General features: G+C 62.1%; 52 protein-coding genes and 1 rRNA gene (2 of these 53 only partly in view). 23 read left to right on the top strand and 30 right to left on the bottom strand.

Going from position 1 to position 55,509, the window contains the following annotated elements:
* The 15 genes from ACTORR_RS08060 to ACTORR_RS07990 all read right to left on the bottom strand — a co-directional run.
* Nucleotides 1–300: the 5' end (the start) of an ATP-dependent DNA ligase gene (locus tag ACTORR_RS08060; protein ID WP_054885846.1), read on the bottom strand. It extends 1,359 nt beyond the left edge of the window; 300 of the gene's 1,659 nt are visible here — the first part of the coding sequence; the start codon lies at nt 298–300; its stop codon lies off the left edge, out of view.
* Nucleotides 297–1,313: a ligase-associated DNA damage response exonuclease gene (locus ACTORR_RS08055; RefSeq protein WP_099815172.1), complete on the bottom strand. Its 1,017-nt coding sequence runs from the start codon at nt 1,311–1,313 to the stop codon at nt 297–299. The genes ACTORR_RS08060 and ACTORR_RS08055 overlap by 4 nt, the downstream gene beginning before the upstream one ends.
* 105 nt (nt 1,314–1,418) lie before the next feature.
* Complete coding sequence (locus ACTORR_RS08050; protein ID WP_262108782.1) at nt 1,419–1,760, bottom strand: hypothetical protein; 342 nt, start codon at nt 1,758–1,760, stop codon at nt 1,419–1,421.
* A gap of 108 nt (nt 1,761–1,868) precedes the next feature.
* Nucleotides 1,869–4,310, bottom strand: coding sequence for a penicillin acylase family protein (locus ACTORR_RS08045; protein ID WP_286935353.1), 2,442 nt, complete (start codon nt 4,308–4,310; stop codon nt 1,869–1,871).
* Nucleotides 4,311–4,456: 146 nt separating this feature from the next.
* Complete coding sequence (locus ACTORR_RS08040) at nt 4,457–4,660, bottom strand: SEC-C metal-binding domain-containing protein (RefSeq protein WP_060486211.1); 204 nt, start codon at nt 4,658–4,660, stop codon at nt 4,457–4,459.
* Between the two features lie 7 nt (nt 4,661–4,667).
* Nucleotides 4,668–5,144 (bottom strand): LEA type 2 family protein, encoded by a 477-nt coding sequence (locus ACTORR_RS08035; protein WP_054885841.1) that lies wholly within the window; start codon nt 5,142–5,144, stop codon nt 4,668–4,670.
* A 2-nt stretch (nt 5,145–5,146) separates the two neighbouring features.
* Nucleotides 5,147–5,623, bottom strand: coding sequence for a YchJ family protein (locus ACTORR_RS08030; RefSeq protein ID WP_054885840.1), 477 nt, complete (start codon nt 5,621–5,623; stop codon nt 5,147–5,149).
* 658 nt (nt 5,624–6,281) lie between these two features.
* Nucleotides 6,282–6,812, bottom strand: a complete 531-nt coding sequence (locus ACTORR_RS08025; protein WP_061304825.1) for a hypothetical protein — start codon at nt 6,810–6,812, stop codon at nt 6,282–6,284.
* Nucleotides 6,813–7,061: 249 nt separating this feature from the next.
* Nucleotides 7,062–8,069, bottom strand: a complete 1,008-nt coding sequence (locus ACTORR_RS08020; protein ID WP_061304827.1) for a hypothetical protein — start codon at nt 8,067–8,069, stop codon at nt 7,062–7,064.
* 54 nt (nt 8,070–8,123) lie between these two features.
* On the bottom strand, nt 8,124–8,525 hold the full coding sequence (locus ACTORR_RS08015) for a hypothetical protein (protein ID WP_441343609.1): 402 nt from the start codon (nt 8,523–8,525) through the stop codon (nt 8,124–8,126).
* Nucleotides 8,526–8,725: 200 nt separating this feature from the next.
* Entirely contained in the window at nt 8,726–9,016 is a 291-nt protein-coding gene (locus ACTORR_RS08010) for a hypothetical protein (RefSeq protein ID WP_286920046.1), read from the bottom strand.
* Nucleotides 9,017–9,506: 490 nt separating this feature from the next.
* Nucleotides 9,507–10,016, bottom strand: a complete 510-nt coding sequence (locus ACTORR_RS08005) for an HNH endonuclease (protein WP_174713058.1) — start codon at nt 10,014–10,016, stop codon at nt 9,507–9,509.
* Nucleotides 10,017–10,086: 70 nt separating this feature from the next.
* The gene (locus ACTORR_RS08000; RefSeq protein WP_174713059.1) at nt 10,087–10,533 is read right to left on the bottom strand and encodes a BRO-N domain-containing protein; all 447 of its coding nucleotides are present in this window, start codon (nt 10,531–10,533) and stop codon (nt 10,087–10,089) included.
* Nucleotides 10,534–10,587: 54 nt separating this feature from the next.
* On the bottom strand, nt 10,588–11,862 hold the full coding sequence (locus tag ACTORR_RS07995; RefSeq protein ID WP_174713060.1) for a site-specific integrase: 1,275 nt from the start codon (nt 11,860–11,862) through the stop codon (nt 10,588–10,590).
* Nucleotides 11,863–12,089: 227 nt separating this feature from the next.
* Complete coding sequence (locus ACTORR_RS07990) at nt 12,090–12,584, bottom strand: DUF6231 family protein (RefSeq protein WP_099815175.1); 495 nt, start codon at nt 12,582–12,584, stop codon at nt 12,090–12,092.
* Between the two features lie 159 nt (nt 12,585–12,743).
* Here ACTORR_RS07990 and ACTORR_RS07985 point away from each other — a divergent pair, with 159 nt between their 5' ends.
* From ACTORR_RS07985 to ACTORR_RS07970, 4 genes are all read left to right on the top strand, one after another.
* Nucleotides 12,744–13,436: an OmpA family protein gene (locus ACTORR_RS07985; RefSeq protein WP_054885838.1), complete on the top strand. Its 693-nt coding sequence runs from the start codon at nt 12,744–12,746 to the stop codon at nt 13,434–13,436.
* A gap of 84 nt (nt 13,437–13,520) precedes the next feature.
* Complete coding sequence (locus ACTORR_RS07980) at nt 13,521–14,234, top strand: OmpA family protein (RefSeq protein WP_286935316.1); 714 nt, start codon at nt 13,521–13,523, stop codon at nt 14,232–14,234.
* Between the two features lie 101 nt (nt 14,235–14,335).
* Nucleotides 14,336–14,611, top strand: a complete 276-nt coding sequence (locus ACTORR_RS07975; RefSeq protein WP_054885836.1) for a DUF1145 domain-containing protein — start codon at nt 14,336–14,338, stop codon at nt 14,609–14,611.
* Nucleotides 14,604–15,362: a hypothetical protein gene (locus tag ACTORR_RS07970; protein WP_054885835.1), complete on the top strand. Its 759-nt coding sequence runs from the start codon at nt 14,604–14,606 to the stop codon at nt 15,360–15,362. The genes ACTORR_RS07975 and ACTORR_RS07970 overlap by 8 nt, the downstream gene beginning before the upstream one ends.
* A gap of 99 nt (nt 15,363–15,461) precedes the next feature.
* Here the strand turns inward: ACTORR_RS07970 and ACTORR_RS07965 are convergent, their stop codons facing one another.
* Nucleotides 15,462–15,926 (bottom strand): CopD family protein, encoded by a 465-nt coding sequence (locus ACTORR_RS07965; RefSeq protein ID WP_286935315.1) that lies wholly within the window; start codon nt 15,924–15,926, stop codon nt 15,462–15,464.
* 98 nt (nt 15,927–16,024) lie between these two features.
* Here ACTORR_RS07965 and dinG point away from each other — a divergent pair, with 98 nt between their 5' ends.
* The 6 genes from dinG to ACTORR_RS07935 all read left to right on the top strand — a co-directional run bounded on the left by dinG (nt 16,025) and on the right by ACTORR_RS07935 (nt 24,208).
* Nucleotides 16,025–18,169 (top strand): ATP-dependent DNA helicase DinG, encoded by a 2,145-nt coding sequence (dinG, locus tag ACTORR_RS07960; RefSeq protein WP_099815178.1) that lies wholly within the window; start codon nt 16,025–16,027, stop codon nt 18,167–18,169.
* 81 nt (nt 18,170–18,250) lie between these two features.
* Entirely contained in the window at nt 18,251–20,488 is a 2,238-nt protein-coding gene (locus ACTORR_RS07955; protein ID WP_286935313.1) for a beta-galactosidase, read from the top strand.
* Nucleotides 20,489–20,632: 144 nt separating this feature from the next.
* Nucleotides 20,633–21,778, top strand: coding sequence for a serine hydrolase domain-containing protein (locus tag ACTORR_RS07950; protein WP_286935311.1), 1,146 nt, complete (start codon nt 20,633–20,635; stop codon nt 21,776–21,778).
* Between the two features lie 99 nt (nt 21,779–21,877).
* Nucleotides 21,878–22,855, top strand: coding sequence for an OmpA family protein (locus ACTORR_RS07945; protein WP_099815180.1), 978 nt, complete (start codon nt 21,878–21,880; stop codon nt 22,853–22,855).
* A gap of 19 nt (nt 22,856–22,874) precedes the next feature.
* The gene (gene pdxH, locus ACTORR_RS07940; protein ID WP_099815181.1) at nt 22,875–23,522 is read left to right on the top strand and encodes a pyridoxamine 5'-phosphate oxidase; all 648 of its coding nucleotides are present in this window, start codon (nt 22,875–22,877) and stop codon (nt 23,520–23,522) included.
* A 221-nt stretch (nt 23,523–23,743) separates the two neighbouring features.
* Nucleotides 23,744–24,208 (top strand): glycine zipper 2TM domain-containing protein, encoded by a 465-nt coding sequence (locus ACTORR_RS07935; RefSeq protein WP_054885828.1) that lies wholly within the window; start codon nt 23,744–23,746, stop codon nt 24,206–24,208.
* Nucleotides 24,209–24,374: 166 nt separating this feature from the next.
* Here the strand turns inward: ACTORR_RS07935 and ACTORR_RS07930 are convergent, their stop codons facing one another.
* The 7 genes from ACTORR_RS07930 to ACTORR_RS07900 form a co-directional block, all read right to left on the bottom strand.
* Entirely contained in the window at nt 24,375–25,982 is a 1,608-nt protein-coding gene (locus ACTORR_RS07930; RefSeq protein WP_286935426.1) for an NAD(P)/FAD-dependent oxidoreductase, read from the bottom strand.
* A 103-nt stretch (nt 25,983–26,085) separates the two neighbouring features.
* Nucleotides 26,086–26,760, bottom strand: coding sequence for a COG3650 family protein (locus tag ACTORR_RS07925; RefSeq protein WP_313364776.1), 675 nt, complete (start codon nt 26,758–26,760; stop codon nt 26,086–26,088).
* A 237-nt stretch (nt 26,761–26,997) separates the two neighbouring features.
* On the bottom strand, nt 26,998–27,699 hold the full coding sequence (locus ACTORR_RS07920) for an ABC transporter ATP-binding protein (protein ID WP_003254879.1): 702 nt from the start codon (nt 27,697–27,699) through the stop codon (nt 26,998–27,000).
* Nucleotides 27,700–28,467, bottom strand: coding sequence for a high-affinity branched-chain amino acid ABC transporter ATP-binding protein LivG (gene livG / locus ACTORR_RS07915; RefSeq protein WP_054886948.1), 768 nt, complete (start codon nt 28,465–28,467; stop codon nt 27,700–27,702).
* Nucleotides 28,464–29,720: a high-affinity branched-chain amino acid ABC transporter permease LivM gene (locus tag ACTORR_RS07910; RefSeq protein WP_054886947.1), complete on the bottom strand. Its 1,257-nt coding sequence runs from the start codon at nt 29,718–29,720 to the stop codon at nt 28,464–28,466. The genes livG and ACTORR_RS07910 overlap by 4 nt, the downstream gene beginning before the upstream one ends.
* The gene (gene livH, locus ACTORR_RS07905) at nt 29,717–30,640 is read right to left on the bottom strand and encodes a high-affinity branched-chain amino acid ABC transporter permease LivH (protein WP_054886946.1); all 924 of its coding nucleotides are present in this window, start codon (nt 30,638–30,640) and stop codon (nt 29,717–29,719) included. Before livH ends, ACTORR_RS07910 begins: the two co-directional genes overlap by 4 nt.
* Before the next feature lie 185 nt (nt 30,641–30,825).
* Nucleotides 30,826–31,941 carry a branched-chain amino acid ABC transporter substrate-binding protein gene (locus ACTORR_RS07900; RefSeq protein WP_054886945.1) on the bottom strand — a complete coding sequence of 372 codons (1,116 nt, stop codon included), beginning with the start codon at nt 31,939–31,941 and terminating at the stop codon, nt 30,826–30,828.
* A 360-nt stretch (nt 31,942–32,301) separates the two neighbouring features.
* Between ACTORR_RS07900 and ACTORR_RS07895 the strand changes: the two genes are divergently transcribed.
* The gene (locus ACTORR_RS07895) at nt 32,302–32,607 is read left to right on the top strand and encodes a DUF2288 domain-containing protein (protein WP_054886943.1); all 306 of its coding nucleotides are present in this window, start codon (nt 32,302–32,304) and stop codon (nt 32,605–32,607) included.
* A gap of 160 nt (nt 32,608–32,767) precedes the next feature.
* Here the strand turns inward: ACTORR_RS07895 and ACTORR_RS07890 are convergent, their stop codons facing one another.
* On the bottom strand, nt 32,768–34,951 hold the full coding sequence (locus tag ACTORR_RS07890) for a hypothetical protein (RefSeq protein WP_054886942.1): 2,184 nt from the start codon (nt 34,949–34,951) through the stop codon (nt 32,768–32,770).
* A 198-nt stretch (nt 34,952–35,149) separates the two neighbouring features.
* Here ACTORR_RS07890 and ACTORR_RS07885 point away from each other — a divergent pair, with 198 nt between their 5' ends.
* Nucleotides 35,150–36,037 (top strand): NAD(P)-dependent oxidoreductase, encoded by an 888-nt coding sequence (locus tag ACTORR_RS07885; protein WP_262110320.1) that lies wholly within the window; start codon nt 35,150–35,152, stop codon nt 36,035–36,037.
* Here ACTORR_RS07885 and ACTORR_RS07880 read toward each other — a convergent pair.
* Entirely contained in the window at nt 35,937–38,201 is a 2,265-nt protein-coding gene (locus ACTORR_RS07880; protein ID WP_313365845.1) for a putative bifunctional diguanylate cyclase/phosphodiesterase, read from the bottom strand. The genes ACTORR_RS07885 and ACTORR_RS07880 overlap by 101 nt on opposite strands.
* A 281-nt stretch (nt 38,202–38,482) precedes the next feature.
* The gene (gene rapA / locus ACTORR_RS07875) at nt 38,483–41,329 is read right to left on the bottom strand and encodes an RNA polymerase-associated protein RapA (protein ID WP_054886939.1); all 2,847 of its coding nucleotides are present in this window, start codon (nt 41,327–41,329) and stop codon (nt 38,483–38,485) included.
* Between the two features lie 132 nt (nt 41,330–41,461).
* On the opposite strand from rapA, the gene ACTORR_RS07870 reads away from it, so the two are divergent.
* The 7 genes from ACTORR_RS07870 (at nt 41,462) to ACTORR_RS07840 (ending at nt 46,301) form a co-directional block, all read left to right on the top strand.
* Nucleotides 41,462–42,154, top strand: a complete 693-nt coding sequence (locus tag ACTORR_RS07870; protein ID WP_054886938.1) for a M949_RS01915 family surface polysaccharide biosynthesis protein — start codon at nt 41,462–41,464, stop codon at nt 42,152–42,154.
* A 106-nt stretch (nt 42,155–42,260) separates the two neighbouring features.
* Nucleotides 42,261–42,590 carry an aspartate-semialdehyde dehydrogenase gene (locus tag ACTORR_RS07865; RefSeq protein WP_099815187.1) on the top strand — a complete coding sequence of 110 codons (330 nt, stop codon included), beginning with the start codon at nt 42,261–42,263 and terminating at the stop codon, nt 42,588–42,590.
* A gap of 67 nt (nt 42,591–42,657) precedes the next feature.
* A complete protein-coding gene (locus ACTORR_RS07860) occupies nt 42,658–42,819 on the top strand; it encodes a hypothetical protein (protein ID WP_099815188.1) in 162 nt (53 codons plus the stop codon).
* 135 nt (nt 42,820–42,954) lie between these two features.
* Nucleotides 42,955–43,071, top strand: coding sequence for a cytochrome c oxidase subunit CcoM (ccoM, locus tag ACTORR_RS07855; protein WP_054886936.1), 117 nt, complete (start codon nt 42,955–42,957; stop codon nt 43,069–43,071).
* A 167-nt stretch (nt 43,072–43,238) separates the two neighbouring features.
* Nucleotides 43,239–45,227 (top strand): FUSC family protein, encoded by a 1,989-nt coding sequence (locus ACTORR_RS07850; protein WP_054886935.1) that lies wholly within the window; start codon nt 43,239–43,241, stop codon nt 45,225–45,227.
* The gene (locus ACTORR_RS07845) at nt 45,214–45,420 is read left to right on the top strand and encodes a DUF1656 domain-containing protein (protein WP_313408976.1); all 207 of its coding nucleotides are present in this window, start codon (nt 45,214–45,216) and stop codon (nt 45,418–45,420) included. The genes ACTORR_RS07850 and ACTORR_RS07845 overlap by 14 nt, the downstream gene beginning before the upstream one ends.
* Nucleotides 45,421–45,431: 11 nt before the next feature.
* Entirely contained in the window at nt 45,432–46,301 is an 870-nt protein-coding gene (locus ACTORR_RS07840) for an efflux RND transporter periplasmic adaptor subunit (protein ID WP_054886933.1), read from the top strand.
* A gap of 38 nt (nt 46,302–46,339) precedes the next feature.
* On the opposite strand, the gene ACTORR_RS07835 is transcribed toward ACTORR_RS07840, so the two are convergent.
* Nucleotides 46,340–47,098, bottom strand: a complete 759-nt coding sequence (locus ACTORR_RS07835) for an SDR family oxidoreductase (protein WP_313408980.1) — start codon at nt 47,096–47,098, stop codon at nt 46,340–46,342.
* A 112-nt stretch (nt 47,099–47,210) separates the two neighbouring features.
* Between ACTORR_RS07835 and ACTORR_RS07830 the strand changes: the two genes are divergently transcribed.
* Together ACTORR_RS07830 and ACTORR_RS07825 are read left to right on the top strand one after the other, a co-directional pair.
* Complete coding sequence (locus ACTORR_RS07830; protein WP_313408982.1) at nt 47,211–48,152, top strand: LysR family transcriptional regulator; 942 nt, start codon at nt 47,211–47,213, stop codon at nt 48,150–48,152.
* A gap of 87 nt (nt 48,153–48,239) precedes the next feature.
* Nucleotides 48,240–48,560: a DUF2025 family protein gene (locus ACTORR_RS07825; RefSeq protein ID WP_099815190.1), complete on the top strand. Its 321-nt coding sequence runs from the start codon at nt 48,240–48,242 to the stop codon at nt 48,558–48,560.
* 8 nt (nt 48,561–48,568) lie between these two features.
* Here ACTORR_RS07825 and ACTORR_RS07820 read toward each other — a convergent pair whose 3' ends face one another.
* Nucleotides 48,569–51,139: an EAL domain-containing protein gene (locus ACTORR_RS07820; protein WP_313408986.1), complete on the bottom strand. Its 2,571-nt coding sequence runs from the start codon at nt 51,137–51,139 to the stop codon at nt 48,569–48,571.
* Between the two features lie 55 nt (nt 51,140–51,194).
* Nucleotides 51,195–52,271: a diguanylate cyclase gene (locus tag ACTORR_RS07815; RefSeq protein ID WP_313408989.1), complete on the bottom strand. Its 1,077-nt coding sequence runs from the start codon at nt 52,269–52,271 to the stop codon at nt 51,195–51,197.
* A 124-nt stretch (nt 52,272–52,395) separates the two neighbouring features.
* Here ACTORR_RS07815 and ACTORR_RS07810 point away from each other — a divergent pair, with 124 nt between their 5' ends.
* Entirely contained in the window at nt 52,396–53,490 is a 1,095-nt protein-coding gene (locus tag ACTORR_RS07810) for an MBL fold metallo-hydrolase (protein ID WP_313408991.1), read from the top strand.
* A gap of 2 nt (nt 53,491–53,492) precedes the next feature.
* On the opposite strand, the gene ACTORR_RS07805 is transcribed toward ACTORR_RS07810, so the two are convergent.
* Entirely contained in the window at nt 53,493–54,374 is an 882-nt protein-coding gene (locus ACTORR_RS07805; protein ID WP_054886928.1) for a formate/nitrite transporter family protein, read from the bottom strand.
* A 456-nt stretch (nt 54,375–54,830) separates the two neighbouring features.
* Between ACTORR_RS07805 and ACTORR_RS07800 the strand changes: the two genes are divergently transcribed.
* A 16S ribosomal RNA gene (locus ACTORR_RS07800) occupies nt 54,831–55,509 on the top strand (it continues 858 nt past the right edge of the window).

Raw genomic sequence — 55,509 nt, 5'->3', positions numbered from 1 at the left:
GCCGTCTTCGCTGGCATGGAAGGCTTGCGGCAACAGCAGCGAGATGGTTTCGGCCAGGTCGCCGACTGCCTGGTAACTTTCTTCGAACAACCAGTCGGGCAACCCCGCCAAGGCCGTGGCCAATTCGCGTAAAACGCGGGTCGGCACCAACTGGCGCGGACGCCCGCCAGCCAGGAAGTAGACGGCCCAGGCAGCATCTTCGGCGGGCGCTTTAGCAAAGTAGTCACGCAAGGCTTCGAGTTTGGCGTTGCTGGAGGTGGTCGCATCCAGGCGCAGGTACAGTTCGGCGAAGGCTTTCATTCCTCGGGCTCCGTGGCGGTGATGTCATCCTCTTCGCCGTATTCGGTCACGAAGGCACGGGCATCCAGGCCTTGTTCGTTCAGGTAGCGCACCAGCACATTCACTGACCCGTGGGTGACCATGACCCGCTCGGCAGCCGTCTGCTCGATGGCCCACAGCAACCCCGGCCAGTCGGCGTGGTCGGACAACACGAAGCCACGGTCGACACCACGCCGACGGCGGGTACCGCGCAACAGCATCCAGCCGCTGGCAAAGGCATCGCTGTATTCGCCGAATCGGCGCATCCAGCTACTCCCTGCGGCGGAGGGCGGCGCCAGGATCAATGCCTGGCGCAGCAGCGGGTCGTTGCGCGGGACCTCCCCGGCATAGCGGGTGGTCGGCAGGCGCACACCGGCTTCGCGGTATACCCGGTTCAGCGGCTCGACAGCGCCATGCACAAGGATCGGCCCGATGTCCGGGTCCAGGCCATGGAGAATTCGCTGAGCCTTGCCGAAGGCATAGCAGAACAGCACGCTGGCCTTGCCTTGTTCACAGTTGCTCCGCCACCAGGCATTGATCCCGGCAAAGATATCTGCCTGGCTGGGCCAACGGTAGATCGGCAGGCCGAACGTGGACTCGGTGATGAAGGTATGGCAGCGCACCGGCTCGAAGGCTGCGCAGGTGCCGTCCGGCTCGACTTTGTAATCACCCGAAGCGACCCATACTTCGCCTTGGTACTCAAGACGCACCTGTGCCGAACCCAGCACATGGCCGGCCGGGTGCAGGCTGAGGGTGACGCCGTGATGCTGGATGCATTCACCGTAGGGCAGCGTCTGCAGGTCGATGCCTTGGCCCAGTCGGCTGCGCAGGATGCCGGCTCCGGGGGCGGCGGTCAGATAGTGCTGATTGCCGGTGCGGGCATGGTCGCCATGGCCGTGGGTGATCACGGCGCGCTCGACCGGACGCCAGGGGTCGATATAAAAGTCCCCCGGCGGGCAGTACAGGCCTTCGGGGCGGGCGATGACAAGATCCATGGCAATGCCTGGGTAGAGGGCTTACCAGTTGAGAACGTCACAGGGTGGGGGAAGTTCGGACGATGACGAGCGCCAGCCCGGGTTCCGGGATGGCGCCTCGAATGCTCAGCGCAGGTTTATTTTCCAGCCGTTGGCCTTGGCATCGGCAATGCTGATTTTTTGCGCATAGCCGATATTCAGGCGTTTGTTGTCGTGCGCCAGGTAGGGCGAGGTATGGAAGTAGTCCCAGGTCGTCTTGCCATCATGGGACTGCAGGTCTTCCTGGCTGTAAGGAATTTCCAGTATGGCCGGCGAGCTATCTGCGGCTGCCGAGGAATCCAGGTCGCCGATCAGGCTGTAGCCGGCGCTTGCATTGCCAGCCCACAGCTGCGCATTGATGGTCGCGCCTGCCGGAACGGTCATCGATGCTGGCCAGGAGATTTCGATCTTGAGGGTTTCGCTGCTCATGTTAGTCATCCTTTTAAGTTGGGTTGTACTGCGCTCGCCGAAAGGCAAATGCAGTACGACAGGATGCTAAGTACATGGCTCGAGGGTGGTCAGGAGGAACTCTGGCCGCTAGCGGCCCGGCACCAGTGTCAATCGCTGGCTGCCATAGGCCCGGCCAAAGTTCTGCGGCTGCAGCGGCAGGCTCATGAACCGCCCCTTGAACCAGGCGTCCAGCCCGTCGCTGTAATGCGCACTGGCCGGGTTGCCCGACTGGCCGTTGCTGGTCAGGACCTGGAGCGGCTCGGCCTGGCCGAAGTCGACGATCATGCGTGCCGAGGCCGGCAGGCGGGTGTCGAAATCGCTGCCCCAGGCGTAAGGGGTCAGGGCCAGGGTGGTGAAATCGCCACCGGCAGCTATCGGTGAGCGGCTCAGTGGGTCGCCCAGGCCGTGGTAAGCAGGGGCCGGCCAGCGGTACTGGTGCAGTTTGCCCCACTGCCAGGCGCGTCGGTCGCTGCCCAGCTGCGCGGTGCCAGTATCCACGGCGGCCGCCAGGCTGCGGGCGAGGATGGCCGGTTTGTCCTCTTTCTGCGGCGTAGTCCGATCATCCCAGAACGGGCTGTCGTCGCGGCCCAGCAGGTGGTCGGCCTGGGCCGAATACGACAGGCGGGCGTTGCTGACAAAGGCTTGCCAGGCTGGGCTCGATTCCGGACCGAGGTCGTCGAGGAAGGTCTGCCGGGCTACTTCCTGGAGGAAGAGCTGATACAGCGCGGCATCGGCCGAGACCGGGCTCAGACGGCCGTCGAAGGCCTTCAGCCGGGCCAGGGTGTCGCGCGCCTTGTCACGCTGGGATGCAGGCAGGGCGTCTATCGCCTGCTTGAGCGGCTGGGCCATGCCGGGGGCGTCGAACATTTGCTTGAGCTTGTCGCTCAGCAACGTCACCTGATCGTTCTGCAGGGCCATCAGGCTGCGGTTGTCGTGCCGACCGTTGCCGGCCAGCTGGCCGAGGCGCTCGGCGCGTTCAGGGTAGTACCAGGTACTCGACAGCTGCATGCCGTAGCCACGCGGCAGGCTGCGTTGGTTGGCATGGGCGATCCAGCCGGCCGCGGGGTCCTGGTCATAGGGGTGCAGCATCGGGTCGGCATAACCATCCCAGTCATAGCGCCCCTCCCAGCCGGGCGATGGCAGCAGGCCCTGGCCTTCACGGCGGTTCGGGTAGCGGCCGCTGACCTGCCAGCCGATGTGCTCGGGCTCGGCGAAGACGAAGTTGAGCGCGGCAGTGGCGACTTCGCGGGTGCTGTCGAAGGCGCGCTCGACATTCTGCGCGCGGGTCAGGTCGAACAGCGCGTCGAGGCTACGGTCGCCCTTGAGTTGGGGCAGGCTCAGGGCCAGGCCCAGGCTGGCGCTGCCTGCCTGGGGGAGCAGGGTGCCGTGCCGGGTGTCGTACATCACCTCGCGCACTGGGCGCTGGCCACGGACGAAGAAGGTTTCGCTGCGGGCGCGGGCCGGCAGCCACTTGCCGTCGGCCAGATAGGTCACCTGGCTGCCGGCGTGGCGCAGCTGCTCCAGATACAGGTCCTGGTTGTCGGCCATCACCGCGCTGCTGCTCCAGGCCAGCTTGCCGTTGTAGCCGGCCAGTACGATGGGCAGGCCTGGCAATGACAGGCCTGCGACCTGATATCTGCCGGTGTGGATCTGCACCGGGCTCAGCGCCCACGCTGCTCGGCTGTCGCTGGCCAGCAGGCTCTTGCCGCTGCGGCTGCGTTGCGGGCCGAGCGCCAGGTTGGCCGAACCGGGGCTGCCGAGCAGGTCGAGATCGGCAAGTTTCTGGCTGGCCGCTGCCAGCGCGGGCAAACCTGGCAGTTGGCTGCTCAGGTTCAGGCCCTTGAGTTTTTCCACCTCGGCTTCTGCCAGGGGCTCGTCCGGTGCGCCGGGCAACAACCAGGGTAGTTTGTCGTTGCCGACTTTCTGCGCCAGGGTCAGGGCGCTGAGTTCTTCCTGCAGGTTTACCGACTGGCTGAAGGCGTACAGGTTGAAGATCAATGCCGAGTCTTCAGGCTTCCAGTACTCAGGGCGATAGCCACTGCTGGCCAGGTTGGCCGGCAGCTTGTCGCGGTAGCGGAACAGGTAGGCGTTGACCCCACGGGCGTACACTTCAAAGAAGCGCTTCAGGCGCGGCGAGGCATCGGCGTACTGCTGGGCGGCGTTCTGCTTCAGGTTAGCGGCGCGCATCAGCCGGTCGATATCCAGCGCTTCGCTGCCGGCCAGCTCCGCCAGGCGGCCTTGGGCGAGCAGGCGCATGGCAAGCATCTGCTCGATGCGATCGCCGGCATGCACATAGCCGAGGGTGAACAGCGCGTCATGGAAACTGCTGCTTTCGATCAGCGGTGCGCCCATGGCGTTGCGCCGGACCGAAGCATTCTGCGCCAGGCCTTTGAGTGGCTGCACGCCGGTCGACGGTGGCACGCTGTCCTGGTAACCACCCATCTGGCAGCCGGCGAGCCCGAGCATGCCGAGCAGCGTGGCGGCGCTACTGAACCGCAGGCGGAAGGGAGGAAGGACTGGGGCGGCCATGACAAGGGCTCCTGCAAGGCGTGGCGGGGTTCGAAAGGCGCTAAGGTAGTGAGCGCGCAGGCGCCGTGCAAGGTGCGACAGCGGTTTATTTACCAGCGGTACCCGCACCGCCGCCATCGTCGCTGCAGGTACCCGAGTTCAATGAATCAAGCGCCGTGGCACTTCTTGAACTTTTTCTGGCTGCCGCACGGGCACGGGTCGTTGCGGCCGACGTCCTTCAGGGCGTTGCGCACAGGCTCCTGGTGGCCATGGTTGCAGTGAGGGCCGTGTACATGGCCATGGTCGTGATCATGCTGATGATCGTGACCGTGGTTGCAGTCAGGGCCATGAACATGGGGTTGCTGAGTCATTGCAGGGTTACTCCGGTATGAGATCGCCGGGGATTATCTCACCACTGCGCGACAAGTGCAGGTCCTGATGGATGATCAGTCCGGTCTCCAGCTCGCCCCGCAGGCGGTAATGCAGTGGCTGCCCGCTCTTGAGCAGCTTGGCCAGCGGTTTCAGGTGCTGCCACAGATTGGTTCGCGCGGTGATCTTGAACGTGCGCCGGGCATGCCCGCCAACGCTGCGCCATAGGCTCACTTCGTCCTGCGCCAGCAGCAGGTCGTCGAGCCACACCGAATAGCTCAGGTTGCGAATGAACAGGCGGCTGTCGTTGGGGTTGTCGACGCGCAGGTGCAGGACGAATTCCTGCTGCAGCAGCCGCGCCTTTACCGTTTCCACCTTGTCCAGGTGCAGCTCAGGCTCGCGCGTATCATCGTCGCCCCAGCTCGCACAGCCCGCCAGCAGCCCCAGCAAGGCGCCGAGCAACAGCAGGCGGGTGGCGGCAATCATGCTCAATTGCCAACGTAGCTGGCACAGCATTTCTTGAATTTCTGCCCGCTGCCGCAGGGGCAGGGGTCGTTGCGGCCGGCCTTGAGCGCAACGGTGGGGTCGATGAAATACCAGCGCCGCTCGTGCTGCACGAAAGCAGAGCGCTCACGGTGCTGATGGTCGCCCGCCTGGTCATGCCAGCGTGCGGTGAAGGTCACGAAGGCGTGTTCGGGCTGGCCGCCGAGTACTTCGGCGCTTTCCACCTCCAGGCCCAGCCAGGTGCTCTGGGCGCTCCATGCTGCCATGGCAGCACGATCCAGCCCCTCCTGCTGGGCCGGCAGGGTGGTGGCCACCAGGTAGTCGACCAGCCCCAATACATAGGCGCTGTAGCGCGAACGCATCAATGTCTGGGCGTCGGGAGCCGCAGTGCCGGCATGGTAATGCCCACAGCAGGCGTCGAGCAGGTTGCCGCTGCCACAAGGGCAAACCGAGACACTCATCATCACCACCAATACTTGCCGAAGTTTTCAGGGTTGGCCCAGAACTGAGTGGGGTATGGCGGCAGGCCAAGCGTAGCGGGCTTCATAGAGGACCTCAAGGAATTTGGTGACAAAGCTGGTGACAGTGTTGGTGACAGACAGCGAGACCGCAAGGGCGAATTACTGGGGTCCTTAACGCACCCACGGGCACCCATGCGAGGGCCTACGGGGGAACCTGCGCGGGAAGTCTTGTAATGGTGACCTTTCAGATTTTTCTGTCAGATTCTCAAGAGGGTCTATGCGACCACAACCAGAACCCCAGTTGAACGGCCAGACAGACCCAGTAGAGGGCCTGTAGGTGGTCCATGGGGTTCTCCTATAGAGATTAAAATGACTTGTGAAAACGAACGTCTGTGAGTTCGTGTTGTTGAGCTACTTCAAGGAGGCGCTCATAGGAATGCGGCCAGCTCTTTTGAGATTGGTCATCAGAAGCACCTGATTGAAGTAATGCAAAGCATAGCGCTGCATGTGGGGTCAGAGACTCAACAGGAACCTTAGTGACGACTCGCTTGCCCTTGTAGGTGTAACATAGCGTGACACTCATCGTAGGTCCTTGAGATTCGAGTTATTCCACAAGCATAGACCCTTAGCTTCTGGTTACGAAAGTATTTATTCCTGCTTAGATTCTAAGTCCAAGCTCGCCAGCTCGCTGAAGTGTCAAATGGCCTTTTCTGACGGCAGCCTTTAGGCCCCTTTGAGTATTCTTGTGGGGAGCCTTCATTGCTTTCCAATCGCACTTGTCGTTGAAGGTCATGCGCTTGAGGATGTTTGCACCATGGTCATTGCCCAGTGAGGCCATCTTGTCGGCCACCAGTGCAGCTACCTCCGGCATCTCAAGGATCGCCTCGAAGGCGTCATAGACCATCGTCTCGAACTCACGAGAGACCCAGCCCGCATAGGCAAGAGCTGCTCGTTTGTTGGCGTGGGTCACTGTAACTGCACCAGCCTTAGCGGAATGGGAAAAACCCATTTCCCTCATGTATTGGCCTTCCTTCAAGTTGTTCCATTGGCCCGGTTGCTTGCCCTTTGGCAGCTTCAGGGTTCGCCAGATGTCTGTCAGGTCCCATTGGCCCCGGTCGTTTGCCTTGAAGGCGTGGCCTTCGATGATGATGACGTGACCGGAATGCTTGTGTTTGATGTCGATGCTCATTGGTCTTTTCCTCTTGTTTGCTCCCTCAAGTTCGCTCCCACGGGCAGCCGAAAGACCCGACCAAGGGTTCTGCCGGTGGCATGAAGGAACAAACAGGAAGACTTTCGTTTAGGTGTGCCCAGCGACGGGCAGTATTGGTTTGCGCGTCCATTTTCTGGATGCACAAAGACGGGCTGAGATTTCAGCTCGTTGAAGCGGTGCCCCCGCCGGTCCCTCTTTAGGTCCGGCCTTACGGGGCTACTTACTGGATCACTCGGCGGTCAGCTTCACATTGGTGACCAGCGGGAACGGCACTTGGACGGTCTGAAGACCATCGGTAGTCAGTTTCACCTTGACCATGCCATTGGCGATGATGTCCACCACAGCCATGATCTCAAGGTCCCAGCCTTGGGCGTTCGGGTTGCGGGTCGCTTCGATGCGCCACACGCTGCCGTCTTGGCGCTCACGGTAGCTCAGTGAGGTGAACAGCTTGGGCAACATGAAGATGCCGTGGTCGGTCCCGGTGTACGCCTGTACGCCTGCGCCGATTAGGTCCTCAATAGAGTCCTGACCGGCACGTTGAGCAGCACGCTCAAGGACCGCCACCTGCGATACAGGCAGCAAGATCACGAAGTCACTCAGCGAGGTCCCTACAGTCTGGTTAACGTGGGTCGTGAGGATGTCGATGAGGTCCTCTGCGATCTCAGCAGGCTTACCCGTTGGCTTGGCCTCAGAGACGCTCTCAGTGCTTGGGGCGGTTGCCAAGATGGCAGCGACCTTACCGGCTGCGCTGTGCTCAATATCACGAAGCATCTTGTCAGCGGTTTGCTCCATAGACTGGACGGTGAAGCCTGCCATCAGGTTGTGGTCAAGGATGGTGGCACGGTGGCTGATGACCAATGCCGTGTCGGTGGCCTCAGTGAAGATCACAGAACCGGCCAGGACTTCACCCTTGTCGATGGTCTCGTTATCCCAGTTCTTGCGGGGATCGAAGGTGACAGAGCGGTCGGCCATGGTGATGATTTGTTGCCCAGTGGCCTCAGAGCCAGCCGGACGGAACTCGCAAGGGGTTGCCTCCATGGCGGCCTCTCGCCACTCATCGCCGTTCAAGTAGTCCTCAGCGGCCTCCACAAGGGCCTCCACATAGACGGACACATCGGTGGCCGCTTGGGTCTCTGGGCGAACATCAGCAGTGTTGAATCGAATCGACCCAGTGTGCTCATCGGTGATGGCGGTGGTGTAGGTCGATGGCTTGGCGTACTGGAATGGTTGTTTCATGGGAATGGTCCTCCTGAATAGATGAATGAAGTGGGTGTGTCGAGGGAGGCGCTGTTACCAGCCACCGCTATTGCTGCGGGAGGCAGCTCGGATACGAATGCCATGCTCTTTGATGGCAGCCGCTCGGGCAGCACGCTCGGCCTTCGCTTGGGCGATCTCACGGGGCGTGTACTCACGGCAGCGCTCTTGATGCCAACGGGCCTCAGCCTCTCTCTGAGCCTTCTCTTGGGCCTTCTGGTGCTGGTCTTGGCGGTACTCTCGGGCAACTACGGGAATCGCTTGGAGCGACAGACCGGCCTCATCGAACGCCTTAACGATCTCGAATTGCTGGCCCTTAACGGTCCCGCATTGGGCGACCAGCATGGGCAACATGATGTTCTCGACGTACTCACGGTTAAGGGTCTGGCCCGACACGGTGACTTCGTTCTTCAGGACTTTGGTGATGGTGATTTTCATGGTTGGGTTCTCCTATTGGGGACCCTTTGATTCGTCCTTGCGCCATAGACGCGCACGACCAGACGGCCAAGGAGAAAGCCTTCGCGGGCATCTTCAAGGACGATCAAAAGGTTCTGGGTTTCAAGTGGTATTGGTGTTGATGACGCTGATTCAGGACATGGCAAGCCTGAAGGGCATCTTTGAGAGGACCGTGGCGACGGTCAATGACGGGCTGTGAGGACCACAGGCACGCCACAAATGACATGGTAGAAACGGAGCAGGTCGAGACCGGTAGCCGTTAGGGTTTCTTCAAGGGGACCCATGAGGAACGCTCCCAGCTTGCCCGACACATACTCAAGGCAGCTCTCATATCCTTTACTGGTCCGTAGACCGATGTTCTTGAGATTGAAGACAGCGAGGCGATGGCGACCAGTGGGCATAGCTGCCTCAATAGACAACAGGGTCTCTTGGCGTCCTTGTGGGATGCCGTCAAGTACAAGGTGGAATTTCATATGGACCTCCTTTGAGGTGACTGATCGAACAGGGATGTTATGGTCGCAAGACCAATCCCTAACTCAGAGGAATCTATTAGATTATCTTTAAGTTCTTATTGTTAGATTGATTTAAAGATAATAATAATAGAGTTACTCAAAGAGTAATCTTTAAGTAAAAGGCCCCCGTACAACTTGAGCGATGCATGGCGGCCCCAATTCCATGCACGGTCTCTCCAACGGTGTCCTTTGTGGGCATCGCTTCATGGATCGACAATATCAAGCTGTGCTCCTTCCTACTGGAGCCAGACGCTGGGGTCTGCTTATCGGGGACTGTTGGCGCTGGCTCGCATCACCGCAATGGTGGCTGGTCTCTTGTCGCTTGGTCGTCGCTGATCGGTCCTCGAGGAACCGGTAGGTGGCGAGAGATTTTTTCTTGCTGTTCTCTGCCTACTGCCATAGTGAGGGTATTTGTCCTCCCTATTGACACGCTGGAGAAAGACTGAGCGAATTAAGCGTTGCGTGCATATTCGCCGTGGTAGCGCTTGCGAATCTGATCTACATATCTGGTAGCCGCTCGGACATTTGCAAACCAGACCACGCCGGGCTTGTCGTCTCCAATAGAAAGCCTGACGCCGAATTGACTTCCCTGCTGGAAGATACCCTTGGGAAGTCCATCGGCTTTCTTACGGCACTTGGAGTTCCAAAGGTTCTCCTGCTGGGTACAGGTGCGCAGGTTCTCAACCTTGTTATTCAACTTGTTGCCGTCAATGTGATCGACAACAAGCTCGGCAGGGTCGATGCCGGTGTGCATAAAGAAGATGACTCGATGGGTCCGGTAGAACTGGCCGTCAAACTTCATTCGATAGTAGCCGTCGCTGCCCATGCTCACGACTGGGCCGACTCGACCGTTTCGACCACGGGTGGCCTTGATGCGGGAGAGACCCGAGGGACTCGCCGGGTCGATCTTGTAGATTTCTTGAAGGGATTCGAGGGATGGCATCGCGGTGTAGCTGGACATGGTGTTGACCTCCTATGGCTGTGTGGGTGTGCCATAGTGAGGGTCTATATGTGGTGTTCGGCCTCACCAATCAGATACTACATATTGTGCCCTTCAGTTCCACCAGTTCACCACGGAGCAGCTTCAGTTCGTCCATGATGCCCGCAGCGATTGGGTCGGTGGACTCGGAGGCGTCATAGCGACCGGTCTTGCGGATGCTCGGGAGGACTTCCTCGGTGACCCACTTGCGGAACGGCTCAGACTGGGGAGCGTGACCACGGAGCAGCATTGCGTACAGCTCAGACTCAGTGAAGATCACCGTATTGGAGCGAAGGCGGCGACCGTGAATGTCTGTTGGGAGACTGATGCAGTTTTCTTGGATCAGTGTCGAGAGTTGGTGCCCCGCCCCAAACCCCTGCCTTGCGTTGCGGATTGACTCAGCTGGGTGTTTCAAGCCAGCCGCTCGGGCTACCTGAGTCGCCACGAACAGCAAGTCATGCTCAGGGTGACCCACGAGGACATCCAGCTCGATGCCCATGAAGTTGCGTTTCTCAAAGCAGGCCTACCAACAAGTGGTAGACCCTTCATCGCCTTACTTAGCGGCCAGTGTAAACGCCTTCACCAGTGCCTCATGGAGCGTCCCCACAGGAACCCTCTGAGACCCCGCGTAGAGGTCGTAAGTGATGTTCCCTGAGCTGTGCCCGGTGATGCTCTGAGCGATGACCTCAGGGGTCGCAGCGGCCTTCAGCAGACCTGACAGAGAATGCCTCAGCGAGTGGAACGACTGGTCACTGCCTGCCTTCAATCCCAGAGGCTCACGTAGGGCCTCATTGAGCGGCTTGTTGAAATAGTGAGCCTTCGCCTTGAACAGCTTGCCGGGTTCCGATGCGACCCACTCAAGGAAGGTCTTTAGGGAGAACCCATAGGCCCCATCGACCAGAGGGACTTGCCGGATGGAGAAGTCATTTTTCAGGGTCTTTCCCTTCTCGTCCTTGTTGATGTCGATGACGGTAATCCCGTCCACTTGCTTTATGTCGTCCTGAGTCAGTTGGTACAGCTCGCCAATACGGGCACCTGTGAGGACTCCCAGAGACAGCGCCCAGCGCTTCCAGTCGGTCACAGGCAAGGTATTAGCGTGGTCCATGATGGTCGCCACTTCCTCACGGGAGAACGGTCTACGCTCGCTTTCAGCGCCCCTCTCAATCTTCAGGTCCTTGTCATAGGAGCGTTCGATATAGCCGTTGTTCTTTGCCCAGTCCATGACGGTCGATAACTGGCCCAGTAGCTTGTTGACAGTCAGAGGCTTTCGGCCCTCCATGACTCTCTCTTTGAGCGCCACCATGTCAGCCCGTGTGTGGGTCCTGATGTCGAGGTCTCCGAGAAGCGATGAGAGGGTCCTACAGTTCGATGTCACTGCCTTATGTGTGTCACCTGTCACGTTGCCTTGGCGTTCCTTCAGGAACATCTCAGCGAGGACCTCGAAGGTAATCGGGTTTGTCGAGGACGCATTTACAGATAGGGACACGGAAGGGGCTACAGACGTGCTACAAGACAGCTCCCCAATGATCTCCGTGAGTTCCTGAGGACGACCCTCAAGACGCTCCTGAGCAGCCCTGAGCACTCGTTGCCCGGTGCCGATGGCCCGGTGTTGGTTCATATTGAATCGACCCAGCGAGGCAGCCTCAGCGAGGTGGTGGCTCATCTGGTCATAGATTTCCATGTAGAGGCCCCGTGAGTCCTCGCTATGGCCCTGTAGGGCATCCTCAGCGATCTCCTTGAGGCGTTCCTTGAGGTCCTCCCACGAAGCCTCAGGGCGGTCGAGGTGGAAGACAGCCAGTGTCTTGAGGATGTCCTTTGAGAACTGCATAGCGGTTGGCCTATCGGTGGAACGGAGAGAGATGGCGAGACTACGGGTTGAGCATCCCCGAGGGCGAACCCTCAGGTAATAGATTCCTGACCGTCTGTAGTGCCAGACCGAAAGGGCCTGAGATGGTCGTTGGTGACAAGGCTGGTTACAGGCTGGTGACAGTTGGCCCTGCTCGGGCATAGCAATGCTGGTGGTCATGGTGAGGTAAGCCCTTGATATTCATGGGTTTACCACCAGTACTTCCCAAACATTTCCGGGTTGGCCCAGAACTTGGCGTTGAGCCAGTCCGGGACCTGCTTGTAGTCATGTAGATCATAGGTGAACAAGCTCAACACCTGCTCGTCACGGCGGAATTTCTCGCTGGCCGACAGCGCCAGCGAGAAGAAATCGGTGTCTTGCCAACCGCAGGCGGGCAGGTCGGCCAGCACTGCAACCCGGCTTGCGTTGAGGTTGCGGATGCCGCCCAACAATTGCAGGCCGGTGCGTTTGGGCAGGTGTTCCAGGCAGTCCACCAGCACCGCCAGGTCGAAGCGCTGCGCAGCCAGCGCTGCCGGCAATGGCCCCGGCGCGCAGGTTTCGATGGCCACCTGGGGGTGCGCCTGGGCAAAGGCATCCAGTGCCGGGAAGCGGGTGCCCACCAGCAGCAGGCGCTGCGGGGTGAAACGCTCTAGCAGGGCGGCCAGGGCTTGTTGCGGCGTGCGCTGGGAAAAACCGTCGGTCATTGCCAATCCTCGTTCAAGTCATCCAAGACTAGCGGGCTGCTGCCCGCCGGCATAGAGGCAAGAGGCCGCGTCGTGGCTTATTGGTGGCAGGGATGGACTGCGCGGTCTTTACTCCCAGAGATCGGCCTTATGCCGATTCCCCTAGGAGAAGCTACGAAAATGAGCATAGTACGCACAGCGTTACCCCTGGTACTGCTCACCAGTGTGTTGACTGGTTGTGCAGGTTTGCAAAAAACCGACTGGCCGAAGTGTGCTGCCGTCGGGGGCGTCGCCGGTGCCGGCCTGGGCGCCATCGAGAGCTCCAGCTGGGCTGGCTGGGGCGCGCTGCTCGGTGGTGGCCTGGCGGCGGGCTATTGCTGGGCTCACGGCGATGGCGACGAGGACGGTGATGGCGTGCCGGACAGCCGCGACAAGTGCCCGCACACGCCGCGCGGCGTGAAGGTCGATGCCAATGGCTGCCCGCCTGAGCCGGCGCCTGTGGTCGAGGAAGTGGTGGTGCAGAAGGAAGAAGTGATCGTCATTCGTGATGTGCACTTCGAGTTCAATTCCTCGCGCCTGACAGCGGCCGACAAGGAGCGCCTGAACACGGTTGCCACGCGCCTGAAGCAAGAGGCCCCGAGCGCCCGTCTGAGCGTGACTGGCCACACCGACAGCGTGGGCTCCGACAAGTACAACCAGAAGTTGTCCGAGCACCGTGCCCATGCGGTAACCGATTACTTGATCCAGAGCGGTGTGCCTCGCGCCAGCTTCGTCTCGGTGGTAGGCGCAGGCGAAACCCAGCCAGTGGCGGACAATGCCACGGCCGAGGGGCGTGCCATGAACCGTCGTACCGAAATCAAGATCCAGCGTTGACGGCACGGCGCCCGCGCCTTGTGAAGTGGCGCGGGCGCATCTTCAATCGCGCTGGCGGTGGCCGATGACACAGGAGCATTCATCATGAGTGTTATGTCGAAGGCGGCGATGCCGTTGCTGTTGGTTACCAGCCTGCTTGCAGGCTGCGCCACCCACAGTGACGGCAGTGCGCCTCTCAATCAAAGGACGTGGCCCGTCTGCAGCCTGCTCGGTGGCGCGGTGGGGGGTGGCCTTGGCGCCATCGAAAATTCGAGCTGGGCGGCTGGCCTCGGCGCCCTCGGCGCGATCACCGGTGGGCTGATCTGTTATGCCCAGGACGGTGACGAGGATGGTGACGGTGTGTTCGACCGTCGAGACCGCTGCCCCGACACCCCGGCCAATACAGCGGTGAACCACATGGGCTGCCCGCTGCCGCAGTATCCGCCGGCGCAACCCGCACCACAGCCCAAGCCTGAGTTGATCAGCCTCGATGACCAGGGCCAGGTGATGTTCGCGTTCAATTCCGCCGATCTCACCCCGGGTAGCGAAGAACGCCTGAAAAGCCTGCTACCGCGCCTCAACGAGTTGGGGGTCACGCGTGTCAAGGTGGTCGGGCATACCGACAACGTCGGCTCAGACAGCTACAACCAGGCGCTTTCCGAACGCCGCGCCGCCAGTGTCGCCGAATACCTGATCAGTCAGGGCCTGGCGCCGCAGAAGGTGACCAGCGAGGGCCGTGGCGCCCATGAGCCAATCGCCGACAACGCCACCGATGAAGGGCGTGCGCACAACCGACGGGTGGACCTGCACCTCAACTGACTGTGCTGGCGCGTGCCTGGGCATGCAGGTAGTGTTGGCTGCGCGGCGCGCATGCTCGGGCCGCGTGGACATAACAATAAATAGATACGTAGGGGCGGGGTATGAAGTTCATCCTGGGTCTGGGCAAGTTCCTGACCGTGGCATTCTGGGGCGTGGTGCTGTTCAACCTGATGATGCCGCAACCGTTGCCGTTGAATCTGTTGATCAATGCCTTGGGCATTTTTGTGCTGAGCCTGCATTTTCTTGAAGTACTGTTTTTCAATGGCAGCCTGCGAGGCCGTAGCCATCGCTGGTTCGACCGGCTGCAGATCCTGCTGACCGGTATCTTTCATGTCATGTCCATTCCCCGTCCGCAGGAGGCACCTCGCCATGCGTAATTTGATGTTGCTGGCGATGCTGGCCGCGCCCTTGGCCCAGGCGCAGAGCCTGGAGGTTGCCCCCCATTCCATGCTGCGGCTGCCGAACAAGTCGGCCAGCGTGCACCTGGAGCAGTTGAATGTCGCGGATTCGGCGACCTTGCTGTTGCCGTCCACATTGACCGAGCTGAAGGTCGATCATCTGCAACTGGGCCGCGATGCGAGGATTGCCATTGCGCCTGCCGAAGCACCTCTGCTTGTCGAGGTACGCAATGCTGTGCTGGGCGAGGGCAGTGAGATCAGCGCGCCAGGGGCGCCCGGTACCTACGAACGGGCTGCCCGCTCCGGGCGCAGCCTGGAATTGACCCTCGCCAAGGTCGACGCCGAACGCCTGGCCATCGATGCCCGTGGTGGCGCCGGAGCGCCGGGTTACATGGGCCTTGATGGCGCCAATGGCCAGGCGGGAGGTTGTGCCTGGGGCCAGGCAAGCAAAGGGGCTAATGGTGATGATGGTGGCAACGGGCATGACGGTGCACCCGGCGGGCGGATTCGCCTGAACCTGCCGCAAGGTTTCCCGCAGGAACGCATCGTGGTGCGCCTGGAGGGTGGTGCGCCGGGCAAGGCCGGGGCTGCGGGCAAGGCCGGTAAAGGCGGGGCGAGCAAGGGGTGCCTGGTGTATCGCACCGACGCCGGAGCCAATGGCCGACCGGGGCAGGAAGGGCAACCTGGGTTGGCTGGGGCCGAGGGTGAACTGATTTTGCAGCGACTCTGAGGCCGAGGGCCTGACTTTAGAGTTCCAGGGCCTGCGAGATCGAGCGCCGCCCGCGCGGCGCAAGCTCTCACAGGCACTGAAAATCCCGCCTGGAACCCCTCACATCAACAGCCGTGAACTGGCCACTGCAACGACCGCCAGGCCCAGCAGCAGGTTGACCCCCACCATCCGTCGAATCAGCCCCAGCACCGCAGCGCCCGCCGGCCAGTCTTCAGCCTGCACCGCCGCCTTGAGCTCCGGCAGCAGCAATGCCTGGATGCGCATGAACAGCGCGAACATGGCAATCCCGCCGCCAATCATCACGTGTACATATTTGGGTGCAGTCTCGAAGCCGCTGAAACGCATGTGCAACATGCCGATACCACTTATCGCCAGAATCGCCACGGCCAGCCAGACCCAGACGAAGAAGCGTCTGAAAACTTCCACCCACAGGCGCAGGCGGGCAGGCCCTTCAAGGGCTGCAACCGTTGCCGGGCGCAGCACCAGCCAGGCGAAGAACATGCCGCCGACCCATATCAGGGCGGCCAGGACATGCAATGTGTAGGGCAGGGCAAAGGCAAGCATCCGGATCTCCATGCGGCACAAAGGGCAATAGCGGGGTATGATAGCCGCCCCATGCGAAACACTGAAAATTTATCCAGCCCTCCGGGCGCCTGCAGACCATGATCAGCAACGAACTCAAAGCCACCATCCAGGGCGCCTACACGCGTTTTCTCGAAGCCAAGGGCCTCAAGCCGCGGTATGGCCAGCGCCTGATGATCGCCGAAGTGGCCAAGGTGCTCGGCGACATCGCCTGTGACGACGAAGGCCGTCGCGCCGGCGAGCCCGCCGTGGTTGCGGTGGAAGCGGGCACCGGTACCGGCAAGACGGTCGCCTACGCGCTGGCCGCGATCCCGGCCGCCAAGGCCGCCGGCAAGCGCCTGGTGATCGCCACCGCGACCGTGGCATTGCAGGAGCAGATCGTCATCAAGGACCTGCCGGACCTGATGCGCAACAGCGGCCTGAACTTCAGCTTCGCCCTGGCCAAGGGCCGCGGCCGTTACCTGTGTCTGTCCAAGCTCGACATCCTGCTGCAGGAGGGCCACGCGCAGTCGGCCACTGCCCAGCTGTTCGAGGAAGAAGGCTTCCACATCGAGGTCGACGAGCGCAGCCAGAAGCTGTTCAACAGCATGATCGAGAAGCTCGCCGGCAACCGTTGGGACGGCGACCGCGACAGCTGGTCGGAGGCCATCGAGGACCAGGACTGGGCGCGGCTGACCACCGATCACAGCCAGTGCACCGGCCGCCACTGCCCGAACTTCCAGCAGTGCGTGTTCTACAAGGCCCGTGAAGGCATGGGCAAGGTCGATGTGATCGTCACCAACCACGACATGGTCCTGGCCGACCTGGCCCTGGGCGGCGGCGCAGTGCTGCCTGACCCGCGCGACACGGTGTACGTGTTCGATGAAGGCCACCACCTGCCCGACAAGGCCATCGGCCATTTCGCCCATTATTCGCGCCTGCGCTCCACCGCCGACTGGCTGGAGCAGACTGCCAAGAACCTCACCAAGTTGCTGGCCCAGCACCCCTTGCCGGGCGACCTGGGCAAGTACATCGAACAGGTGCCAGAGCTGGCGCGGGAAGTGCGCACCCAGCAGCAGTTCATGTTCACCCTGTGCGAGCAGGTCGCCGATTTCCGCCCGAGCGAGGATACCGAAGGCCGGGAGCGCCCGCGTTATCGCTTTGAGGGCGGCGTGGTGCCGGAGCAGATCCGCGAAGTCGGCATCGAGCTGAAAAAGGGCTTCGCCCGCCTCAATGACCTGTTCACCCGCCTGGCCGACCTGCTCAAGGAAGGCATGGATGGCGAGGTCAACATCGGCATCGCCAGCCACCAGGCCGAGGAGTGGTACCCACTGTTCGGCAGCCTGGTCACTCGCGCCCAGGGCAACTGGGAGCTGTGGACCGCGTTCACCACCGAGGACCCGGAGGACAGCCCGCCCATGGCGCGTTGGCTGACCCTGGCCGAAAGCGGCGCGCTGTTCGACATCGAGGTCAATGCCAGCCCGATTCTTGCCGCCGACATGCTGCGCCGCAGCCTCTGGAGCGTTGCCCATGGCGCGCTGGTGACCTCGGCCACGCTGACCGCACTGGGCAAGTTCGACCGTTTCCGCATGCGCTCGGGGCTGCCCCGCGATGCCGTCACTTGCGTGGTGCCCAGCCCGTTCGTGCATGGCGATGCCGGCCTGCTGCGGGTCCCCGACCTCAAGGCCGATCCGCGCGACGCGGCGGCACACACGGCGGCGATCATTCGCGAACTGCCAGGCATCGTCGAAGATGCCCGCGGCGCGCTGGTGCTGTTCTCTTCGCGCAAACAGATGCAGGAAGTGTTCGACGGCCTGGACCGCGACTGGCGCAAGCTGGTGCTGATCCAGGGCAACCTGTCCAAGCAGGAAACCTTGAACAAGCACAAGGCAAGGGTCGACGATGGCCAGCACAGCGTGTTGTTCGGCCTGGCCAGCTTCGCCGAGGGTGTCGACCTGCCAGGTGCCTACTGTGAGCATGTGGTCATCGCCAAGATCCCCTTCGCCGTGCCCGACGACCCGGTCGAAGCAGCACTGGCCGAATGGATCGAGGCCCGTGGCGGCAACCCGTTCATGGAGATTGCCGTGCCCGACGCCTCGCTGCGTCTGATCCAGGCCTGCGGTCGCCTGTTGCGAACCGAGCAGGATCGCGGCGTCATCACCTTGCTTGATCGGCGCCTGGTCACGCAGCGCTATGGCAAAGCTATTCTCAATGCGCTGCCGCCTTTCCGGCGGGAGATTTCCTGAGGGCAGGAGCACGATGCGCCGGCCCGTTGTCCATTACTCAGTCGCGGGCCCATGAGGGCCTGGAAGGAGAGCCCCAGCCTTATGATTCGCCACACCTTGCCCGTGGTATTCACGCTGTTGTTCAGCGCGCCTTTGCTGGCCGGGCAACAGACGCTGTTCAGCTTCGTCCGCCCGGCCTCGGTGGTCAATGTGGCGACCGAAGGCACCGGCATGCCGCAGTACAATGCGGAGCAGACGGCTGAGGGCGAGGTGCTCAGGCGGGTGGTGTTCAATCCGGTCGAACGGCCAACCTTGCGCCTGAGCCCGCAAAGCGGCGTGTGGGACTGGTCGGCGGGGCGGTACCTCACCTTGCGCATGCAAAGCGCCCAGGATTGGGCGTTGACCGTCGACGTGACGCTGCTCGGCAGTGACGGGCGCACGCTGACCAGTCGTATCGACCTGCCTGCCGGGCCTGCGCAAACCGTCATGGTTCCGCTCACGGCCAGTTCGCCGTTGAGCCAGGGCATGCGGGCCGGCCCGCCGATGCCATGGGTCTATGACGGGCAGCGGTTGCTGCTGACCAGCAGTGCCGGTGAACTGGATCTCAAGCAGGTGGTGTCCGTCAGCCTGACCATACCCAACCCGAAAGTGGCGCAGAACCTGCTGATCGAGAAGGTCGGCATTCAGGACGACGATCTGGCCTACCAGGCGGCTTACCACGAGCTGATTGATGTCTACGGCCAGTCCACCCGCGGGCATTGGCCCGAGAAGATTGCCAGTGACGAGCAGCTCAAGGCGGCTGACGCGCGCGAACAGCAGCAACTCAAGAGCTGGCTGGCTGACCGTGATAAACAGCAACTGGACAGCTACGGTGGCGTGCTGGCCGGGCCGGCGTTTGCGGCCAAGGGCTTTTTCCGCACCGAGAAGCGCGACGGGCGCTGGTACCTGGTTACCCCGCAAGGCCACCCGTTCTATTCGCTGGGGGTCAATGCCGTGGCCGCCGATGGCGGGCGTACCTACGTTGCCGGCCGCGAGAGGATGTTCAAAGCCTTGCCAGGTGAAGGCGACGCGCTGACGGCTTTTTATGGTGAAGGCAACAACGACGATGGCAACGCCTCGTCGCAAGGGCGCAATTTCAAGCAAGGGCGCTGGTTCGATTTCTATGCCGCGAACATCCAGCGCACCTATGGCAAACCTTGTCCGCCTGCCGTGCAAGGCCAGGCCACCCCCGAGTGCCCGGCGCTGGCGCTGGATACCGAGCGGTGGCAGGCGCACACGCTGGACCGCCTGCAGGCCTGGGGCTTCAATACCTTGGGCAACTGGAGCGACCCTGCCATCGGCCAGGCCAAACGCATGCCCTACACTTTGCCGCTATCGATCGTCGGTGACTATGCCAGCATCAGCACCGGTATGGACTGGTGGGGCCGCATGCCTGACCCGTTCGACCCACGCTTTGCCATGGCCACGGAGCGCGCCGTGGCCATTGCCACGCGGGATCACCGTGACGACCCCTGGCTGATCGGCTATTTCGCCGACAACGAGCTGGCCTGGGCGGCGCCCGGCAACGACCCCAAGGCGCGCTATGGCCTGGCCTACGGGACACTGCGTCTGACCACCGACGTGCCGGCCAAGCGCGCTTTCCTCAAGCAGCTGCGCGACAAGTACCGCAACCAGGAGGGGCTGTCCAAGGCCTGGGGGATCGACCTGCAGGCCTGGGAGTTGATGGAAGACCCAGGCTTCGAGGCCCCGCTGCCGAATCCCGAGCACCCGGAAATCGAGCGCGATTACCAGTATTTCCAGCAGGTATTCGCCGAGACCTACTTCAAGACCATCGCCGATGCACTGAAGTGGCATGCACCCAACCACCTGCTGCTGGGTGGCCGCTATGCCGTGAGCACCCCGGAAGCGGTCAAGGCCTGCGCCGAGTTCTGCGATGTCCTGAGTTTCAACTTCTATACCCTCAAGCCCGAGGATGGCTATGACTTTGCCCGCTTGGCCGAACTTGACAAGCCGGTGCTGGTGTCCGAGTTCCAGTTCGGTTCCCGCGACCGCGGGCCGTTCTGGCCAGGGCCGGTGGAAGTAGCCAGGGAAGAGGACCGCGGGCCGGCCTATGGCAATTTCCTCAAGGCCGCGCTGGCGCAGCCGATGATCGTGGGCGCGCACTGGTTCCAATACCTTGACCAACCGGCCAGCGGGCGCTTGCTCGATGGCGAGAACGGCCACCTGGGCCTGGTGGCGATCACCGATGTGACGTACCCGGGTTTCGTCGAGGCGGTGCGCAAGAGCAACCTGCAGGCCGTTGGTCAGTTGCGCAGTGAACTGGAGAAAAAAGCCCCCTGAATGTCTACCGGGGGCGCTCAGTGCCCCTGGCCCATTGGATCTTGCCGCTTCGGCAGCGTCCATCCGGCTTCGCCCAGTAGGCAAAACCGCTAACTACTGAAACAATGCACGCCTTTGTCAGCATGGTCGTACGGAGAACAGCGGGTGCAGATCCAGGGTCACTATGAGCTGAAGTTCGAAGCGGTGCGTGAAGCGTTCGCGGCACTGTTCGAGGATCCCCAGGAGCGTGGCGCTGCGCTGTGCATCCAGGTCGGTGGCGAGACCGTGGTCGACCTGTGGGCAGGCACCGCCGACAAGGACGGCCAGCAGGCCTGGCACAGCGATACCATTGCCAACCTGTTTTCCTGCACCAAGACCTTCACCGCCGTGACCGCGTTGCAGCTGGTGGGTGAGGGCAAGCTGGCCCTGGATGCCCCGGTGGCCCGTTACTGGCCGGAGTTCGCCCAGGCCGGCAAGCAGAACATCACCCTGCGTCAATTGCTCAGCCACCGTGCAGGCCTGCCAGCCATCCGCGAGCTGCTACCGGCTGAAGCCCTGTACGACTGGCAGGCCATGGTCGATGCCCTGGCCGCTGAAACGCCCTGGTGGACGCCTGGCACCGAGCATGGTTATGCCGCCATCACCTATGGCTGGCTGATCGGTGAACTGATCCGCCGCGTCGATGGCCGCAGCCCGGGTGACTCGATCGTCGCTCGTACTGCCCGGCCGCTGGGCCTGGACTTCCACGTCGGCCTGGCCGACGAAGAGTTCCACCGCGTGGCGCACATCGCCCGTGGCAAGGGCAACGCGGGTGATGCCGCAGCCCAGCGCCTGCTGCAGGTGGCCATGCGTGAGCCCGCGGCGCTGTCGACTCGCGCCTTCACCAACCCGCCGGCAATCCTGACCAGCACCAATAAACCTGAATGGCGGCGCATGCAGCAGCCGGCGGCCAACGGCCATGGCAATGCACGCAGCCTGGCAGGTTTCTATGCCGGCCTGCTCGATGGCAGCCTGCTCGAATCCGAACTGCTCGACGAACTGACCCGCGAACACAGCCTGGGCGAGGACCGTACCTTGTTGACCCGGACCCGTTTCGGCCTGGGTTGCATGCTCGACCAGCCCAATGTGGCCAACGCCACCTTTGGCCTCGGCGCCCGTGCCTTTGGCCATCCAGGTGCTGGCGGTTCGGTCGGTTTTGCCGACCCGGAGCACGACGTGGCGTTCGGCTTCGTGGTCAATACCCTTGGCCCTTACGTGCTCATGGACCCAAGAGCCCAGCAACTGGTACGGGTGCTTGGCACTTGCCTTTGATCGGGTAAAGCGGGTATTACGCAGCCCCTTTGACTATCCTCAATGCCAACGCCTGAAGTGCGTTGGCAAAATATCTTTCAATTTCATGGTGTATCGCTGATGTCTTCACATAAAACCTTAGCTCTCGCCCTGTGCCTGGCCGCTATGACCGGTTGCGCCAGCAATTCCCAGGACGCCGCCAAGGATGGCGGCAGCAACTGGTGGCCGTTCGGTTCGGACAAGGTCGCTGACAAGGAAGTGAAAGCGGCGGTCACCGACAAAGTCGCCAAGGCGGACGCCAAGTCCGAGAGCGCCAGCCACTGGTGGTGGCCATTTGGCGGTGACGACAAGCAGGCCAAAGGGCCGGTCGTGCCGAAAATCGACGAAAAGGCCACCCAGGCCTGGTTGGACCAGTACGAGCCCAAGCTGCGTGAAGCGATCAAGGACAGCAAGCTTGAGCTTGAGCGCCGCGACAATGTGCTGGTGGTGACCATCCCGGTCGACAGCTCGTACAACCCGGACCGCCCGAACATGCTGTTGCCGATGACCCTGGCTCCGATCACCCGCGTGGCCAAGGCTGTCGAAGGCGACTCGAAGACGGCTGTGCTGGTGCTTGGCCATGCCGACAGCAGTGGTGTTGCCGCTGCCAATCAGAAGCTGAGCCTGGAGCGTGCCGCCTCGGTATCGGCGATCTTCCGTCTGAGTGGCCTGCAGCGTGACCGCCTGTCGCTCAAGGGCATGGGCGCGGAAATGCCGCGTGCCGCCAACGACAGCGCCGAAGGCCGGGCCCTGAACCGTCGCGTGGAAATGCTGCTGACGCCGCAGAACACCATGGTTGCCTTGCTGGCCAAGTATCAGCGGGCTGCCCCGGCTGCAACTCCGGCTTCGATGGTTGCCGTGCAGGATGCCAAGGCACCTGCCGCCAAGCCTGTCGAAACCAAGAAAGCGGCCGCCAAGCCAGCAGCGAAGAAAGCCGCTGCCAAACCTGCTGCGAAGACCACCGCCAAGAAAAAAGCCGCGCCAGCCAAGCCGGCCGCCAAGAAAGCCGCTACCACTGACAAGAAGGTAGCTGCCAATAGCCCTGCGAAGACCAACTGATCGTCAAGGAAACGCAGCCATGACCCAATCCCTGGCCGATATGCGCCGCGACTACACCCGTGATGGTCTGGCGGAAGCCCAGGCCCCGGGTGAGCCGTTCGCCCTGTTCCAGCAGTGGTTTGCCGATGCGGTGAAGACCGAGCAGCCTCCTGTGGAGGCTAATGCCCTGACACTCGCCACCGTCGATGGCGAAGGCCGCCCGCACTGTCGTGTGCTGCTGCTCAAGGGCCTTGATGACCGTGGATTCACCTTCTTCACCAACTATGACAGCGCCAAGGGCCAGCAACTGCTGGCCAACCCGTTCGCTGCCATGACCTTCTTCTGGCCGGCGCTGGAGCGTCAGGTACGGATCGAAGGGCGGGTGGAAAAGGTCACGGCCAAGGAGTCGGATGACTACTACCAGGTACGCCCGCTGGGCAGCCGCCTGGGGGCCTGGGCCTCGCCGCAGAGCCGCGTGATTGCCAATCGCGAGGAACTCGAAGGGTTGGTCAAGGCCACCGAAGCGCGCTTCTCCGATACCCAGCCGCATTGCCCGGAACATTGGGGGGGCTACCGTCTGCTGCCTGAGCGGATCGAGTTCTGGCAGGGCCGTGCCAGCCGGTTGCATGACCGCCTGAACTACCGGCTGGTAGATGGGCAGTGGACGCGAGAGCGCCTGGCGCCCTGACATCCACGGGGCTGTCAGGCAGCCCCGTTGCCCTCATGCCGACACTTCTTCACAGATGATGAAGTAATCCGTGGCTATCCTTTGTCTGATCTGTAACGCCCCCATTACTGTCCGTACAAGGCTGTACAGGGGCTGAATGAAGTTTTATTTTTTGTGCGGGCGCCGTGACAGCTGTCAACGCGTAGCGTCTAATGGACACCTGTTTTCTGGAGACTGTACCCATGCGTAAATCCGCTTTGCTGGTGGCGACTTTCACCACCATGTCGCTGCTGCTCGGTGGCTGTGCCTCGAGCCTGACCGGTGACAGCTACTCCCGTGATGAGGCCCGTCGCGTGCAGACCGTGCGCATGGGGACCATCGAATCCCTGCGCCCGGTCAAGATCGAAGGCACCAAGACGCCGATCGGCGGTGGTGCTGGCGCTATCGTCGGTGGTGTCGCCGGCAGCGCCATTGGCGGTGGCCGTGGCAGCATCGTCACCGCAGTGATCGGTGCCGTGGCCGGTGGCCTGGCAGGTTCCGCTGCCGAAGAAGGCCTGACCCGCACCCAGGGTGTGGAAATCACCGTGCGTGAAGACGACGGTAGCATGCGCGCCTATGTGCAAGCCGTGCAGCAGAACGAGATCTTCCGCGTTGGCGACCGCGTACGCATCATGACCGTCGATGGTACCAGCCGCGTTTCGCACTGACCGTAGCGGCAAATAAAAACCCCGAACGGGCCAGGCCTGTTCGGGGTTTTTTGTTTACCTGCACCGGCCTCTTCGCGGGTAAACCCGCTCCCAGAGGGATCGCATCAAGCTTGAGAGCTTTGCAGTACCTGTGGGAGCGGGTTTACCCGCGAAGAGGCCGGAAGCTTTAAAGGCCGAGGATGTCGCGAGCCACGGCTTCGGCAATGCGGATACCGTCCACGCCTGCCGAGAAAATCCCCCCGGCATACCCCGCACCTTCACCTGCCGGGAACAGCCCCTTGAGGTTCAGGCTCTGGAAGTCCGCGCCACGGGTAATGCGCAGTGGCGATGAGGTGCGTGTCTCGATCCCGGTCAACACCGCATCGTGCAGGTTGTAGCCTTTGATCTGGCGGTCGAAGGCCGGCAACGCCTCGCGGATCGCCTCGATGGCGAAGTCCGGCAGGCTCGGCGCCAGGTCACCCAGGGTCACCCCCGGCTTGTACGAAGGCTCGACGCTGCCCAGCGCGGTGGACGGCCTGCCGGCGACGAAGTCGCCGACCAGCTGCGCCGGGGCCTGGTAGTTGCTGCCACCCATCACGTAGGCATGGGCTTCCAGGCGCTCCTGCAACTCGATGCCGGCCAGCGGGCCGCCCGGGTAGTCGCGCTCGGGGTCGATGCCGACGACGATGCCGGAGTTGGCGTTGCGCTCGTTACGCGAATACTGGCTCATACCGTTGGTCACCACGCGGCCCGGCTCGCTGGTGGCGGCCACCACGGTGCCGCCTGGGCACATGCAGAAGCTGTACACCGAACGGCCATTCTTGGCGTGGTACACCAGCTTGTAGTCGGCGGCGCCGAGTTTCGGGTGACCGGCGTATTTGCCCAGGCGCGCCTTGTCGATCAGCGTTTGAGGGTGTTCGATACGGAAGCCCACCGAGAACGGCTTGGCTTCCATGTACACGCCCTTGGCGTGCAGCATGCGGAAGGTGTCGCGGGCGCTGTGGCCCAGGGCCAGGACCACATGCCGCGAGTGCAGCTGCTCGCCGCTTTCCAGCACCACGCCGGTCAGCTGACCGTCCTCGATCAGCAGGTCGGTGACCTTTTCCTGGAAGCGTACTTCGGCGCCAAGGGCAATCATGTCCTGGCGCATCTGCTCGACCATGCCGGTCAGGCGGAAGGTGCCGATGTGCGGTTTGTTGATGTACAGGATCTCGTCCGGTGCACCGGCCTTGACGAACTCTTCCAGGACCTTGCGGCCGTGGTGGTTCGGGTCCTTGATCTGGCTGTAGAGCTTGCCATCGGAGAAGGTCCCGGCGCCGCCTTCGCCGAACTGCACGTTGGACTCGGGGTTGAGCACGCTTTTACGCCACAGGCCCCAGGTGTCCTTGGTGCGCTGGCGCACTTCCTTGCCGCGTTCGAGGATGATCGGCTTGAAGCCCATCTGGGCCAGCAACAGGCCGGCAAAGATACCGCAGGGGCCGAAGCCAACCACGATCGGACGTTCTTTCAGGTCGGCAGGGGCATGGCCGACGAACTTGTAGGTGACGTCGGGTGCCACGCTGATGTTGTGATCGTCGGCGAACTTGCTGAGCAGCTCGGCTTCGTTGCTGGCTTCCAGGTCGATGGTGTAGATGAACAGCAGCTCGCTGTTCTTCTTGCGCGCATCGTAGCTGCGCTTGAACAGATTGAAGCTGAGCAGTTGCTCGTCGCTGATGCCCAGGCGCTGGACAATGGCATCACGCAGGGCTTCGTCGGGATGGTCCAGGGGCAGCTTGAGTTCGGTGATTCGTAGCATGGCAGGGTCCAGTATCCCGGCCATGGGCGGCCGGCGGCTTTACACAAACCGCCAAGTATAAGCTGTATGCCGCCCTGACTGGCAGGATAAAAGCGCCCGGCGATCAGTTGTCGCGGGCACCGCCGTAGTAACCGCAGCCGCGCAGGGTCTGGCCGTCGATGAGCAGCTCGGCGCGCAGATGACGCACGGCGCCGGTGGCGCCATCGACGCAGCGTTGCGGGGCGACCCACAGCTCAACGTGCTGGCCGTTGGCGTCGCTGGTCAGGGTCAGGCCGCCGCCGGGCACTTCTTCTTCAAGGAACGGCAGGGGCAGCGGGTCCTTGCCGACGCGGTTGAGCACCATGCCCTTGCCGCTGGCCTTGATGTCCCAGTCCGGCTCGTGGCCGTTGGCACGCAGGGTCAGCTGCTTGAAGTTGGGGTCGTCGCAGGCGCGGGTGGAAGGTTCCAGGCGGTACAGGCGGCTGACTTCCAGCTGGCCATCGTTGTCGGCCTGCTTGTTGCCGGTGAGGCGGCCGCGCACGTCGGCGAACAGCTTGGCCTTGGCATCTTTGGCCAGGCTCACGGACTCCTGGAGGATGCCCGTGCCGGCGACATCGTTGATCACGAAGTGGCGGCTTTCACCGCAGGGTTTGAACAACAGCCGGCCGCCGCCTGCGCTCAGCTCGCCCTGCATGCGCGTGGTGCCGATGTTCGGGTCACGGGGCTGCTCGGCCAGCAACTGGCAGCCTGCGAACATGGGCAACAAGACAGTGAGCAGCAGGGTAGGGGTGAGGCGCATGGGGCGGGCTCCGGAGAATCTTTGCCAAAGAGCTCGCCACGTTACTCAGGCTGGCGGCGGATCTCAAGTTAATGGTTGCCTCTGTCGGCCTCTTCGCGGGCACGCCCGCTCCCACAGGGATCGGACGGGTTTCGAAAACCGTGCAGTACCTGTGGGAGCGGGCGTGCCCGCGAAGAGGCCAGTACAGGCGACACATTGCTCACAGGCAGAAAAAAGGGCCCGAAGGCCCTTTTTCATTCAACCACCCAAGTAGGCGTCGCGCACTTTCGGGTCGGTCAGCAGTGCCTCACCGGTGCCTTGCATCACCACCCGGCCGTTTTCCAGTACATACGCCCGGTCAGCGATCTTCAGCGCCTGGTTGGCGTTCTGCTCCACCAGGAACACCGTCACGCCATCGCGGCGCAGCTGTTCGATGATGTCGAAGATCTGCTGGATGATGATCGGCGCCAGGCCCAGCGACGGCTCGTCGAGTAGCAACAGCTTGGGCTTGCTCATCAGCGCCCGGCCGATGGCCAGCATCTGCTGCTCGCCACCGGACATGGTGCCGCCACGCTGGATGTAACGCTCCTTCAGCCGTGGGAACAGCTGCAGGACCTTGTCCAGTTGCTCCTGGTAGTCGCCCTTGTCGGTGAAGAAACCACCCATGGCCAGGTTTTCCTCGACGGTCAGGCGGGCAAACACGCGGCGGCCTTCCGGCACTACCGCGATGCTCTTGCGCATGATGTGCGAAGACGGCTGGCCGACCAGCTCTTCACCCAGGTACTTGATGCTGCCGCTGTGCGCCTGCGGCGAGCCGCACAGGGTCATCAGCAAGGTCGACTTGCCGGCACCGTTGGCGCCGATCAGGGTGACGATCTCGCCCTGGTTGATCTCCACGTTGACGCTGTGAAGCGCCTGGATCTTGCCGTAGAAGGTGGAAACGTTCTCGAACTTCAGCATTTACGCTTCCCCCAGGTAGGCTTTGATCACATCAGGGTTGTCGCGGATCTCCTGCGGTGTGCCGTGGGCCAGGGGCGTGCCCTGGTTTATCACGACGATGTGGTCGGAGATGCTCATCACCAGCTTCATGTCGTGCTCGATCAGCAGCACGGTGACGTTGTGCGACTCACGCAGGTAGGCGATCAGCGCCTTGAGGTCTTCGGTTTCCTTCGGGTTCAGGCCTGCGGCGGGTTCGTCGAGCATGATGATCCGTGGCTGGGTCATCATGCAGCGGGCGATTTCCAGGCGGCGTTGCTGGCCGTAGGCGAGGGTGCCGGCAGTACGGTTGGCGAACTCGGTCAGGTTGACCTTGTCCAGCCAGTACTGGGCGCGCTCCATGGCCTCCTTCTCGCTGCGGCGGAAGTTCGGGGTCTTGAACAGGCCGGCGAAGAAGTTGGTGTTGAGGTGACGGTGCTGGGCGATCAGCAGGTTTTCCAGCGCGGTCATTTCCTTGAACAGGCGCACGTTCTGGAAAGTCCGCACCACCCCCTTGCGGGCGATCTGGTGGCCGGCCAGGCCCTGGATCGGCTGGCCGTCGAGCAGGATGGTGCCGCCGCTGGGCTTGTAGAAGCCGGTCAGGCAGTTGAACACCGTGGTCTTGCCGGCACCGTTCGGGCCGATCAGCGCCACCACCTGTTTTTCCTTGACGGTCAGGCCCACGCCGTTGACCGCCAACAAGCCGCCGAAGCGCATGCTCAGGCCGCTGACTTGCAGAATTTCGCGGCTCATCGACGCAGCTCCATGTGGGGACGTTGCATAGGCAGCAGGCCTTGCGGACGCCAGATCATCATCAACACCATCAGCGCACCGAACATCAGCATCCGGTATTCGCTGAACTCACGCATCAGCTCCGGCAGCAGGATCATCACGATGGCCGCGAGAATCACGCCCAGTTGTGAGCCCATGCCGCCGAGCACGACGATGGCGAGGATGATCGCCGACTCGATGAAGGTGAACGACTCCGGCGTCACCAGGCCCTGGCGCGCAGCGAAGAAGCTGCCGGCGAAACCGGCGAAGCAGGCACCCAGGGTGAACGCCGAGAGCTTGATCACGGTGGGGTTCAGGCCCAGCGCACGGCAGGCGATCTCGTCTTCGCGCAGCGCTTCCCAGGCGCGGCCGATCGGCATGCGCAGCAGGCGGTTGATCACGAACAGTGCCAGCAGCGCCAGCAGCAGGGCGACCAGGTAGAGGAAGATGACCTTGTTGATCGAGTTGTATTCCAGCCCGAAGAACTCGTGGAAGGTCTGCATCCCCTCGGCGGCCTTGCGCTCGAAGGTCAGGCCGAAGAACTCCGGCTTGGGGATGTTGCTGATGCCGTTGGGGCCGCCGGTCCAGTCGGTGAGGTTACGCAGGAACAGGCGGATGATTTCGCCGAAGCCGAGGGTCACGATCGCCAGGTAGTCACCGCGCAGGCGCAGCACCGGGAAGCCGAGCAGGAAGCCGAAGGTGGCAGCCATCAGGCCGGCAATCGGCAGGCAGACCCAGAAACTCCAGCCCAGGTAGTGCGAGAGCATCGCGTAGCTGTAGGCGCCGACGGCGTAGAAGCCGACGTAGCCCAGGTCCAGCAGGCCGGCCAGGCCGACCACGATGTTCAGGCCCAGGCCCAGCAGCACGTAGATCAGGATCAGCGTGGCGATGTCGACCGCCCCGCGCGAGCCGAAGAACGGCCATACCAGGGCCGCGACGATCAGGCCCATGATCACATAGCGCTGGGTTTTCGGCAGGGTCAGGTAGTTGCTGACGGCTGGCGGGATCAGCTTGCGGTCCGAGCGACGGCCCATCACCGAATTCCACTGCCTGTCGAACAGCACGCGCAGGAACATCAGCACCGAACACACGGCGATGATGCTGATGGTGAACGACCCTTGGCTGTGCACCGCCAGGCTGATGCCGTCGATGCTCAGTTTCAGGCCCAGTACCGGGAAGGCCACGGCCCACACCAGCAAGGCGCTGAAGAACGCCTGTTTGAGATTTCTGTTCATACTTTTTCAACCTCCGGGCGGCCCAGGATGCCGGTCGGCCGGAACAGCAGGACAAGAACCAACAAGCCGAATGCCACCACATCCTTGTACTGGTCGCCGAAAATGTCGGCGCCGAAGGCTTCGGCCACACCCAGCACCAGCCCGCCGAGCATGGCGCCCGGAATGCTGCCGATGCCGCCCAGTACCGCCGCGGTGAAGGCCTTGAGGCCTACCAGGAAACCGGCGTTGGGGTTGATTACCCCGTACTGCATGCTCAGCAGCACGGCCGCCACGGCCGCCAGGGCGGCACCGATGACGAAGGTCAGGGCGATGATGTTGTTGGTGTTGATGCCCAGCAGGTTGGCCATCTTGATGTCCTCGGCACAGGCGCGGCAGGCGCGGCCCAGGCGGGAACGGGAGATGAACAGGGTCAGGCAGGTCATGGCCACCAGGGTGACCACGAACACCAGGATCTGCATATAGGAAACCAGGACCTCCTCCGCGCCGCCCGGCCCGAAGGAAATGCTCCCTGGGATCAGGTTGGGAATGGATTTGTCCTTCGAATCTTGCGACAGCAAGACCGTGTTCTGCAGGAAGATCGACATGCCGATGGCAGAAATCAGCGGGATCAGGCGGTTGCTGTTGCGCAGGGGGCGGTAGGCAACCCGTTCGATGCTGTAGCCGTAGGCACTGGTGACGCAGATCGTCGCGACGAAGGCGACGGTCATCAGGATCGGCAGCGAATGGATACCCATCATGGCCAAGCCCGCCAGGGCGATGAAGGCCACGTAGGAACCGATCATGTACACCTCGCCGTGGGCGAAGTTGATCATGCCGATGATGCCGTACACCATCGTGTAGCCGATGGCGATCAAGGCATAGGTGCTGCCGATGGTCAATCCATTAACCAGTTGTTGGAAGAAATGGTAGATCTCAGGCATTACAGCGCTCCTAAAAACCTGATTTGCATTTCGCTGGCGGGGGTAAGGCCAGGAAACCGCGGGTGACGGTTTTAAGATTTTCAGGTGGGTCTGCCCCCGGATCGCGGGGATCAGGCCCATGAACCTCATAAAACAAAGCCCACTGCTCGCACAGTGGGCTCGTAGGTCAGCTATTAGTCACGCAGTTACTGAGGGGAGACTTCGGTCTTCGGCTTGCCGAAGTGCCATTCGTAAACCACGAACTTGAAGTCTTTCAGGTCGCCTTTCTCGTCGTAGGACAGTTCGCCGGTCGGGGTCTTGAACTTGCCGGCGTGGATGGCGGCTGCCACTTTGTCGGTGTCTTCGGACTTGGCTGCTTCGATACCTTTGGCGATCAGCTCGACAGCCGAGTAGGCCGGGAATACGAACGGGCCGCTCGGGTCCTTGCCGTCAGCCTTGATGGCGTCGACGATGGCCTTGTTCTCCGGGTCGGCGTCGAACGACTTGGGCAGGGTGACCAGCAGGCCTTCGGAAGCGTTCTGGGCGATCTGCGAAATGGAGTCGTTACCCACGCCTTCCGGGCCCATGAACTTGGCTTTCAGGCCCTTTTCCTGGGCTTGGCGCAGGATCAGGCCCAGCTCTGGGTGGTAGCCGCCGTAGTAGACGAAGTCGACGTTGTTCTGCTTGAGCTTCTGGATGATCGAGGAGAAGTCCTTGTCACCGGCGTTCAGGCCTTCGAACACGGCCACCTTGGTGCCTTTCTTCTCCAGGGTCTGCTTGACCGCAGTGGCAATGCCTTCACCGTATTGCTGCTTGTCATGCAGCACGGCGACGACCTTCGGCTTGACGTGGTCGGCGATGTAGTTGCCTGCCGCAGGGCCCTGGGCGCTGTCCAGGCCGATGGTGCGGAAGATCAGCTTGTAGCCACGGGCGGTGATTTCCGGCGAGGTGGCGGCCGGGGTGATCATGATCACGCCTTCGTCTTCGTAGATGTCGGACGCTGGCTGGGTGGAGCTGGAGCACAGGTGGCCGATGACGAACTTGACGCCGTCGTTGACCACTTTGTTGGCGACGGCCACGGCCTGTTTAGGGTCGCAGGCGTCGTCGTATTCCTTGGCTTCGAGCAGCTTGCCATCGACGCCGCCCTTGGCGTTGATATCCTTGATGGCTTGCTTGGCGCCGATGAACTGCATGTCGCCGTACTGGGTCACAGGGCCGGTCTTGGGGCCCGCGATCCCGATCTTGATGGTATCGGCGGCAAACGAATGGCTGGCTACCCCGGCCAGTACCATTGCGGCGAACAGCTTGGAAATCTTGATCATAGTGCTCCACTCATTCTGTTGTAATTCTTATAGTCCTGGCGGCCAGGGCTACAGACCGGGCGGGATATGCGGCATGGCCACGCCATACTGCATGCCCACCTTCCCCCGGAACATGTCCCGGAACTGTACCGGTACAGTGTAGAGCGCTGTTCGCGCGCTTGAAAAGCGGGCAAAAAGTGCCTGGTTCGCGGGTTGTCGCATGATCGACACAAAGATACAGAAAAGCGCCATCACTTTGCCTGCATCTACGGCCCCACCCCACAACTTCGGGGCCAATCGACCAAATTACATATTTGAAACCGGGTTTTTCTGCAAAAATGCCGGCCTTTTTTCATTGGCCGAATTTGCGGGTACAAACCCATGACTGATCAAACAAGCACCCTCTATGCCAAATTGCTCGGCGAGACGGCGACAATCGAGTGGAAGGCTTTGGAGCGTTTCTGGGCCAAGGGTGACCTGATTTGGGTCGACCCCAGTCTCGACCTGATCGAGGTTGCTGCGGCAATGGCCGAGAATCGCAGCGAGATCTTCGCCAAGTGGCGTAGTGATGGCACTGTCGGGCCGGTCAGCGCCGAGCAGGCACTCGACCTGCAAAGCCGCGATCCAGAGATATGGGCGGTGGTGGTTTCGCCGTTCATCGTGATCCAGGCCAGGCAATCGGAATAACGACGCGCTTTTTTAGTGCGTAAAAATACGCATCTGCCCTACGCTGGTGCGTGTTGACGCTCACGTAAGGTGGAAGTTGGTAACAGTGGTGGGTTGTTTCGGCGCTGCGGTAACAGTTTACGGCATGCGTAATCGGGGCCGCAGGGCGGCCCCATCAAGGTCAGTAGTCGACCCGGCCGGTATGGTTGTTGAGCGAAATCACCCGGGTCTTGCCGATGCGATGGCGGAAGATCTCACGCAGGTACTTCACCGCCTTCTTCACGCATTCGCGCGATAGGCGAATATCGTTGATCGACACGAAGCGGCTCTTGTCGTTGATCAGTTCGCGGTACTTCTTCTCGTACATCGGCTTGATTGCATACCAGTTGGTATCGAGGATCTTCGCCGGGTTTTCGAACTCGTTGAGCAGGTCGTCGATCCGCGCCTCCTCGAAGTGCTCGCTGGTAATGAACTCAAGGATGGCGTTGTCCAGCGTGTCATCGAAGCGGTATGGGGGGCGGGCGAAGCAGCGCTTGATGAAGGCCACGATCAGGGTCAGGAAATCGTCCGACAGGCACGGGCTCTTGGCGATCAGGGTGGTCAGTGACAGGTTGGCCGAGGCGCCGATCACCAGGGCGTAACGCTTGAGCGTGGTATTGGGGAACAGGCTGTTGAGGTGCGTCTTGAGCCGGTTCAGGTCCATGTACGACAGTTTGTAGTCCTTGGGCAGCGAGACGATCGACACCACCGACGAGCAGTTCTTGAAGAAGTGCAGGTCATGCAGCGCGGCGGCGTCGTAACCGGAGGCCTGGTATTGCTCCAGGGCCGCACGGTAACGGCGCGACTCGATCGGCAGCAGGCTGATGCCTTCGATGGCCTGGGTTTGCTTGTTGAAGTGCGGCAGGTCTATGGAGCGCAAGAACAGGTCGTCGATATCCAGGCGCGGGCTTTCGCGCTCGAACACCTTGAACTTGTCCGTGCCTTGCGCGGGCACTTCCGGCACCACCGATTCGGCATAGGCAATCGCCACCGGGCCGGCCAGGCTCATGAACAGGTCGTTGGCATCCAGGCGGATGGTTTCGCCAATGTCGATGCCGGCGCGGCGGAAGTAGTTCTGGTCGTAGTCGGTGGTCACCGCCTGGGCGGTGAGGATGTTGAAGATCTGCTGGGAGATGTACTGGTTGGCGTGCTTCTCCATCGCGTTGACGTCGATGTTGTGAATGGTGCCGTCATCGCTTTCTTCGGCGTAGCGCATGATGTCGTTGGAGATCAGCATCATCGCGTTCCACGGGCGGATACGGCCCATCACGCTGGCCTCGCTGCTGTCTTCGTTATCGAAGTTGTACGAGAAGTCCCATTCTTCCGAGAGGTATTTGCACAACAGCCGGCCGGCGTTGATGTGCAGGGCCTCGGACATCTCGCTGCGATGGTCCGTAGCATTGGGCAGCACGCAAATGCCGCTGGTGAAGATCGGTTCGAAGACGAACGAGTGGCCGCTCTTGCCGTCGTTCTCGTCGGCAGGCTTGGTGTCGAAGGTCTTGTTCATGTACGAGTACTGCTGGGCCAGGCCGAACTCCGAGGCCATGCCTGAACCGGTACCGCCACCGGCACTGAAGATGTAGAAGTACAGCCGCGATTGGTTGGCCTTGATGCCGCAGGAGTCGATCAGGTACGAATGGATCAGCTTCCAGTCGGCGCTGGAGAAACGCTGGGTGTCCTTGTTGAGGATGATCTTGGCCAGGTACTGGCCGAGGATCGGTGCGTTGCCGGCACCGCCAGCATGCACCTCGGACAGGTCCATGATTTTCATCTTGCTGTAGTCGCGCAGGAACTCGCCACGTTCGCCCTTGCGCGAGAAGCGGATACGCCCGGCGATGTCTTTGTCCAGGTCGCCCAGCATCACCAGCGGTTCGACCAGAAACACCGGCTTGACACCCTTGTTCTGCACCAGGCGCAGGTTCTGGCGGATCCAGCGTGCCGGGCTGTAGCCCGACTCGCCCTTGAAGCGGTCTTCATTGTTGAACTCGTTGAGGAAGAAGGTACGGGCGTTGTAGACCAGTTCCGCCACGTCAAGAGCGATGTTCGAGCCGCAACGGCCCAGGCCGATCAGGCAGACCGACGGAAACTGCTGCTCCAGGCGCAGGGGGTCGTCGTCTTCGACGTGCTGGTTGCCCGGAAACACCAGGTCACGCAGGCCGTCGAGGTTGTCGAGGATCCGCTGCACGTCCTGCTCGGTGAAGTACAGGTACTGCTGTGCCGGAGAGCTGCGTGCCGGCAGCGTGTCACGAACACCATTGGCGGTCGGTAAGTGGGGAAGAGCCGAAGACTCGGGGACCGCATTGGCAGAAGTGTTCGTAGAGGTCATAGTGCGCCATTTGCCTGGTGTAAGTGATTATCAGAGGGTTATGCCATATGGCCATCACGCAAAACGCCGCGACTCTATCAGTGCGCCATTTGCGGATGCGATAGGGGTTTCCCTTACTTGTTTTAAGGAATTTTCAGTCGAGCTGGCATTGCATCGCCCGTTTGTCGCGCTTCTTTAATCTTCTGCCTGGAGTCGTTCATGAGTACTGCACTGCCTTCGTTGGGATTCGCCGGGATTGGCCTGATGGGCTTGCCGATGTGCCAGCGCCTGTTGGCGGCGGGTTATCCGCTGACGGTCTGGAACCGCAGCCCGGACAAATGCGCCTCATTGGTGGCCGCCGGTGCGCGGCTGGCGACCAGCCCGGCCGAACTGAGTCGTGACAGCGACATGGTGTTGCTGTGCCTGGCCGACACGGCGGTGGTACGGGAGGTTGTGTTTGGCGAGCAAGGCATCGCCGAGGGCGGGCGCAGCGGGCAGTTGTTGGTGGACTTCTCCAGCCTGGAGCCGACTGCCACGCGGGAAATGGCGGCCGAACTGGCTGCGCTGTGCGGCATGGCCTGGCTGGATGCTCCCGTGTCGGGTGGCACGCCCGGCGCCGAGGCGGGTACGTTGGCGATCATGGTGGGGGGCGAGGCCACGGATCTGCAGCGGGCCCGCCCGGTTCTGCAGGTGCTCGGCCAGCGTGTGACGCACATGGGTGGGGTGGGAGCAGGGCAGGTGACCAAGGCCTGCAATCAGATGATCGTGGCCTGCAACGCGCTGGTAATTGCCGAGGTGGTGGCGTTGGCCGAACAGTCAGGTGTTGACGCCACGCTGATCGCCGAAGCTCTTGCTGGTGGCTTTGCCGACTCGAAGCCGCTGCAGATCCTGGCACCACAGATGGCCGAAAGCCGCTTCGAACCGGTCAAGTGGCATGTGCGTACCTTGCTCAAGGACCTGGACGGGGCCGTCAAGCTCTCCCGCGAGCAGGGCACGGCAACGCCGCTCAGTGGTCTTGCCGCGCAGCTGATGCGCCTGCACGGTAGCCAGGGATATCTGCAAAAAGATCCGGCGACCCTGGTAGAGCTGTATCGCAACAAGGCCTGAACACAGCGTCCTGGCGGTCGAGCTGATCGAGCAGCGAGCGCAATTCGCCCAGCGGTAGCGGGCGGCTGAGCAGAAAACCCTGCAGGTAGTCGCAGCCATTGCTGGCCAGGAATTCGTGCTGCTCGACGGTTTCCACGCCTTCACTGACCACCTCCAGGTGCAGGGTGTGGGCCATGGCGATGATCGCCTGGATGATCTCGCGATCCTTCTGGCTGTTGGGCACATCCTGCAGGAACGAGCGGTCGATCTTCAGCACGTCCAGAGGCAGGCGCTTGAGGTAGGCCAGCGACGAATAGCCGGTACCGAAATCATCGATCGACAGGCCGACACCTTGGTCGCGAATGCGCATGAGCAGGCTGACGGTTTGCTCGATGTCGCCCATCAACGCATGCTCGGTGACCTCCAGCTCAAGATGGCGAGGTGCCAGGCCCGCCTGGTACAGCGCCACTTCCACTTCATTAGGCAGGGTTTCATGGCCCAGGGTCACCGCCGAGCAATTGACCGTGAGCTTGAGGCTGGGAAAACCATGCTGCTGAAGCCGGGCCAGGTCCTGGCAAGCGTGACGCAGCACCCACAGGTCGAGGTCGACCATCAGGCCGTTGGCTTCGGCAATGCTGATGAACCGTTCTGGCCCCATCAGCCCGTGCAGCGGGTGCTGCCAGCGTACCAGCGCTTCAAGCTTGGCCACCTGGCCGGTGCGCACGTCGAAAATGGGTTGGTAGTGCACGCACAACCCTCGTTCTTCGAGCAGGGCGATGCGCAGTTCCTCTTCCAGTTGCAGGGCAAGGCTGGCGCGGTTTTTCAAGCTGCAGTTGAAAAAGTGCAGGCTGTTGCGGCCGCTGCCCTTGGATTGATACAGGGCCAGGTCGGCATGCTTGAGCAGTTCTTCGGCGTTCAGGCCGTCATCGGGGTAGATGCTGATGCCAATGCTGGTGGTCATGACCATGCGCCGGCCGCACAGGTCAATCGGGTCTTTCATCCGTTGCATGATGCGCTGTGCGAGGTGGCGTGCCTCGTCACGGTTGTTGAGCGACGTGACCACGCAGAATTCGTCACCGCCGAAGCGGGCGACCAAGTCGTGGCTGCGGGTGGCTGCCTTGATGTGGTTGGCGATGACTTTGAGCAATTCGTCGCCGGCATCGTGGCCGAGACTGTCGTTGCTGCGCTTGAAGTGGTCGATGTCGAGAAACATCACTGCCAGGCGGTGTTCGCCGGGAGTCTGTGCTGCCAGGCGTTCGGCAAAGATCTGGTTGAAACCACGGCGGTTGACCAGGTTGGTCAGGGCGTCGTAATGGGCGGCCTGTTGCAGGGATTCGCGGGCCTGGTCCAGCTGGCTGAGCAGGACACCATAACGGCGCAGGTCGTCTTCCTTGCTCTGCAGCTTCTTGTCGGCCAGGGCGGCACTGATGCTGCTACCACTGATCAGCAGGGTGATGAAGGCTACGGTCAGCCCCAGCTGCAGGCTGTTGTCGCTAGTTGGCAGGCTCAGGGCGGTGGAGGCGGGGATGACCAGGGTCATGGCGGCCATGGCGGTGAAGAGGGTAGCAACGATGCCGCCGGCCATCAGCAGACTGGCGCCATATTTCAGGGTCTGGTGCAGGATGCCGCTGCCATTGAGGAAGTAACGGGCCAGCAGCAAGGCGGCAAGGCTGGTGAGCAGGGCGATGGCGGCGCTGCTCAGCAATAGCGTGGTCTGGTAGTACTGCTGAGCACCGGTCTGCAGCGCGGCCATGCCAACGAAATGCATGAGGATGATACCCAGGCCGATGAGCAAGGCACTTTGCAGGTAGTGGTGCAGGCGCATATTGGTACGGTCGAGGCTGGTCATTGCCAACCAGGCAGCTACCAGGGCGATCAGCAGTGACAGGCCGGTCAGCGAAACGTCGTAGTGCATCTCCAGCGGGGCCTGGAAGGCCAGCATGCTGATGAAATGCATGGCCCAGATGCCGCCGGCCAGGCAGCAGGCACCGAGCATGCGCCACTGCCGCTGTGCTGCGCGCTGTTCGCTATGGGATTGGCGCTCGGCCATGTCGAGGGTGGCAAAGCAGGCTGCGCTGGCCACGGCGAAGGCAATCAGGATCAGCAGCGGTTCATGGCGGCAGTCGATGACGATGCGCCCGGTTGTCGGCAGTTCGGTGAACAGTTGCAGCCCCAGCCATTCCATTGCTTGCCCTTTGCTCGAGTTTCCACTCGTCTCCGTTCAAGCGCTGTGGAGACTGTTCAGGGGGAAGTATAGAAACAGGTCGTAGAACCTTCCTGGCTAGTGGCACTTTGACTTCAACCATTTGGTTCTGTCGTTGATAGCCAGTTGGCATAACGAACTGGGGCCGCTTTGCGCCCCTTTCGTGACACAAAGCCGCTCCTACAGGTGATTGCGGTTTCCTGCAGGAGCGGCCTTGTGTCACGAAAGGGGCGTGAAGCGGCCCCAGTTATATGACAGGAGGATCAGCCAGCGACCAGTACGCGAATGGCCTCCAGGCGCAACGCCGCCTTGTCGAGCATCGCCAGGCCTTGTTCACGCTGCTTGCGCAGCGCTTCGATCTCGCTGTCACGCACGCTCGGGTTGACAGCTTGCAGGGCAGTCAGGCGTGCCAGCTCTTCATCGGCTTCGGCGACCAGGCGGCGCTGGGCTTCGGCCACACGCTCGACGTGCACTGGCAGGACCTTGGCTTCACCGCCGCTGATGCGCTTGGCCAGCACGTCACGCTGGGCCTGGACGAACTTGTTGGCGCTGGCCCGTGGCACGCTTTCTAGCTGGTCGTTGAGGGTTTCGAACGCCACCCGCGAAGCCAGGTCGTTGCCGTTGGCATCGAGCAGGCAGCGCAGTGCTGCCGGCGGCAGGTAGCGGCCCAGTTGCAGGCTGCGGGGCGCCACCACCTCGCTGACGAACAGCAGTTCGAGCAGCACGGTACCCGGCTTGAGTGCCTTGTTCTTGATCAGCGCGACCGCAGTGTTGCCCATCGAACCGGACAGCACCAGGTCCATGCCGCCCTGCACCATCGGGTGCTCCCAGGTCAGGAACTGCATGTCTTCCCGCGACAGCGCCTGGGCGCGGTCGTAGGTAATGGTCACGCCTTCGTCGTCGCCCAGCGGGAAGCTGGCGTCGAGCATCTTTTCGCTCGGCTTGAGGATGAGGGCGTTTTCCGAATGGTCTTCGCTGTCGATGCCGAAGGCGTCGAACAGGGTTTCCATGTAGATCGGCAGGGCGAATTGATCGTCTTGTTCAAGGATCGCCTCGACCAGTGCCTGGCCTTCACCAGCACCACCGGAGTTGAGCTCCAGCAGGCGGTCACGGCCGCTGTGCAGCTCTGCCTCGAGGCGCTCGCGCTCGGCGCGCGCCTCGCTGACCAGCGCAGTCCAGGCCTTGGCATCGCCACCTTCGAGCATCGGCAGCAGGCGCGGGCCGAACTGGTGCTGCAGGGCGTTGCCGGTCGGGCAGGTATTGAGGAAGGCGTTCAGGCCCTCGTGGTACCACTGGAACAGGCGCTCCTGCGGGCTGTCCTGCAGGTACGGGATGTGCAGTTCGATGGTGTGCTTCTGGCCGATCCGGTCGAGGCGGCCGATACGCTGTTCGAGCAGGTCCGGGTGGGCTGGCAGGTCGAACATCACCAGGTGATGGGCGAACTGGAAGTTACGGCCTTCGCTGCCGATCTCGGAGCAGATCAGCACCTGGGCGCCGAACTCCTCGTCAGCGAAGTAGGCCGCGGCGCGGTCGCGTTCGAGGATGCTCATGCCTTCGTGGAACACCGTGGCCGGGATGCCGGAGCGCACGCGCAGGGCGTCTTCCAGGTCCATGGCGGTTTCGGCGTGGGCGCAGATCACCAGGACCTTGGTGCGCTTGAGCATCTTCAGCGTGTCGATCAGCCAGTCGACTCGTGGGTCGAAGCGCCACCAGCGTTCGTCATCGCTGACGTCACCCTGGGCCTGGAAGGCCACTTCCGGGTACAGCTCGGCGTGTTCGCCAGCGGGCAGGTCCTGGTATTGCGCGGGATTGGCCAGGGGATAAGGGTGCAACTGGCGCTCGGGGAAGCCCTGGACGGCCGCACGGGTGTTGCGGAACAGCACGCGACCGGTGCCGTGGCGGTCGAGCAGTTCGCGGATCAGGCGGGCACTGGCCTGGGTATCGCCATCGTTGACTGCAGCCAGCAAGGCTTCGCCTTCGGCGCCGAGGAAGCCTTGGATGGTGGCATGGGCCTTGGGTGACAGGCGGCCTTCTTCAAGCAGCTCTTGCACGGCTTCTGCCACCGGGCGGTAGTTTTCACTCTCGGCGCGGAACGCCGCGAGGTCGTGGAAACGGTTGGGGTCGAGCAGGCGCAGACGGGCGAAGTGGCTGTCCTGGCCGAGCTGTTCGGGGGTGGCAGTCAGCAGCAGCACGCCTGGGATGACTTGCGCCAGTTGCTCGACCAGGCCGTACTCAGCGCTGACCTGATCTTCGTGCCACACCAGGTGGTGCGCCTCATCGACCACCATCAGGTCCCAGCCCGCGGCGAACAGCGCGTCCTGGGCCCTTTCGTCATCGACCAGCCATTCCAGGGCGACCAGCGCCAGCTGGGCATCCTCGAACGGGTTGCTGGCGTCGCTTTCGATGAAGCGTTCGGCGTCGAACAGGGCGACCTGCAGGTTGAAGCGCCGGCGCATTTCCACCAGCCACTGATGCTGGAGGTTTTCCGGGACCAGGATCAGCACGCGACTGGCGCGGCCCGACAACAGCTGGCGGTGAATCACCAGGCCGGCTTCGATGGTCTTGCCCAGGCCCACTTCGTCGGCCAGCAATACACGCGGGGCGCTGCGGTCGGCGACTTCGCGGGCGATGTGCAGCTGGTGGGCGATCGGTTGCGCACGGCAACCGCCCAGGCCCCAAAGCGACGACTGCATCTGCTTGCTGGTGTGGTGCAGGGTGTTGTAGCGCAGGCTGAACCACGACAGCGGGTCGATCTGCCCGGCGAACAGGCGGTCGCTGGCCAGGCGGAACTGGATGAAGTTCGACAGCTGGGTTTCTGGCAGGGTGCGCGCCTGGTTCTGGGCATCCAGGCCGTGGTAGACCATCAGCCCGTCGATGTCCTCGACCTCGCGCACGGTCAGCTTCCAGCCTTCGAAGTGGGTGATCTGGTCACCCGGAGAGAAACGCACGCGGGTCAGCGGCGCATTGCGCAGGGAATACTGGCGGGTGTCGCCAGTGGCCGGGTAGAGCACGGTCAACAGGCGGCCATCCTGCGCCAGGATGGTCCCCAGGCCAAGCTCCGCTTCACTGTCGCTGATCCAGCGTTGCCCCGGTTGATACTGCTGCGCCATACTGCCTGAACTCCCGCGATGAAAAAGCCGGCTATGTTAACGGATAGGCCGGGCGGACCATAGACCAGAAGTCCATGAGTCTAGCTGTTTCATTGCAGAATACCGTCTTGCTGACGAGGGCTACGCACCGATATGCCGCTCAAGCACCGCTGGTTGCACACTTCCATGGCCATAGGTAGCTTGCTGCTGGCCGCCTGTGAGCAGAAAAATTTCGAAACCTTGCCTGCGATCCCCGTCGAGCAGCTCGAAGTACTGGGCGTGCAGACGCCAATCAAGAGCGTGCACTTCCGCGATCGCGACGGCGAAGGGCTGCTGGTACTTAGCCGCAGCGATGGCCAGGCAGTCGATGCCGAGTCCGAGCAGGAGGTCGACAAGGTGGTGCTGAAGGCCACCCTGTATGGTCGCACCGCCGAGGATGACGCGTTCAAGCCGCGTTGGCAGATCGAGCAGGAAACCACCTGCCCAGGGCTGGACCTGGATGTCGACTTCTATACCGATGTCAGTGATGTCAGTGACTTGAACAAGGACGGCGTCGCCGAAGTGACCGTGGCCAGCCACGCCTTCTGTGGTGGCGGCATCGACCCGCATGACATCGCCATCGAGATGCGCGAAGGGCAGAACGCCTACACCATCACTGGCCAGTCGCTGATCACCCCGGCAGGTGAAGAGCCGGTTGGCGGCGAGCGTGAAGACAGCGCTTCGTTGAAGAACGCACCCCAGGTGCTACGCGAGCATATGGATGCGGTCTGGCAACAGGTCTACAGGCGGCCCTGGAGCGAAGCCAGCCCGCCAGCCGACGATGACCCTGAGGATGAAGCCGAATAACGGCGATCTATACTGGCAAGGTGCGGCTGTTGTGGCCGCACGTCCTCACCTTTGACGCTCAAGCTGGCTAACGGATGGCCGATACAGTGGGCACAGGAGAATTTCCATGCTGCCACCGATCATCCCGCTCAGTGCTGCCCCCGTGACCTCGCAACATGACCCGGTCAAACAGACCCCCGACATCAAGCCGGTGGTGCCTGTGCAGCCTTCGCCCAACGAAAGCGCCATCGACCTCAAGCAGCAGCGCGATCCCCAGGAGCAAGCCTTGCTCCTGCGTGAAGAGCAGCGCCGCCAGCAGCGGCGCAACAACAAGGGTGATGAGGAGCGCTACAGCGCCGTCCCGGGCGATGAAGTCAACGCCGACAACACCGTGCCGGTGGCGCCATTGATCGGTGACCATCCGCGCCAGGGCCTGCTGGTCGATATAGAAGTCTGACGCGGGGCTGGTCACGGCCAGCGCCTGGCTTCATGATGCAAGTCTCTGTAGATCGTCGAGCCCACCCATGAGCCAAGACAACCTCATCGACTTCGATGCCGAGCGCGCCAAGCGCATCCATGACCTCAAGGAAAAACGCCTGAACGAAGTGCGCCAGGCATTCGAGCAGGCCATGCCGCTTGCCACCACGAAGAAAAAGAAGCCCAAGGGCAAGCCCAAGAAGCGCTGAAACTTGACGCAGGTCAAGCCTGCACCCGCCTCGCGTGCCCGGTCCCGGGCAGCATTGACCCTGATCAATTTTCCCCGCCGCCGTATTCGTTACCTTGCATCCATCGGACAACGGCAAACGAATCGGGAGGCCAGCATGTTCTTCGACAATGTGGTTATCGCGGGCGTGGTAACGGTCGGGTTGATGTTTGCATTCTTTGCCGGTCTGGGCATTTTCATCTGGAAGGACGCACAGAAGCGCAAGCCGCGCTGACCTTCCGGATCCACGAGCACGCAAGGCATTTAGGGCGACTTCGGTCGCCTTTTTTTTTGCCTGCGTTTTTGTCGTTAAAGATGATTAGCTAGCTAATTAATCGTCTCGTGAGTATCCTTCGCTGCATTGTCTATCGTTTATCAATACACCCTCACAAGGTCCGTTACGTGCCCATCACCTTCCAGGCCCTTTTCGCACCCAGCAGCCTTGCCATCAAATTCGCCATCAAGACCCTGCTAGGTGCGGGCCTGGCACTGTGGCTGGCCATGCGCTGGGGGCTGGAGCAACCGTCCTGGGCATTGATGACCGCATTCATCGTCGCCCAACCGTTGTCCGGGATGGTGGTGCAGAAGGGTCTGGCGCGGCTGGCGGGTACCCTGGTCGGCACGCTGATGTCGGTGGTGTTCATCGGCCTGTTCGCCCAGGCCCCCTGGCTGTTCCTGATCACCCTGGCGTTGTGGCTGGCCCTGTGCACCGCGGCCTCCACACAGCTGCGCAGCGCCTGGGCCTATTCATTCGTGCTGGCGGGCTATACCGCCGCCATCATCGCCTTGCCTGCCATCAGTCATCCCTTGCAGGTGTTCGACCAGGCGGTGGCACGTTGCACCGAAATCTGCCTGGGTATTTTCTGCGCCACGGCCAGCAGTGCGCTGATCTGGCCCATGCGGGTCGAGCAGCAGCTCGCCGGGCAGGCCCGTCAGGCCTGGCAGAATGGCCTGCAGGCAGCAAGCGCCATGCTCGGCGGCGAGGATGAAGCGCGCAAAGGGTTGCTGGACAGCCTCGGCCGTATAGTCGCCATCGATACCCAGCGTGAGCACGCCTGGTTCGAGGGCCCGCGCGGCCGGCTGCGGGCCAAGGCCATTCGCGGGTTGAGCCAGAAGCTCATGGTGCTGCTGCGCATTTCACGCTCGGTCCGTCGGCAGTGGCGGCAGCTGGACGAGCGCGAAACCGCGCACCTCGGTCCTTGGCTCGAAGAGCTGCGGGCCCTGCTGGTCAAACCTGATCAGCCGAGCCTTCTGGTGTTGCGCCAGCGCATCTGGGACGCCGCGCATGACGAGCAGATCAGCTCTGCCGAGCACTTCTGCCTGGCACGCATGGCCTTGTTGCTGGACTTCGCCATGGCCGCTACCCAGGCCTTGGACGATGTCGAGGCGGGCAGGGCGCCGAAGGATGTCGCCCAGGGCCTGGCGGCGCACCGCGACTGGTCGCTGGCTTTGTTGTTCGGTTCACGCAGTGCCCTGGCCTTCCTGGTCATGAGCAGCTTCTGGCTGGCCACTGCCTGGCCGTCGGCGCCGGGCGGCCTCGTGCTGACCTGCGTGGTCTGCAGCCTGTTCGCCAGCCGCGAGAATGGCGCACAGATCGGTCTGAGCTTCTTGCGCGGCATCTTCCTGGCGATCCCGACGGCCTTCCTGGTCGGGCAGATCATCCTGCCGCAGTGGAGTAGCTTCGCCATGCTCTGCCTGGGCATGGGCGTGCCGCTGTTCTTTGGTGCGCTGGGCATGGCCCATCCGCGTACCGGTGCCACCGCGACCTCTTATTGCCTGCACTTCATCGTGCTGGTATCACCGCTCAATGCCATGACCTTCGGGGTGGCGACCATGCTCAACAGCGCCCTGGCCATGTTGGTGGGCGTGGGCGCCGCCGTGTTGGCGTTCCGCCTGCTGGTGTTCCGCCACCCGGCCTGGCTTGGCCGGCGCCTGCGCGCTGCGACCCAGAATGACCTGGTGCGCCTGACCCGGCGCGATCTGCGCGGTGCCGACAGTTGGTTTGGCGGGCGCATGGCCGACCGCCTGATGCAATTGGCCCGGCATGCCAGCGAATTGCCGGCTACCGGGCGCAAGCGTTGGGATGATGGTTTGCATGGGCTGGATATCGGTGACGAACTGGTGCATCTGCGCATGTGCCTGGCGGTGGCCCAGGTGCCGTTGGGGGCTGCCGAGCGCGAGTACCTGCAGCAGGTCGAGGCGGCACTGGCCACCGGCCCGGCGGTTGGCCGCGAGCGGCGCCTGGATGCGGCCAGCGAGCAGTTCATCGCGGCTTTGCAACGAGCGCCGGCCAGTGACCCGTTGCGCCTTGCCCAAGGTGCGGTGCTGCAGTTGCAGAAGAGCTGGGGGAAATGGTGCCGTTCGCAGGAGGATGAGCATGGGCTTGCGTGAGTGGGAGCTGGGTGGTGTGCTGCTCAGCCCGTTCCTGATTTACGTGCTGATGGCGCTGGCGCTGACCGGCATGCTGCGTCTGCTGGTGCAGGCCACACCGTTGGGGCGCTGGATCTGGCATGAAGCGCTGTTCGACACGGCGTTGTTCGTTTGTGTGCTGTTCCTGGTGGTTCGCCTGCTGGGGCCTTTGTAAGGAGTGATTCGATGCGTGCTGTCGTCCGTGTCCTGGTGACCTTGTGCGTGGTCGCCATTGCCGTTCTGGCCGGTTTCAAGCTCTGGCAGTACTACATGCTCACGCCGTGGACGCGTGATGCCAGGGTGCGCGCCGATGTGGTGGTGATCGCCCCGGATGTGTCTGGATGGGTGCGTGAGCTCAAGGTGCAGGACAATCAGCAGGTCAAGGCGGGCGACCTGTTGATGAGCATTGATCGCGAGCGCTTCCAGGCCGCCTTCGACCAGGCCAGCGCGGTGGCTGAAACCCGCGCTCAGCAGTTGCACCTGCGTGAACGTGAAGCGGCGCGGCGTACGGCCTTGGGCCCGGAGGCGATCAGTGCCGAGCTGCGCGAAAACGCCCAGATCAACGCCGCCGTAGCCCGTGGTGAACTGCACGAGGCTCAAGCCCAGTTACAGGTGGCGAAGATCAACCTGGCGCGCAGCGAAGTGCGGGCGCCGCGTAGCGGGCATATCACCAACCTGCGCCTGGCCGAGGGCAACTATGTCAATACCGGTCAATCGGTGATGGCCCTGGTGGATGATTCGACGTTCTACATCCAGGCCTATTTCGAGGAGACCAAGCTGCCGCGCATTCGGGTTGGCGACGAGGTCAAGGTCTGGCTGATGGGCGCTGGCAATGCCATGCAGGGCCATGTGGAAAGCATCAGCCGTGGTATCACCGACAGCAACAGCAACCCGGACAGCCAGCTGCTGCCGGTGGTGGAACCGACCTTCAACTGGGTGCGGCTGGCGCAGCGCATACCGGTGCGGATCAGGCTGGACCAGATTCCCGAAGGCGTGCACCTGAGCGCGGGGATGACCGCCAGCGTCCAGGTGCATGAGGATCAGATAGAACAGTGATGGTCAGGGGGCTGCTTTGCAGCCCCAGAATTTCTGCTTTAAAGGAACATCCCGCCAGACACTTCCAGCCGCTGCCCGGTAATCCAGCCATTGCCCTCTTCAAGCAACAGTGCGATGGCGGCGCCGATATCATCGGGCAATCCGACCCGCCCCAGCGCAGTGTTACCGGCAATGAAATCATTGACCTGCTGGTTGTCGCGCACAACACCGCCACCAAAGTCAGTCTCGATCGCCCCCGGCGCGAGGATATTGACCCGAATGCCGCGTGCCCCGAGTTCCTTGGCCTGATACCGGGTCAATACCTCCATCGCGCCTTTCATTGCCGCATAGGCGGCATACCCGGGCAGTGCAAAACGCGCGAGCCCGGATGACACATTGACGATTCGCCCGCCATCGACCAGCAACGGCAGCAGCCGTTGGGTGAGGAAGAATGGCCCTTTGAGCTGAATGTTCAGCAACTGGTCGAACTGCGCCTCGGTGGTTTCGCTGAACGGCACATTCAGGCCGATACCGGCGTTGTTCACCAGGAAATCGAAGCGCTCACTGCCGAAACGTTGCTGCAAGGTCGTGCCCAGGCGTTCGGCAAAGCTGGCGAAGCTGCTGCAGTCGCCGACGTCCAGTTGCAGCATGACAGCCTTGGCGCCAGCCGCCTCGAGGGCCTTGGCCACCTGCTGGGCCTCGTCAGCCTTGCTGTGGTAGGTGCCGATGATGTCGATACCGCGTGCAGCCAGATGCTCGGCGGCATTGCGGCCCAGGCCACGGCTGGCGCCAGTGATCAGAGCGATCTTGCGAGTCATGTCGTATCCCTCTTGGGTGGTGGATGAGGGACAGGTTATTGATCGCGTTACGGCTGTTAAATCCAGCAGAATCGGAAATACTGTTCGTGTGTTTCGAATAGTCGGGGTGAAGATGAACAAGCTGGAACTGCTGCGCACGTTCGTTCGGGTCAGCGAACTGAGCAGTTTCACCCTGGCGGCAGACAGCCTCGGCCTGCCACGCTCGACGGTATCCGAGCAGGTCAGGGCGCTTGAGCAATTACTCGGCACGCGCCTGTTCAACCGCACCACGCGGCGCGTCCAGGCGACCCAGGACGGTGTTCTGCTGTATGAGCGCAGCAAGGATTTGCTGTCGGGCATGGACGAGATCGAGAGCCTGTTCCGTGCCGATGATGCCGAGCTGGCAGGCTGCCTGCGGATCGACATGCCGACCATGATGGCCCGCCGGGTGATCATTCCAGCCTTGCCGCAGTTCTTGTCACGGTTTCCCAAACTGGAGGTGGAGATCAGTTGCACCGATCGACAGGTTGACCTGCTGCGTGAAGGGTTCGACTGTGTGATGCGCATCGGTGCGCTGAGCGACCTGGATGTCGTGGCGCGGCCTGTCGGCCAGTTGAGCATGCGTAATTGCGCCAGCCCCGCCTACCTTGCCCGTTGCGGGGTGCCGCAGCGCCTGGAAGACCTGGCCGGGCACCGCCTGGTTCACTATGTGCGCAACCTGGGTGCGCGCAGTGCCGGTTTTGAATATGTGCAGGATGGCCAGGTGTGCTTTCAGCCCATGGGCGGCGCGGTCACGGTCAATAACGCCGAGGCCTATTCGGCAGCATGCCTGGCGGGCCTTGGCTTGATCCAGGTGCCCGCAGTGGGTGTCGCGCATCACCTGGCAAGCGGCGAGTTGGTACAGGTCATGCACGGCTGGCAGGCACAGGCCATGCCGGTGTCCTTGTTGTATGCCCGGCAACGCCATGTACCACGTCGTGTCCAGGCTTTCATGGGCTGGCTGGGCGGGCTGCTGGGGTCGCAGGTCGACCCGCTGCCGGGCAACGAAAACCTTGGTACAACCATGAGCCCATGAGCTAGGCTGCCCACTGCGCGTCGCCCATCAGAGGCGGCCGTTACCTGCCTGGCGTGCGTCACTTCCGTTCATTTGCGAGGTTACGTCATGGCCATCACTTCCCAAGACATCTGCAGCGCTGCCGACCAGCTCAATGGTTTTGTCGGCTTTCATCGCAAGCGCGGCATCCATATCGTGCGGTTTTCCGAGGACGCGTTCGGCATGGACGTGGCGGATGACAGCATCACCCCCTGCAGCGAGTTCGTCTGGCGGCCGCAACAGGACGCGCGCATGGCGCTGTGCCGGGAGCGTCTGGCACTGTTGCTGGAGCAGCATGTGGACGACCGGCTGAACATTGGCGAGCCGTTGCGCATCTACCTTCGGCGCAGTGACCTTCCGGAAATCGTGGCTGAGCGCTCGCTGCGCTGAGCCGCGGTTCAAGAGGCGTTTGCGGCCCTGCCGGGCTCCAGCTGCAACAATCGCTCGAAGCTGGCCTTGTCCAGAGGCCGGCTCAGGTAAAAGCCCTGCACTTCATGGCAGCGGTCGTTCTGCAGTGCCAGCAATTGTTGCTCGGTCTCCACGCCCTCGGCCGTCACCGTCAGCCCCATCGCCTCACCCAGGTTGATGATCGCCTGTACCACGGCGCGGTCGCTTCCCGTGTTGTTGGCCAGGCCGGCGATGAAACGCTTGTCGATCTTGATGCTGTCGAACGGGTAGGTCCGCAGGTAGCCCAGCGAGGAATAGCCGGTGCCGAAATCATCCATGTTCAGTCGTACGCCCAGTTCCTTGAGCGCGAGCATGGTGCCCAGGGCGCCTTCGATGTTGTTGAGCATCACATTCTCGGTAATTTCCAGCTCGAGCCGCTGAGCAGGAAAGCCGGTTTGCAAGAGGATTTCGCGCATGTCGGCGACCACGTCACTGCGCATGAATTGCGCAGGTGACAGGTTTACTGAAACCAGCAGAGGGGCGGGCCAGTCGCGGGCGCTGCGACAGGCCTCGCTCAGCACCCAGCGGCCGAGGGCAACGATCAGGCCGCTTTGCTCGGCCAACGGGATGAAGGTATCCGGCGCGAGCAGGCCTTCCTGCGGGTGCTGCCAGCGCAGCAAGGCCTCGACCGAGACGATGCGCAAATCGCTCAGGCGATAGCGTGGCTGGTAGTGGAGGACGAGCTCGTTGTTCTTCAGGGCGCGGCGCAAATCGTTTTCCAGCTGGCGGCGGTACTGGATCTGCTGGTTCATCGCGGCAGCGAAGTAGCGCCAAGTGCCTTTGCCGTCGACCTTGGCCTGGTACAGGGCGATATCGGCGCAGCGGATCAGCTCGCCAGCATCGAAGCCCGGCTCGCGCGTCTGGGCAATGCCGATGCTGACACCAATGTCCAGTTGCTGGTTTTCAAACGCAATGGGTTGCTGCAGCAGTTCGATCAGGCGCCGGCAGAGGCGGTCGATTTCGCTGCGGTTATCCAGGCCTTGCAGTACCAGGACGAACTCATCACCGCCCAGGCGCGCCACCAGGTCCACGTCGCGTGTGGTGTCGCGCAGGCGTGCGGCCACTTCCTGCAGCACGGCATCACCTGCGCTATGCCCGAGGGAGTCGTTGATCGGCTTGAAGTTGTCCAGGTCGAGCAGCAGCAAGGTCAGCGGCGGTGAGTCGCTGCCGCGCAACAGCGCCTGTTCGAGGTGCCTGGCCAGCTTGTTGCGATTGGCCAGGCCGGTCAGTGGGTCGTGCAGCGACAGGTGCTGGATGCGCGCGTGGGCCTCGACTTCGTCGGTAATATCGCTGGCCGTACCGCGAAAGCCGACGGGCTTGCCGTCGAGCTGGATGGCCCGTGCCGATATGCGGCAGTAGCGGCTCAGGCCGTTGTGGTCGTGGTAGGCGCAACGCAGGTTGGACGGTTGTTCCGAGTCTGCCTCGATCTGCCCATCCAGCCAGGCTGATAACGGCGTGGTTTCGCAGCTGAGCAGTTGATTGAGGGGTTGGCCAAGCCATGTCTCGACCGGGTCGCCGGTAACACTGACGAAACGCTGGGAAAGGTAGGTGAGCCGTTGCTGTCGGTCGGTTTCCCAGATCCAGTCGGAGCTGGCCTCGGCTACTGCGCGAAAACGTTGCTCGCTGGCCTCCAGAGCCTGATTGCTCGTTTGCAGGTGCTGCAGGCTGAGGTCGATGACGCGGGCGTTGCGCAACGCCAGACGAAACAGATAGAGCATCACCACGCCCAGTATCAGCAGCGCGCAGAGCAAGGGCGGCAATACGGCCCAGAGCAGCTGCCGACCGGGCATCGGGCTGGTCCAGGCCAGGCGATAACCGGTGTCGCCCAAGGCAATCTGCTGGCGACCGGGCTCGGGCTCCTCGTTCTTTTCTATATGCATGCGCGCAAGCCCAGCCACTTCGCCCAGGTGCGCGAGCTTGGCTTCGGTCAGTTGGTCGATGAACAGCATGACCGGTGCCTGGCTCACCTCTGCGGCGGTGACGTCCTTGTCCGGGCGCACGGCGGCAGCACTGAGGATCGCCGGCCAGTTGTTGAACAGGACGAAACGGTTGACCTGCCCGCGGGCGCTGGCGGCTGAGCGCGCGGCCGCGATGATTTCAGGCAGGGGCGCATCGATGAAACTGCCGGCAGCTGCCTCGGTAGGCGCACCTTTGAACAGCGCGTAGCTGGTGTGCTGGTCATCGACCACGAACACACCTTCGTAGCCGCTGGCACTGTACAGCGATTCGCCAACGTTCTTTTCTTCATAGGCCCACTGCCAGTCGACCTTGCCTGCCAGGTGCTCGAAGGCAGCGTCCCACACGGCGTAGCTGGACAGAAACTGCCGTGAGGCCAGCAGGCGTTGTTCCAGCGTCTGGCTGGCATGGAAAGCGCTGCGTTGTTTTTCCTGCTGGTCGAGGGTGGATGCGATGTTGAACAGTGCGCCAAGGGTGATCAGGCAGACGACGCCGAACACCACGCAGAAAAAGCCGATCAGACGACGGACGTGAAGGTGAGGGAGAGGGCTGGCGGTCCTGGCCATGCGCAAACGACTCCTTGTTGACTGCAACTCCCAGCCGGGCAATCAGCAAGGAGGCTCAGTCAGGATAGGCCAGCCTGAGCGCGGTGGCCTCGCCTTGGGCGAAATTGATCTGGTCGCGCCCGCGGCGCTTGGCGCTGTACAGTGCCTTGTCGGCCTGCTCCAGCCAGTGCTCGGCGGACTCCAGGTCGGCGTGGAAAGCCGCCAGGCCGATGCTCAAGCTTATGCGCAGGTGCGGCAGCTGTGGGTTGCGGTAGCTGGCGACGTGCTCACGCAAACGCTCCATGGCCTGGCAGGCCTGGGCCTCACTGGCGTCGGGCAGGATCACGCAGAACTCGTCGCCGCCGTAACGCCCGGCTTGGTCGGATTCGCGAAGGGTGCGCTTGAGCGCCTCGCTCATCTGGCGCAGCACACAATCACCGACCACATGGCCGAAGGTGTCGTTGATGGTCTTGAAGTGATCGATGTCGATGAGTGCGATCACGGCAGCGGACGGTTGTTGCCGGCAGGCCTGGAACCTGAGCAGCAGCAGGTCTTTCCAGGCGCCATGATTGAGCAGGCCGGTCAGGCTGTCAGTCAGGCTAAGGGCGCTGAGGCGACGCTTGTGCTCTCCCAGCTTGATCGCCAGGCGGTAGCAGACCCAGCCCAGCGCCAACGGGTAGAAGGTCAGCATTGGCAGGCAGGCGTAGATCTGCAGCGCCGTGGCGTTCAGCTGTAGCCCGGTGCCCAGCAATGCGCTACCCAGCAGCATGCCGGCCAGCTGCGCGATTGCCCCGCGAACGATCAGGCGCTTGCCGCCTGCGGCCACGTTGTTCATGGTCATCATCGACAGCACGGTCACGGTTGGCAGCGGGTTGAAGTGCATGGCCGCGGTCCAGAAGCCACCCAGCAGCGAGTCCAGCAGCAGGTTGCGTTGTTCGGCCTGATAAGGGGCTGCCGAACGTGTTGCCCATTGATAGGCGACATGGGGCCAGAGCAGACCGTTGAACAGTAGCAGCGCCCAGGCCCAGGTCGGTGGTGCCAGCGGTGCCACGCCGGCGGCTACGCTGAACAGGCCGATCCCCAGGCCGATGACACGCGGCAGGTAGATGCGTTTGACGAAAGAAAGTCCCTTGCCGCTGCGATTGTCCGTCATGGTCGTTGTTCTTCTGCTGGGGTGCCGTTTATCGCATAACTCACGTGAATATTGTCGAACAGTGTTTCGACGAAAAATGACCTTACAAGCCAATTCACGGTTGATGTGATCCCAGTGGGGTAACATGAAGCCTTTCCTCTTGCTTGGAGTGCTGCTGCTCATGGCTCCCATGGCTAATCCTGGCGACCAACCGGCGCCACAGCGGGACGGACGTTTTCACAACCAGGCCAGCCTGCCGCAGGATGGCGTGCTGAAGAAGCTGCGCATCGGCCTCAAGTACCTTTTTCTGCGCAAGCCGCCGGAAACCCGGCCGGCAACCGCGATCAGCGTGCAGCCGATGACCCGCCAGCAGGTGCTCGATGCACCGGACCACAGCCTGTGGCGCCTGGGCCACTCCACGGTATTGCTCAAGCTGCGCGGTCGCTACTTCATTACCGACCCGGTGTTTGCCGAACGCGCCTCGCCGGTGCAATGGGCCGGGCCGCTGCGCTTTCATGCGCCACCGCTGGGGCTGGATGAGTTGCCGCCGCTGACGGCGGTGATTCTGTCCCATGATCATTTCGACCATCTGGATGAGCAGGCGATACGCCGACTGGCCCTGCGTGCCGGGCGCTTTCTGGCGCCGCTCGGGGTGGGTGACTTGCTGATCGAATGGGGAGTGCCTGCGGCAAAGGTGGTGCAACTGGACTGGTGGCAGGAAACCGAAATCGAGGGTGTGCGTTTCGTCGCCACGCCCGCGCAACATTTTTCAGGGCGCGGCCTGTTCGACAGCAACCGCACCTTGTGGGCTTCCTGGGTGCTGATAGACGACCAGACGCGTGTCTACTTCAGCGGTGATACCGGTTACTTCAAGGGTTTTGCCGAAATCGGCGAGCGCTTCGGGCCGTTCGACCTGACATTGATCGAGACCGGTGCCTACAACGTGGCCTGGCCCAACGTGCACATGCAACCAGAGCAAAGCCTGCAGGCACATCTGGACCTGCGCGGGCGCTGGATGCTGCCGATCCATAACGGCACCTTCGACCTTTCAATCCACGGATGGCAGGAGCCGTTCGAACGTATTGTCGCCCTGGCAGCGGCGGCCCAGGTACGCCTGAGCACGCCTCAGATGGGCGAACGGGTAAGTATCGACTCTCCCCATGAGGGCCAGAACTGGTGGCAGCCGCACCCCACGCATCAGCGGGGCAGGGCGGTCGAACGGGCATTGGCGGCTCGCTGAGTTCAATTCCGGCCTTGTCGACGCTCTTCGTCTTTTAATAGCTGCGATGGCGGCTTGCCGCTGTCGCTGCGCACCTGAGCATGGCTGATCAGGGCAAAGATGAAACTGCCGCCGACGATATTGCCCGCCAGGGTCGGCAAGGCGAACTCCAGCCAGAAGCTGCGCCAGGTTTCGTCGCCCGCCCACACCAGGTAGGACACTTCCACCGAACCAACGACGATATGGGTGAAGTCGCCCAGCGCCATCAGGTAGGTGATCATGAGGATGATCCAGATCTTGGCATGCTCCATGGACGGGATCATCCAGACCATTGTGGCGATCATCCAACCCGAAACGATGCCTTTGGCGAACATCTGGCTGATGTCGTTCTGCATGACTTTGCGCCCGACTTCGAGGAAGGCCACGTCGGTCTTGCTGTCGAAGATCGGCAGTTCGAGCATTACCCAGGCCACCAGCAAGGTGCCTGCCAGGTTGCCGAGCAGCACTACTCCCCACAGCCGCAGCAAGCGCCCGAGGTTGGCCAGGCTTGGCGTGGTCATGACCGGCAGCACGGCGGTGAGGGTGTTTTCGGTAAACAGTTGCTGGCGTGCCAGGATCACCGCAAGAAAGCCGGCGCTGTAGCCAATGCTGGCGATGACCTGGGCGCTCCCGCCTTCGGGCAACCGTGCATAGAACAGCCCCATGGCCATCAGTGACAGGCCCATGGTCAGGCCGGCGGCAAGGGCAGACCACCAGAGTGCAGCGAGTGTGCGCTCCAGTTCCTGGTCGCCCTGGTATCGAATGATCTCGTGCAGTACCGCAGCCCGCGGCGGCTGGTTATGGCTGACTTCCTTCTCTTCGTCCGCCGAAAGGCCAGGGGTCTTTTCGCTCTGCGCATCGCTCATGGCCGTTACGCTCCAATGTGGGATTCTCTACAGAGCGGTGCAGCATGCATTTAGTTGCCAGGCCGCTGCAGACGACTATCTAAAGTTTTTTCAGATCAAGGTGTTGACTCTGATTTCAAAGCGCGTATTATTCGCCTCCTCGCAGCGTTGAACGCAACGAGGCAGGCGTAAGTTGTTGAAGTTGAAGGCTTTTAAAAGAAAGCGGTTTCAAAAAACTTCAAAATAAACGCTTGACAGGCTCTGAGGAAAGCGTAGAATGCGCGCCTCGGTTGAGACGAAACGCTCTTGGCCAAACGCTCTTTAACAAATCGAATCAAGCAATTCGTGTGGGTGCTTGTGAGTACGGACTGATAGTCACAAAGATTATCAGCATCACAAGTGGCCATGCGAGAAATCACATAGTCATTTGAGATTGCTGAGCCAAGTTTAGGGTTTCTTAAAAACCCAAGCAGTATTGAACTGAAGAGTTTGATCATGGCTCAGATTGAACGCTGGCGGCAGGCCTAACACATGCAAGTCGAGCGGATGACGGGAGCTTGCTCCTTGATTCAGCGGCGGACGGGTGAGTAATGCCTAGGAATCTGCCTGGTAGTGGGGGACAACGTTTCGAAAGGAACGCTAATACCGCATACGTCCTACGGGAGAAAGCAGGGGACCTTCGGGCCTTGCGCTATCAGATGAGCCTAGGTCGGATTAGCTAGTTGGTGGGGTAATGGCTCACCAAGGCGACGATCCGTAACTGGTCTGAGAGGATGATCAGTCACACTGGAACTGAGACACGGTCCAGACTCCTACGGGAGGCAGCAGTGGGGAATATTGGACAATGGGCGAAAGCCTGATCCAGCCATGCCGCGTGTGTGAAGAAGGTCTTCGGATTGTAAAGCACTTTAAGTTGGGAGGAAGGGCAGTAAGTTAATACCTTGCTGTTTTGACGTTACCGACAGAATAAGCACCGGCTAACTCTGTGCCAGCAGCCGCGGTAATACAGAGGGTGCAAGCGTTAATCGGAATTACTGGGCGTAAAGCGCGCGTAGGTGGTTTGTTAAGTTGGATGTGAAAGCCCCGGGCTCAACCTGGGAACTGCATCCAAAACTGGCAGGCTAGAGTACGGTAGAGGGTGGTGGAATTTCCTGTG

It is taken from the genome of Pseudomonas sp. SAR267, assembly GCF_052077595.1.
Taxonomy (GTDB): domain Bacteria; phylum Pseudomonadota; class Gammaproteobacteria; order Pseudomonadales; family Pseudomonadaceae; genus Aquipseudomonas; species Aquipseudomonas vlassakiae.
This window is presented reverse-complemented; position numbering and strand designations above follow the sequence as displayed.

What these genes read in the sequence shown, in the direction of transcription:
- ACTORR_RS08055 (WP_099815172.1), bottom strand. Translation starts at nt 1,313, where the DNA reads ATGGATCTTGTCATCGCCCGCCCCGAAGGCCTGTACTGCCCGCCGGGG.
- ACTORR_RS08050 (WP_262108782.1), bottom strand. Translation starts at nt 1,760, where the DNA reads ATGAGCAGCGAAACCCTCAAGATCGAAATCTCCTGGCCAGCATCGATG.
- ACTORR_RS08045 (WP_286935353.1), bottom strand. Translation starts at nt 4,310, where the DNA reads ATGGCCGCCCCAGTCCTTCCTCCCTTCCGCCTGCGGTTCAGTAGCGCC.
- ACTORR_RS08040 (WP_060486211.1), bottom strand. Translation starts at nt 4,660, where the DNA reads ATGACTCAGCAACCCCATGTTCATGGCCCTGACTGCAACCACGGTCAC.
- ACTORR_RS08035 (WP_054885841.1), bottom strand. Translation starts at nt 5,144, where the DNA reads ATGATTGCCGCCACCCGCCTGCTGTTGCTCGGCGCCTTGCTGGGGCTG.
- ACTORR_RS08030 (WP_054885840.1), bottom strand. Translation starts at nt 5,623, where the DNA reads ATGAGTGTCTCGGTTTGCCCTTGTGGCAGCGGCAACCTGCTCGACGCC.
- ACTORR_RS08025 (WP_061304825.1), bottom strand. Translation starts at nt 6,812, where the DNA reads ATGAGCATCGACATCAAACACAAGCATTCCGGTCACGTCATCATCATC.
- ACTORR_RS08020 (WP_061304827.1), bottom strand. Translation starts at nt 8,069, where the DNA reads ATGAAACAACCATTCCAGTACGCCAAGCCATCGACCTACACCACCGCC.
- ACTORR_RS08015 (WP_441343609.1), bottom strand. Translation starts at nt 8,525, where the DNA reads ATGAAAATCACCATCACCAAAGTCCTGAAGAACGAAGTCACCGTGTCG.
- ACTORR_RS08010 (WP_286920046.1), bottom strand. Translation starts at nt 9,016, where the DNA reads ATGAAATTCCACCTTGTACTTGACGGCATCCCACAAGGACGCCAAGAG.
- ACTORR_RS08005 (WP_174713058.1), bottom strand. Translation starts at nt 10,016, where the DNA reads ATGTCCAGCTACACCGCGATGCCATCCCTCGAATCCCTTCAAGAAATC.
- ACTORR_RS08000 (WP_174713059.1), bottom strand. Translation starts at nt 10,533, where the DNA reads ATGGGCATCGAGCTGGATGTCCTCGTGGGTCACCCTGAGCATGACTTG.
- ACTORR_RS07995 (WP_174713060.1), bottom strand. Translation starts at nt 11,862, where the DNA reads ATGCAGTTCTCAAAGGACATCCTCAAGACACTGGCTGTCTTCCACCTC.
- ACTORR_RS07990 (WP_099815175.1), bottom strand. Translation starts at nt 12,584, where the DNA reads ATGACCGACGGTTTTTCCCAGCGCACGCCGCAACAAGCCCTGGCCGCC.
- ACTORR_RS07985 (WP_054885838.1), top strand. Translation starts at nt 12,744, where the DNA reads ATGAGCATAGTACGCACAGCGTTACCCCTGGTACTGCTCACCAGTGTG.
- ACTORR_RS07980 (WP_286935316.1), top strand. Translation starts at nt 13,521, where the DNA reads ATGAGTGTTATGTCGAAGGCGGCGATGCCGTTGCTGTTGGTTACCAGC.
- ACTORR_RS07975 (WP_054885836.1), top strand. Translation starts at nt 14,336, where the DNA reads ATGAAGTTCATCCTGGGTCTGGGCAAGTTCCTGACCGTGGCATTCTGG.
- ACTORR_RS07970 (WP_054885835.1), top strand. Translation starts at nt 14,604, where the DNA reads ATGCGTAATTTGATGTTGCTGGCGATGCTGGCCGCGCCCTTGGCCCAG.
- ACTORR_RS07965 (WP_286935315.1), bottom strand. Translation starts at nt 15,926, where the DNA reads ATGCTTGCCTTTGCCCTGCCCTACACATTGCATGTCCTGGCCGCCCTG.
- dinG (WP_099815178.1), top strand. Translation starts at nt 16,025, where the DNA reads ATGATCAGCAACGAACTCAAAGCCACCATCCAGGGCGCCTACACGCGT.
- ACTORR_RS07955 (WP_286935313.1), top strand. Translation starts at nt 18,251, where the DNA reads ATGATTCGCCACACCTTGCCCGTGGTATTCACGCTGTTGTTCAGCGCG.
- ACTORR_RS07945 (WP_099815180.1), top strand. Translation starts at nt 21,878, where the DNA reads ATGTCTTCACATAAAACCTTAGCTCTCGCCCTGTGCCTGGCCGCTATG.
- pdxH (WP_099815181.1), top strand. Translation starts at nt 22,875, where the DNA reads ATGACCCAATCCCTGGCCGATATGCGCCGCGACTACACCCGTGATGGT.
- ACTORR_RS07935 (WP_054885828.1), top strand. Translation starts at nt 23,744, where the DNA reads ATGCGTAAATCCGCTTTGCTGGTGGCGACTTTCACCACCATGTCGCTG.
- ACTORR_RS07930 (WP_286935426.1), bottom strand. Translation starts at nt 25,982, where the DNA reads ATGCTACGAATCACCGAACTCAAGCTGCCCCTGGACCATCCCGACGAA.
- ACTORR_RS07925 (WP_313364776.1), bottom strand. Translation starts at nt 26,760, where the DNA reads ATGCGCCTCACCCCTACCCTGCTGCTCACTGTCTTGTTGCCCATGTTC.
- ACTORR_RS07920 (WP_003254879.1), bottom strand. Translation starts at nt 27,699, where the DNA reads ATGCTGAAGTTCGAGAACGTTTCCACCTTCTACGGCAAGATCCAGGCG.
- livG (WP_054886948.1), bottom strand. Translation starts at nt 28,467, where the DNA reads ATGAGCCGCGAAATTCTGCAAGTCAGCGGCCTGAGCATGCGCTTCGGC.
- ACTORR_RS07910 (WP_054886947.1), bottom strand. Translation starts at nt 29,720, where the DNA reads ATGAACAGAAATCTCAAACAGGCGTTCTTCAGCGCCTTGCTGGTGTGG.
- livH (WP_054886946.1), bottom strand. Translation starts at nt 30,640, where the DNA reads ATGCCTGAGATCTACCATTTCTTCCAACAACTGGTTAATGGATTGACC.
- ACTORR_RS07900 (WP_054886945.1), bottom strand. Translation starts at nt 31,941, where the DNA reads ATGATCAAGATTTCCAAGCTGTTCGCCGCAATGGTACTGGCCGGGGTA.
- ACTORR_RS07895 (WP_054886943.1), top strand. Translation starts at nt 32,302, where the DNA reads ATGACTGATCAAACAAGCACCCTCTATGCCAAATTGCTCGGCGAGACG.
- ACTORR_RS07890 (WP_054886942.1), bottom strand. Translation starts at nt 34,951, where the DNA reads ATGACCTCTACGAACACTTCTGCCAATGCGGTCCCCGAGTCTTCGGCT.
- ACTORR_RS07885 (WP_262110320.1), top strand. Translation starts at nt 35,150, where the DNA reads ATGAGTACTGCACTGCCTTCGTTGGGATTCGCCGGGATTGGCCTGATG.
- ACTORR_RS07880 (WP_313365845.1), bottom strand. Translation starts at nt 38,201, where the DNA reads ATGGAATGGCTGGGGCTGCAACTGTTCACCGAACTGCCGACAACCGGG.
- rapA (WP_054886939.1), bottom strand. Translation starts at nt 41,329, where the DNA reads ATGGCGCAGCAGTATCAACCGGGGCAACGCTGGATCAGCGACAGTGAA.
- ACTORR_RS07870 (WP_054886938.1), top strand. Translation starts at nt 41,462, where the DNA reads ATGCCGCTCAAGCACCGCTGGTTGCACACTTCCATGGCCATAGGTAGC.
- ACTORR_RS07865 (WP_099815187.1), top strand. Translation starts at nt 42,261, where the DNA reads ATGCTGCCACCGATCATCCCGCTCAGTGCTGCCCCCGTGACCTCGCAA.
- ACTORR_RS07860 (WP_099815188.1), top strand. Translation starts at nt 42,658, where the DNA reads ATGAGCCAAGACAACCTCATCGACTTCGATGCCGAGCGCGCCAAGCGC.
- ccoM (WP_054886936.1), top strand. Translation starts at nt 42,955, where the DNA reads ATGTTCTTCGACAATGTGGTTATCGCGGGCGTGGTAACGGTCGGGTTG.
- ACTORR_RS07845 (WP_313408976.1), top strand. Translation starts at nt 45,214, where the DNA reads ATGGGCTTGCGTGAGTGGGAGCTGGGTGGTGTGCTGCTCAGCCCGTTC.
- ACTORR_RS07840 (WP_054886933.1), top strand. Translation starts at nt 45,432, where the DNA reads ATGCGTGCTGTCGTCCGTGTCCTGGTGACCTTGTGCGTGGTCGCCATT.
- ACTORR_RS07835 (WP_313408980.1), bottom strand. Translation starts at nt 47,098, where the DNA reads ATGACTCGCAAGATCGCTCTGATCACTGGCGCCAGCCGTGGCCTGGGC.
- ACTORR_RS07830 (WP_313408982.1), top strand. Translation starts at nt 47,211, where the DNA reads ATGAACAAGCTGGAACTGCTGCGCACGTTCGTTCGGGTCAGCGAACTG.
- ACTORR_RS07825 (WP_099815190.1), top strand. Translation starts at nt 48,240, where the DNA reads ATGGCCATCACTTCCCAAGACATCTGCAGCGCTGCCGACCAGCTCAAT.
- ACTORR_RS07820 (WP_313408986.1), bottom strand. Translation starts at nt 51,139, where the DNA reads ATGGCCAGGACCGCCAGCCCTCTCCCTCACCTTCACGTCCGTCGTCTG.
- ACTORR_RS07815 (WP_313408989.1), bottom strand. Translation starts at nt 52,271, where the DNA reads ATGACGGACAATCGCAGCGGCAAGGGACTTTCTTTCGTCAAACGCATC.
- ACTORR_RS07810 (WP_313408991.1), top strand. Translation starts at nt 52,396, where the DNA reads ATGAAGCCTTTCCTCTTGCTTGGAGTGCTGCTGCTCATGGCTCCCATG.
- ACTORR_RS07805 (WP_054886928.1), bottom strand. Translation starts at nt 54,374, where the DNA reads ATGAGCGATGCGCAGAGCGAAAAGACCCCTGGCCTTTCGGCGGACGAA.